The sequence below is a fragment of the Rhodococcus sp. BP-261 genome (assembly GCF_019835205.1).
In the GTDB taxonomy this organism is placed as follows: Bacteria; Actinomycetota; Actinomycetes; order Mycobacteriales; family Mycobacteriaceae; genus Rhodococcoides; species Rhodococcoides kyotonensis_B.
This window is the reverse complement of sequence record NZ_JABUCO010000019.1, coordinates 1-56,075: the sequence shown is the minus strand read 5'-3', so window position 1 is coordinate 56,075 and position 56,075 is coordinate 1. Positions and strand designations below refer to the sequence as shown.

Below are 56,075 nucleotides of genomic sequence, written 5' to 3'. Positions count from 1 at the left end.
TGGTGCCGGTCGACGTCGAGATCTTGCCGGGTACGCCTGCACCCTTCAGGTGATCCGTCTCGATCTGGATGCGTTCGCCCTGACCGAGATTGTCGGTCGAATCCTTGCTGAACACGATCTCGTCGGTCATCGCGGCGAGGTCGATCTTGTTCGCCTCCTGATGCAGGTTGTACTGCGTCGCGAGGTCGTCCGGATCGAAGAACTCGCGGATGTCCGACGGCGCCCCGTGCTCGTGCCCCTGCTCGGGGAGGTTGCCGGGCTCCTCACTGAGAGTGAAGGATTCGAGCAGTCCGTCGTCGGACAGGTCGTCGTGACCGTGTCCGTGTCCGCGCTGACCGTCGTCCTTCTGCACCTTCACCAGCGCGAAGAACAGGTCGAAGACCTCCTCGAACACCGGGTCCGAGTCGCGATCCTTGACCAGTGCGACGCGCAGCGCCTCGCGCAGAAGCCGACGATCGGCGAGCAATCCCGGCTGCGCAGCTGCTTCCATCGCGTCGAGCATCTCGGGCACCGAGATCCTCATGCCGCGCAGCCGGAGCAACCGCACGAAGCGGTGCAGACTCTGCTCCACGGTGACTCAGGCCTTCCGGTTCTTCTTGCTGCCGAACCCGTTCGCGAACGAGCGGCTGCCCTGCGTCTTCGGCACGTCCTTGGCCGGTGACGGTGTCGATGCCGTCGATCCTCCGTAGTAGTTTCCGTGGCGGCCGGGCTCGTTCTTCGACGCGCGGATCGCACGACCGTCTGGACCCGAATCATCGTCCCCCACAACGGACAAGGGCTCCTCGTGACCATGCCCATGGCCGTGCCCATGACCGTGACCGTGACCATGGCCGTGATCGATGACGGCGTTCGGATCGACGAGACGCGGAATCGCAGCGGTCGCCTTGCGCACGTCCTTGTCGTACTTGACGACGACCGACACCGTGTCGTTCAGCAGCTTGGCGGTCAGCTCGCTCGCACCGAGGACCGCGAGAGTCCTTGCCCAGTCCACGGTTTCGGAGATGCTGGGCGACTTGCGCAGTTCCAGGTCACGCAATCCACGCACGACGTCGACCAACTGGCCGGCGAGGGCACCCGACAAACCGGTGTCCTTCGACACCACGATCTCGAGTTCACGCTCGGCCGACGGGTAGTCGAGGAAGCTGTGCAGGCAACGACGTTTCAGAGCCGCCGAGAGATCGCGGGTGTTGTTCGACGTCAGAATCACGTACGGGGCGACCGTCGCGGTGAACGTGCCGAGCTCGGGAACCGAGATCTGATTCTCCGCAAGCAATTCCAGCAGAACCGCTTCGAGCGCCTCGTCGGCACGATCGACCTCGTCGATCAGCAGGACGACGGGTTCCTGGGAACGAATGGCCTCGAGCAGCGGGCGAGGCGCCAGGAAGCGCTCGGAGAAGAACACACTGTCCTGCGCGGCGATGCGATCGACTGCTTCACCCAAAGTTTCGGTGTCGGCGACGAGCTGGCCGATCTTCTCCTTTAGCACCTGGGTGTACAGCAGCTGCTTGCCGTAGTCCCACTCGTAGAGCGCTTTGGTCTCGTCCTGGCCCTCGTAGCACTGCAACCGCAGCAGTCGACGCCCGGTCACCGCGGCGAGAGTCTTTGCCAGCTCGGTCTTTCCGACGCCGGCCGGGCCTTCCAACAGCACGGGCTTGTCGAGCCTGGTCTGCAGGAACACCGTCGTCGCGAGGCGTTCGTCGGCGATGTAGCCTGCGTCGCCGAATCGGCTGACGACGTCGGCGACGGAGTCGAAATCTGGCCCTGCCGAAGCATCGATGGGCGTCGGGACTGACACGGTGCGTTCCTTCCGAGAAGAGTGTCCGACCCGCTCCCGCCCGCAGCAAGGGGTTCCGCGGGCGGGAGCGAGGATCGAGGGAGAGATCAGCCGATCAGGTCGTCCAGATCTCCGTGCACGGAGTGCTCGACGACGGGGCGGACCGTCTCGAACGTGCATTCCTTCAGGTTGCCCGGGGTGCAGGCGTCACCGAGGACGTGGTGGGTGATTCGGTCGATGTCCTTGTCGTCACCGACGATCTTCGGCGAGTTCTCGTAGTACTTCGTCGGGCCCTGGCCGAGACGGTTCTTGCTGTAGCTGTTCTGGTCGACGTCGGCGAACTTCTCCGGAATGCCGACGTCGCGCAGCAACTGGATCGCTGCTTCGAGCGCGGCGTGCGATGCACGCTGATCGGACATGCCGTGGGTGTCGATGCCCATGGCGACGGCGATGTCGGCGAACTTGCGGTAGTCGGCTGTCATGTTGAACGCCCACACTCGCGGCAGCGCAATGGCGTTGTTCAGTCCGTGGTGCGTGTCGTAGAACGCGCTGACGGCGTGGCTGATCGAGTGGATGATGCCGAGGCCGCCGGAGTTGAACGCCTGGGCTGCGATGTACTGCGCGTACATCATTCCCTCGCGGCCCGGCAGGTCCTCACCGTTCCACGTCGCCGCGCGGAGATTGGCCACCGTCATCCGAATGGCATGCAGCGCATTGCCTTTCGACGGCTCGAAGTTCAGGCGCGAGACGTACGGCTCGCTCGCGTGCGCGAGAACGTCGAAGCCACACTGTGCGGTGTAGTCGGTCGGGCAGCTGTAGTACAGGACCGGATCGTCGATCGCGAGCGTCGTCACGGACGCGTCGTCGAAAGCGACGTACTTGTGCGGGTTGTCGGGGTCGGTCGTCGTATCGGTGATGACGTACGCCCACGACGTCTCGGAACCTGTTCCTGCCGTGGTGGATACGGCGATGTGCGGCGGGTTCTTCGGGTTCTCGCTCTTGTTGAAGCCCTCGAACTCGTTGACGCTACGTCCGTCGTGTGCGACGGAGATACGAGCGCCCTTGCACGCGTCGTGCGCGGAGCCGCCACCGATGGACACGAAACTGTCGCACTTGTTCTCGGTGTACATCGCCACGGCGTCCATGACGTTGTAGTCCTTGGGGTTGGACTCCACCTTGTCGTACACGACGACCTCGAGGCCGTGGTAGCGCATCGACTCGACGATGTTGTGCACGATGTCGGTTCCGCGCAGGCCGGACGTCATCACGAGGGTCTTCTTGAATCCGAGCTTGAGTGCCTCGGGACCGATCATCTCGTGCGCGCCGGGGCCCATCATGGCGCGTGGGAACGGGTGGAACTCCTTGATGGGGAACGGCTTGAGTAGGTCGTCGACCTGCATGGAAGGATCCTCTCCGCGAAACGGAAAACGTCTGATGGTCTCGCAACGCGGTTCGAGCCACGGTGCTGAGAACGACGCTAAATCCGACAGTGCAGAGGTGTCAGTCACTTTCCGGCGAGACTGTTCCGTAAGTCACGAGAAGGCCCCTATGAGACAGGAAGGCCGCCTACCCGATCGGGTAGGCGGCCTGACGAGAGCTCGACCGACTCCTATTTCGTGGTCTCGGCAGCCCGCAGATCCTTACGAAGGATCTTGCCTGCAGCCGACTTCGGGACGATGTCGATGAACTCGACCTTGCGGACCTTCTTGTGCGGCGACACGCGCTCGGCGACGAACGCGATGACCGCGTCCTCGTCGATCGTCGCGTCGGCCTGGCGTACGACGAACGCCTTCGGAACCTCTTCGCCCTCCTCGTCGAGGACACCGATGACCGCAGCGTCGGCGATCTCCGGGTGTGTCAACAGCAGAGCCTCCAGCTCGGCCGGTGGCACCTGGTAGCCCTTGTACTTGATGAGCTCCTTGAGCCGGTCGACGATGTAGACGACGCCTTCGGCGTCGACGACGGCGATGTCACCGGTGTGCAGGAAGCCCTCGTCGTCGAGGGTGTCGGCGGTGGCGGTGGGGTTGTTGAGGTAGCCGGCCATGACGTTCGGGCCCTGCACCCACAGCTCACCGGGCTTGGACAGACCCTCGGACGGAAGATCCACTTCCTCGCCCGTCTCCGGGTCGACGAGCTTGTTGACGGTGTTCGCGAGCGGCAGTCCCACCGAGCTGAGCGCCATGTCGTCGCGGTCGAACGGGATGGCGTGGCTGACGGGACTGAGCTCGCTCATGCCGTAGCCCTGACGCACGCGCGTGTCCAGACGCTTCGCCACGGCCTTGCCCAGTTCCTCGTCGAGCGGCGCGGCACCGGAGAAGATGGTGTGCACGCTCGACAGGTCGTACTGATCGACGAGCGGGTGCTTGGCCAGCGCGACGGCGACGGGCGGGGCGATGAACAGGTAGGTCAGCTTGTGCTCCTGGATGAGCTTCAAGAACTCGACGAGGTCGAACTTGGGCATCGTCACCAGGTGCGCGCGCAGCTTCAGCGCGATGTTGAGCAGCACGGTGAGGCCGTAGATGTGGAAGAACGGCAGCAGCGCCAGGATCGCGTCGTTCGTGTCGATGCCGACGCGCGGCTCCATCTGAGCGACGTTGGCGACGAGGTTGCGGTGCGTCAGGATGACGCCCTTCGGCACGCCCGTGGTGCCGGACGAGTACGGCAGTACCGCCACCTGCGTGGCCGGATCGAAGGAGACCTCCGGGGCGGGTGCGCCTTCGGCGAGCAGGTCCCGCAGGCTCGGGTGTCCTTCGGCGCCGTCGAGCACGATGACGTGGTCGTCGGGGATGCCGACCTTCTCGGCTGCCGCCTTCGCCTGCGGGTACAGCGGCGAGACCGTGAACAGGAACTTGGCACCCGATCCGGTGAGCTGTTTCGCGATGTCCTCTGCCGTGTACAGAGCGTTGATGGTGGTGGCGGTGCCACCCGCGCGCAGAATGCCGTGCAGCACCGACGCGAACGCGGGGACGTTCGGCGAGTGCAGGCCGACGACGTCACCCAGTCCGAGGCCCCGCGCCGCGAGGGCGCCGGCGATGCCGTCGATCTGCCCGATCAGAGCCCGGTACGTGGTGACGGCTCCCGACGACCCGTCGATCAATGCAGGCTTCTCGAGATCGTCGTCCGAGATGGACCCGAACAGGTAGTCGTAGACGCTCAGATTCGGAATCTCGACATCGGGAAAGGGGCTCTTGAAGCTCATGACTCTCCTTCGAAACGTGCATCGGCAACTTGTCAGAACACTACAGTGAAAGCCGTCACAACGGACATGAGCCCTACTGGGGAGTCAGGTTCGGATCTCCTGTCGACCATTGCGCACGGCCCGGCGATGTGGCAGCCACTTGCGATGCAGGTCGGACCGCATCGACTGTCTGGCAGGCTGCCAGGTTTCCCACGCTTCCTGGCAGCTCGGTTCGGGAATGCTCACGAACCCCGGGAATCGCTTGAAATACCCGGCGCCGCAGCTAGTTTCGTTCTGGTCAGAAACAAACACGACAACAGGAGAAGATCCGTGTTCAACGATTTCCACAACAACTTCGTGCAGCCCTTCCAGCAGTGGGCACCGCACATCCCGGATTGGTTCGCCTGGTTGCGTTTCGGCCGCTGATGCGCGAGTGACGGTGGGGCCCGTGCATGCGGGCCCCACCGCTCAGGACTTCACGTACGGCTTACCGGCCGCTGCCGGACCACGTACGTGTCCGACGAGTCCGGCGACCGCGAAGATCGTCACCACGTACGGCAGCATCAACATGAACTCGCTCGGCACCGGCGAGCCGATGATTCCCAACACGTTCTGCAGATTCGACGCGAAACCGAACAGCAAGGCCGCCAACGTGGCTCGCACCGGATCCCATCGTCCGAAGATGACCGCGGCGAGGGCGATGTAGCCCGCACCTGCCGTCATCTCCTTGCCGAACGCGCCCACGGATCCGAGCGTGAAGTAGGCACCGCCCAGTCCCGCGATGGCGCCGGCGAGGCACACGTTCCAGAATCTCGTCCGCGCAACATCGATACCGACGGTGTCGGCGGCCTGAGGATGCTCGCCGACGGCACGTAGCCGCAGTCCCCACTTGGTGCGGAACAGACCGAACCAGACGAACGCGACGACGATGTACATCAGATAGACGATCAGCGTCTGCCGAAACAGCACCGGACCGATCACCGGGATCTGCGACAGCACCGGAATCTCGATGCGCCCGAATCGAGGTGGCGAGTTGAGCGCCTCGGTGTTCTTCGTGAGCACCACCGAGTACAGGAAACTCGTCAGCCCCACGACCAGCACGTTGAGCACGACGCCGACGATCACCTGGTTGACGAAGTACTTGATCGAGAACATCGCCAGCAGCGACGCGGTCAGCGCTCCTGCGACCAACGCCGCGAGCAGCGCGACGTACGTCGACCCGGTGATCGAGGCGACGACAGCGCTGACGAACGCCCCCGACAGCAACTGTCCTTCGATGGCGATGTTGATGACACCGACGCGTTCGGAGATCACGCCGCCCATCGCACCGAAGATGAGGGGCGTGCTGAGCGCGACCGCACCGATGAGCAACCCGGGCACCGGAACCGTTGCACCTGCAGCAGCCCACGTCAGGAAGCCGACGACGAACAGCACCGCATAGACGCCGAGCAGCCAGAGCGGAGTCCTCGTGCGCTGCACTGCATTCCACGTGGCATAGGCAGTGATCAGGGCGAGTACGACGAACACGGCGATTCCGGTTCCCGACGTCGGCAGCCCTACCGCCGGGAGCGCGAAGAAATCGTTCTCGCTGGCGAGGGCGAACGTCGTCGTACCCGACTTTCCACGAAACACGAAGAGTAGCAACGCGAGAAGCGTGACGACGCCGAGGATGCCGGGCACCTTCCAGCTGCGGGCGGGTGCCAGAACGTCGGGCTCTTTCACGGTGGTCACAGTGCCGCCACCTTCGCGGTATCCGCCCGTGCCGCGACCTCGGCGCCCGGCGGTGGTAGTCGGAACACCGCTCGAACCAGCGGCGGCGCGGCGATGAACAGCACGATGACGGACTGCACGACGAGCACGATGTCGATCGGGATACCCTCGGCGGCCTGCATCGCGAAGCCACCTGCCTTGAACGCGCCGAACAGAATTCCGGCGAAGAACACGCCCCACGGCTTCGATCGGCCGAGCAGTGCGACGGTGATGGCGTCGAATCCGATTCCGGCGTCGATGTCCGCACCGAATCCGGTGGTGACCGTGCCCAGTACCTGCGCGACGCCTGCGAGACCGACGAGAGCACCGGACAGCACCATCGCGTACAGATACATCCGGTTGACGTCGATACCCGCAATCTTCGACGCGTGCGGATTCTCACCGACGGCACGGAACCGGAATCCGAGCGACGACCGCTCGAGCAACCACCAGACACCGACGGTGACGATCAGGACCAGCAGGAATCCCAGATGCAGCGAGTACCTGTCTCCGAACAGCTTGGGGAACACCGCCGTCGACTCCATCGCCGCCGTCTTCGGGTTGTTCTGGCCGGGCGCCTGCAGCGCGCCCGGGGTCCTGAGCAGGTAGGCGACGAGATAGAACGCGACGTAGTTCAGCATGATCGTCACGATCACCTCGTGAGCGCCGGTGCGCGCCTTCAGAACTCCGGCGATACCGCCCCACACCGCACCGCCGACGACGCCCGCGACGATCGCGAGGACGAGGTGCAGCCCGGCGGGAAGTTGCAGCGAGAACCCGACCCAGCCCGCGCATGCCGCGGCGATGAGCATCTGTCCGCGACCACCGATGTTGAACATGCCGACGCGAAACGCAAGCGCCACACCGAGACCGGCGACGATCAACGGTGTCGCGAACGTCAGTGTCTCGGTGAGCGGCTTGATGCCGTTCTCGAATCCCGGGCGCCGGAAGTTGTAGACCGATCCCTGGAACAGCGACGAATACGCACCGGACACCGCATCCCAGATCGCGGTGAGCATGTCCGTCGGCCGCGCGAAGAAGTAGCCTGCGGACTCCTGCACCTGCTCGTCGGTGACGGCGATGAGCACGGCGCCGACCACGATCGCGAGCACGACCGCGAGCACGGAGATGATCGCGCTCCCGGTGAATATCTGCCGTAGGACCACGTGAGCACGCGACGGCTCCTGCGGCGCCTGCTTTTCCGACGCACCTGCGTCAGCCATGTTCTCCACCCATCATCAATCCCAGAACTTCGCGTGACGTGTCGGCCGGAACGATGCCGACGATCCGTCCGCGATACATGACGGCGATGCGATCGGCGAGTGCTGCGACCTCGTCGAGTTCGCTGGACACGACGATCACCGGCACGCCCGCGTCACGCGTCGCGACGATGCGTTTGTGCACGAACTCGATAGAGCCGACGTCGATACCACGCGTCGGCTGCGAGGCCACGAAAAGCCGCAGCTCCCTGCTCAATTCGCGGGCGAGTACGACCTTCTGCTGGTTACCGCCGGACAGCCGGCCGACGGCGGTGCCGATACTCGGGGTTCGTACGTCGAATTCCTCGACCTTCTCGGCGGCGAACGCGTCGAGGTAGTCGCGGCGTATCGCACCGCGCCGCACGAACGGCTCTCCGGTCGATCGGTCGAGCATCAGGTTCTCGGCGATCGAGAATTCGCCGACGAGCCCGTGAACGGTGCGGTCCTCGGGAACGAATCCGACGCCGGCACCGAGTACGTCGTGGACCGACGACCCGACGAGCGAGACACCGTCGAGGACGATCTCGCCGGTGAGACGTTCACGGGCGCCGAGCAGCGCCTCGACGAACTCGCTCTGGCCGTTCCCCTGGACACCGGCGATCGCGAGAATTTCTCCGGACCGGACGTCGAGGCTGACGTCGTCGACCACCGTGTGACCGCCGGCGTCGAAAACGGTCAGATTCTTGATCGACAGTGCAGCGTCGCCCGGCGTCGCGGGCGCCTTCGACACGGTCAGCTGCACGTCGCGACCGACCATGAGCGCGGCCAGTTCCGCATTCGACGCCGTGGGCTCGGCCTCGCCGACGACCCTGCCGAGCCGGATGACGGTGATCCGGTCGGCCACCTCGCGCACCTCGCGCAGCTTGTGCGTGATGAACACGATCGTGGTTCCCGACGCGGCGAGCTCGCGCATGATGCGCATGAGGTCGTCGGTTTCCTGCGGGGTGAGAACGGCCGTCGGCTCGTCGAACACGAGCACTTTCGCGTCGCGACTGAGGGCTTTGATGATCTCGACGCGCTGTTGCACGCCGACGGGGAGCTCGTCGACGCGCGCGTCGGGGTCGAGGTCGAACCCGAAGCGTCCCGATATCTCACGGACGAGCGCGCGTGCCGCGTCGAGATCGAGACGTCCGCCGCTCCTGGTGGTCTCGTGGCCGAGGATGATGTTCTCGGCCACGGTGAACACCGGAATCAGCATGAAGTGCTGGTGCACCATGCCGATTCCAGCGTTCATGGCCTCGCCGGGTCCGGCGAAATGCTGCTCGACGCCGTCGAGCAGAATGTCACCCTCCTCGGCCCGATAGAGACCACTGAGCACGTTCATCAGCGTCGATTTGCCTGCGCCGTTCTCGCCGAGCAGGCAATGGATCTCGCCCGGCTCCACGACGAGGTCGATGGAATCGTTGGCGACGAGCGATCCGAAACGCTTGGTGATGCCGCGTAGTTCGAGCTTCATTGCTTACGTGGTACTTACTTGGGCGACGACGGCGACTCGACGGTGATGGAGCCGTCGACGATGCCTGCCTTGATCGCGTCGAGTTCGCCCTGCAGTGCCGGATCGACCTGCGACTCGTAGTCGTGGAACGGCGCGATGCCGACGCCGTCGTTCTCGAGCGTTCCGACGTAGGGCGCGTTGTCGAACGATCCCCCACCGGAATTCGCGACGACCTCGTCCACGCTGGGCTTGAGCCCCTTCGTGACCGACGTCAGCAGCAGGTCGCCGACCGACGGATCCGATTCGTAGACATCGGCGTCGGCGCCGATCAGGGCGATGGGACGCGACGAGTCACGGATGGCCTGCGCGGCACTCTGATAGATCGGGCCGCCGACCGGGAAGATGACGTCCGCGTTCTGGTCGATCAGGCCCTGCGCGGTGTTCTTGGCGACCGCGTTGGCCTCGAATCCGCCGGTGAACGAACCGTTCTGGGACGGAACGTCCCAACCGATGACGCGCACGTCGCGGTTCTTCTGCTGGTTGAAGTAGTTGACTCCGTCGGCGAAGCCGTCCATGAAGATGGTGACTGTCGGCAGCTGCGAACCACCGAACGTGCCGACGATGCCGGTCTTGGAGAAGCTGGCGGCGGCGTATCCCGCGAGGAATGCGGACTGCGCGGCGTCGTAGGTCAGCGGCTTGACGTTCGGCAGGTCGATCGACGAATCGTCGATGATCGCGAAATCGATGTCCGTGTTCGCCTCGGCGGCGGACTTGGTGGCGTCGGCGAGGTCGAAGCCGACGGTGAGGATCAGGTTGCAGCCCTGATCGATCAGGTTCGAGATGTTGGGGTTGTAGTCCGTCGGCGACGCCGACTCGACGGTGATCGGCTCGACACCGAGCGAGTCCGAGGCCTCCACCAGGCCTTCGTAGCCGAGCTGGTTGAACGACTTGTCGTCGAAGCCACCCGCGTCGGAGACCATGCACGGCTTGAAATCGCCGGAGGCACTCCCGCCTGAATCCGAGCCGCTGTCGTCGGGTGCTGAGCCACATCCGGCGACGAGTGCGACGGCGCCGAGCGACGCGACGCCGCCGAATGCCAGTCTCCGAGTACGTGAACGGGTGCCGACGGTCAAGACTTCCTCCATGGATCGTGCAGTGCGGTGTTCGTTGCTATGTCTGATTCGGGACGCTACTCGCCGCCCGTCGCGTCCGCACCATTTCACATCCGACCCGAGACTTCGTCGGCTATTCCTCGATCAGGTGCTCGAACGCCTTCAGGTTCGCCAACGATTCCCCGCGCGACACACGCCACGCCCACTCGCGTTTGATCGATTCCGCGAAACCGAGTTCGAGCAGAACGTTGAAGTCACCGTCGGCGGCTTCGAGTACTTGCCCCAGCACGCGGTCGATCTCGTCGCCCGTCACGGCGTGCGTCGAGATACGGCCGACCAGATAGATGTCGCCGATCTTGTCGATCGTGTAGTGCACGCCGTAGAGCCTGCGGTTGCGCCGAAGCAGATACTTGTACACGCCTTCGAAGTTCTCGTCGGGCTTACGGCACACGAACGCTTCGACGCGCACACCGTGGTTGCCGACGGTCAGCATCGTCGTCGTCTTCAGCTTGCGCTCGCCCGGGAGTTCGACGACGAACGAATTGTCGTCCTTGCGTTGATATTCGAGCTCCCGCTCCTTCAACATCGCATCGATCGATGCGGCGGTGTCCTTCGGCGACTGCGCTTCGCTCATGCCTTGACCACTCCTCGTCGTAGCTTCGACAGACCGCGCGTGCGGCGCGGCGAGAACTCGCTGGGCGCTTCACCCAAGGCGAAGTGGAACTGCGCGGCTCGATAACTCTCGAGCAGTCCCTCGGCCGTGTGCTCCCACGAGAATTCGGACGCATGCCGAGGCGCGGCAGACGCCATGCGCGCCAACGCGTCTCGGTCGCGAAGCATGTCACCGAGCGCACGCGCCCAGTCGTCCGTCCGGTGCCCCTGCACCAGAACGCCCGTCTCACCGGACCGCACAGCCACCCCGAGTCCACCGACGTCGGCCGCGATGACCGGAGTGCCACACGCCTGCGCCTCGATCGCGACGAGGCCGAAGGATTCGTTGTAGCTCGGCACCGCAACGACATTCGCGGCCCGATAGATCTGCGCCAGCACGTTCGACGGCTGCGGCTGCAGGAACGTCACCCGGGTCGAGATTCCGAGTTCGTCGGCGAGCTCGATGAGACTGTCCGGCCGGTCGAGCCCGCTCCCCGACGGACCGCCGACGACCAGAATGCGAAGTGGCAGTTCGGGTTCCCGCGCGCACAGTTCCGCCGCAGCCTTCAGCAACACGTCGGGCGCCTTCAACGGCTGGATCCGACCCACGAACGCGACGACGGTTTCACGTGGATCGATACCCAAGTGCGCTCGCGCCGCGAGCATGTCGCCCGGGTGATACTGATGCAGATCGGCGCCGGGAGCGACGACGTCGACCGCGTCGGCGGATGCACCGTAGATCTCGATGAGCTGCTTGGCTTCCTCGGAGGTGTTGGCGATCAGCCGATCCGCCTCCGCGACGACCTGCTGCTCACCGATCTGCCGAGCGGGCGGTTCGGGAGAATCGCCTGCCGCGAGCGACGCGTTCTTGACGGCCGCCAACGTATGAGCGGTGTGGACGAGCGGGACGCCCCACCTGTCGCGAGCCAGCCACCCGACCTGACCCGAGAGCCAGTAATGAGAGTGAACGAGGTCGTAGTAACCGGCGTCGTGACGCGCTTCCTCGCGCAGAACACCTGCGGCGAACGCGCAGAGCTGCGTCGGGAGATCCTGCTTGTCGAGGCCCTCGAACGGCCCGGCGACGATGTTGCGCACCAGCACACCCGGCGCCGCTTCGCGCACCGGCTCGTCGGACGACGACGTCGCGCGGGTGAAGATCTCGACCTGCACACCGCGTTTCGCCAGCTCCTTGGCCGACTGCAGCACGTACACGTTCATGCCGCCCGCGTCGCCCATACCGGGCTGCGCCAGCGGGGACGTATGCAGCGACAGCACGGCAACCCGGTTCAGCTGGCGTCCACTCACCGCTCCAGTCTGCACGCCTCCACAGTACGGTCGTCCACAGACCCCGCGTTACAGCCCGTCCACGAAGGCCGAGACATCGCTCAGGAACCGTTCGGGGTCGGCGACGAACGGGCCGTGGTCGACCCCGTCCCAGTAGGACTCCGTCACCGTCGGTATCAGCGACGCAGCGTGACGGCCGGCGGAAACGTCGACGACGGTGTCCTCCGTACCGTGCAGCACGAGGGCGGGCACGTCCAGGGTGCGCAGCAGTTCGTCGTTCGACGCGGCGCGGTCGAACAGCGCGGCCCGCACCCGAGGCGGCGTCGCGAGCGTCAGCCCGAACAGCGCCTGCGCCTGCGCACCCTTCCCGTCGACCGGGCCGGTCAGAGCGTTGCCGAAACTGCCCAACGCGCGAATCGCGACCCGCGGTTCCTCGGCCATCGCGTCGGGAATCGCTGCCCGCATGGACGTCCCGACGCGGCCGCCCTTCTCACCCCGCCCGATGCTCGTGATCGCGCCGACGAGGACGATGCCGGACACGGCGTCGGTGCCGTGCACGGAGAGGTAGTCGCAGATGACGAGCCCGCCGTACGACCAGCCGAGAAGAACGGCGTCGGACGTGATTCCTTCCGCGGTCAGTACGGCGTCGACGTCGCCCGCCCAGATCTTCGAGTCGTCGTAGCCACTCGTCGGTGCGTCCGAGTAGCCGTGACCGCGGAGGTCGACGGCGATGACCCGGTACGTCGCGGCCAGCTCGGTGAGCACCGAATCGCCCCAGCAGGCCGACGACTGCGCCCACCCGTGCAGCAGCACGAGCGGTCGGCCCGATGGTGCGCCCGACACGCGGTAGACGATGTTGGTCCCGTCGATTCCGGTGGCCTGACGCACCGGTCCTCTCGTTGCCATGGTCGACATCATGACAGTGAGGTCCGTCGGATCAGGCAGCGGCACGTCTCATCGATGCGAGCGGATCCGAGTACACCGAGCTGAGCGAGACGACCGCCGCCGCGTACTCCTGGACCTTGTTCCCGAAGCCGGTGACTCGAATGTCCTTGCGCGGCAACGTCGAGGTGCGTCCGAACGCTTCGGCGACGTACGGCAGACCGGCCTCGTACTCGGTGAACGCCTGGCCCCCGAGCACGACGCGATCCGGGTTGAACAGATCGCGCAGCAGACCCACGGTGCGGCCGAGGATCTCCGCACGTTCGACGAGAATGTCCCGCGCACCTGCCGAACCGTCGTGCGCCGCCCGGTACAGACCGGCGACGGAGGCACCGGGAGCGAGCACTCCGCGTTCGATCGCTGCGGCGAGCACCGCGCGATCGCTGACGGATGCTTCGAGGCATCCGCGATTCCCGCACGCGCACAGCGCATTCGAGCCGGTGGGCAGATGCGCGATGGAACCGGGACCGGTCGACGGCGTGTGCACACGACCGTCGATCGTCAACGCGATACCGGCGGTTTCACGCGCATAGAAGAACAGGCTCGTCCCCGTCGGCGCGGCGTCGGCTCGGGCGGGCGTCAGCAACAGCTCCGACGCGGCCATCGCCTCGACGTGACCGGACACCGAGACCGGCAGACCCATTCCGCCGCCGACGATGGTGCCGACCTGCGCGTTCTCCCAGCCGAGGCGGGGATGGTCGACCGATCCGGTGGCCGCGTCGACACGCCCACCGAGCGCGACGCCGACCCACAGCGGGGTCCGACGGTGCCACCGAGCAGCGAATGCGGACGCACTGCGGGTGATCGCACGCAGCGCGACCTCGGCAGGCCCGCCCGGAGTGGGGATCTCGACCGCACCGAGAATGCGCCCGCGCAGATCACCGACGACGATGCCGGTGACGAGGGCGCCGATGTGGATGCCCACCGTCGAGAAGGGCTCGTGATTGACCTCGAACGGCACCCGCGGACGGCCGATCGCGCCCGACGTCGTCAGGTCGCCGCGTTCGCGGAGCAACCCTGCACCGAGCAGCGACGCCACCTGCCGGTTGACCGTGGCGATGCTCAAACCTGTTGCGCGAGCGGCTACGTCGCGCGAAATAGGACCGCGAGCCGACGCAAGGCGCAGCACCGACGCTGCGGGACTGTCGGCGATGCGCAGGTCGGGAGCGACGACCTGGACCCTGCTGTTCTGCGTCGGTCGCTGAGCACCGGGCGTGGAACGGGTACCCCGGCGAGACGCAGCGGGAGACGTTTTCGGAAGAGTGGCAAGTGACACGTGTTTCGTCCTCGGCAATAGACCCGTACGACAAGGAACGGGTGGTGCATGAATCGGTCAGAGCAGCGCAGAAACGAGAATGCGAGCACGCCGTCGCACAGAACTAGCGACGGACTCCGAAACCGAGACAACACAGTTCGCGAGGAAGCGGCAGCCGAGAACCCAGGGCAGCGGTCACGTACGTGACGCGCAGAGCGGGCGTGTGGCTGGCGGACATGAGCGCCAAATTAGCACTTCTGCGGCCGATCACCAATCCTCGCCCCGCGAGCGGCAGACGCCTGAGACTAGAATTCGGCACATGACATTGTCCGAACAAATCTCGTCCGACGCCCGTGTCGCCGTTGTCACCGGAGCCAGCTCGGGCATCGGTGAGGCCGCCGCTCGCCAACTGGCCGAGCAGGGCTACCACGTCGTGATCGGGGCGCGTCGCGTCGACCGCCTCGAGAAGCTCGCCGCCGAAATCGGTGGCACCGCACTGCAATTGGACGTCACCGACGAAGACTCCGTCGCAGCGTTCACCGCCGTGATTCCCCGCGTGCACGTGTTGATCAACAACGCGGGTGGCGCCAAGGGCCTCGCGCCCGTCATCGACGCCGACCTCGACGACTGGCGCTGGATGTGGGAGACCAACGTGCTCGGCACGCTGCGCGTCACGAAGGCTCTGCTGCCCAAGCTGATCGAATCGGGCGACGGCCTTGTGGTCACCATCACGTCGGTCGCGGCGTTCGAGGCGTACGACAACGGCTCGGGCTACACGTCCGCGAAGCATGCTCAGGCGGTGCTGCACCGTACGTTGCGCGGTGAACTGCTCGGCAAGCCGGTGCGGCTCACCGAGATCGCGCCCGGTGCCGTCGAGACCGAATTCTCGCTCGTGCGTTTCGACGGCGACGAGTCCAAGGCCGACGCCGTCTACCAGGGCATCACGCCGCTGGTGGCCAAGGACATCGCCGAGGTCATCGGCTTCGTGGCGTCGCGCCCGTCGCACGTCAACCTCGACCAGATCATCATCAAGCCGCGGGATCAGGCCAGCCCGGGGCGGTTCCACCGGACGTAGGCGCCTTCGGCGCACGTGCGTGCGAATGTACAGCGGGCTGTACATTCGCACGCACGGGTGCTACGCCGCACCCATGGATTCCCAGGTCGGCCAGTCGATCGCCCAGTCGTACAGATCGCCGTCGGCAGCCGACAGGTCGATCGACGTTCCCGTCACCTCGACCGGATCCCCGTACATCGCCGTCCCGAAGTACTGCTGCGCATCCTCGGTCGACAGATTGATACACCCGTTCGTCACGTTCGACGCGCCCTGCACACCCGTCGTCAACGGGTTCGCGTGGATGAACTCACCGTTGTTGGAGATTCGCACCGCCCAGCGTTCGCGGACGTTCTCGTAGAACGGCGGGTTCGACATCAGGAAGTCCTCGTGCTTCTCGGTCACGACGTGGATGCCGCTGCGCGTGACGTTGCGCGTCTCGTTGCCCTCGCCGTAGCTGACCGGGATGTCCATGATGGTCTCGCCGTCGCGCACCACCTGCATGCGGTGACTGGTGGCCTCCGCCTTGACGATCTGACTGCGGCCGATGGTGAAGTCGAGGGTCACGTCGTCGGCACCGTAGGCACCGCCGCCGTAGTCGACCCCGTACAGGTTCGCCTGCACCGACACCGTCGTGCCCGGAGCCCAGTAGTTCGTCGGACGCCAGTGCACGCGCGAGCCGTTGTCGTCCGGGAACCACGCCCATGCACCGGGCGTAGGCGGGTTGGTCGTCACCGTCAACCGCTGTTCGACGGCCGCCTTGTTCTCGATCGACTGGTCGAACTGCAGAATGATCGGCGCTGCGATGCCGACCTCCTGGCCGTCGCCGATGTTCGTGCTCACCGACGTTCGACTGTCCGGTTCGACGGTCGTGAAGCTGCCTTCGACGTCGACGGTCTTGCCGTCGGTACCGACCGCTTCACCCGCCCACGTGTATTCCGATCCGTAACCGAGTGGCTCGGTGATCGTGTACGACGCCTTGTCCGGGGCCAGTGCGCCCTGGACGACCTTCCCGGAGGGGTTCGTCAGCGTGACCTCGTTCAGGGTTCCGTTCGCGACGGACACCGAAATCGGGGCGATCGGACTGACGTCCTCGGCCCCGTCGGTCGGGTTCTGAGTTACCTTCGCGACCGGCGGAGCCTCCGTCGTCGACGCGGCGCTTCCGGTGGATCCTCCGTCGGAACCGATGGTGCACCCTGCGACGAGCGCCGCCAGTGCCGCGATCGCTGTGATCAACCACAACAACCGAGTCCGATTTGTCCGTTCAACCTGCTCATGCACGTTTTCCAACGTACTCGGGGATTTTCCACGGATACGCATCGAGACGGGGGCTGCGGTCCGATTCACACCGAATTCACGGCTGCAACCGGACATTTCGCGCAAACAGTCGGCAAACGCACGCGCGTCGGCGTGACCAGCGCGGCGCTACAGCTTGGTCGACCGCAACTCGTGACCGCGCGACGTCAGACAACGACCCGTGTCGAGATTCCAGTCCCAGCCGTGCAGGTTGCACGTGAGTTTGTTGCCCTCGACGATGCCGAACTTGGACAGGTCGGCCTTCAGGTGCGGGCAGCGACGCTGAATCTCGTAGCCGTCCTTGACGATCGTGGCGCTGTCGTCGTGTGCCTCGGCGAACCAGCCGTCGGCGTACGCGATGCGCTCGTCCGTCAGGCATTTGAAGAACGTGTACAGGAACTCGTTGTACCCGCCGACCCGTCGAGCACGGAACCGGGTGGACAGAAAGATCGAGTTGACCCAGTCCGGTTCCTTGTCGCGCACGACGGTCCGCACCAGCTCCGCCGGGATCGTGAAGCTGTACCGGAACCGCTCCTTCAGCAGCGGCTCACGCACGATCCGCTTCGGAAAATCGAGTACGACGGTCTCTGCGCCGAGCATCAGCCCGACCGGGTAGCCGATGCCGTCGCAGATCTGATCGGTCTGAATCATGATGGGCTCGAACAACTCTCGCAGCGGTTCGAGCAGCGGTTCGCCGTCCGCCGACGCCCACGCCGCCTTCTCGGCCGCGATGACGCCTGCCTGACGCTGCGCGTAGTCCTCGATGTACTGCGCTTTGCCGGTGGTGAAGATGGCCTCGACTTCCGGGGTCGGGATCGGATGCTCGTGCGAGACGAGATCGCTGCCTTTGAACGTCGACGTCGTGCCCGGAATCTGCAGCAGTCCCTTGTCGTGTCCGTTGCGTCGCATCTGATCCAGGAAGACCATCTGGTCCGGGAAGATGTTGGACGGGTCGTCGTACACGTCGTTGAGGAACCGCAGTTCGTCGTCGAGGAAGCACGGCGGGCCCGCCGACGGCACGACCCACGTGGCACCGATCTGCTCGATGTACTGACGCGCACGGTCCATCTGACGCTGACGCTTCTGCTCGCCGAACGACTTCTTCGCGCGCTCGACCATGTCGTAGACCATCGGGTACCAGATGGCCCCGGAGTACTGCAGCATGTGGACGTCGACGTGCCCGAACTGTTCGGTCAGCACGTCGAGATCGACGGGACGGGCGTCGTTCATGTTGAACGCGACGGTCTCGCCGTCGGACACGACGAGTCCCGAGTCACCGATCGGACCGTCCGCGGGCGCACGCAGGGCGATGATCATGATGTCGAGATCGCCCTTGGGGCCGGACAGACGGTGCTTGACCGAGTCGGTCGTCTCGAAGAACTTGTGGAAGCCGAGCTTCTCGAGCTCGTGCTTCAGGTCCGGCACCGGGTAGTCCGGCAGCAGGACGGTCGCGTCCTTGTTGACGTGCTCGGCCAGGTTCTTCGGATCGAAGTGGTCCTTGTGCAGGTGCGAGACGTACAGGTAGTCGCAGTTTCCGAGCGCGTCCCAGTCGAGCTGCGAGTTGTCCGGGAACGGGAACCACGAGGTGAAGTAGGCAGGATTCACCCACGGGTCGCACAGGATGCTGCCCGCATCGGTCCGAATGTGGAACCCCGCGTGCCCGACGCTGGTGACCTGCACTGAAAACTCCTTACAACGCTGACGTACGAAGACTCCATGGTAGGCGCTCGAACCGACACGACCGCCCGGGAATCAGGCGAGCGAGCAGCCGACCAGATCGCATTCGGGCACGAGTGTGATCCCGAACTCTGCCTCGACCCCGTCGCGGATGTGCGACGCCAGCGCCATCACGTCGGCCGTCGTCGCGCCGCCGCGGTTGGTGATGGCGAGCACGTGTTTCGTGGACACCGCCGCGGTGCCGTTGCCGAACTCGGTGCCGTAGCCGTGTGCGAAGCCGGCGTTCTGGATGAGCCATGCGGCGTGGATCTTGATTCCCGACGGATCCGGGTACTGCGGAGCGCGCGACGCGCTCGAAGGCACCTCGGCCAGCACGGGATTCAGGAAGAAGGAGCCGACGCTCCACGTGTCGTGGTCGGACGCGTCGAGCACCATGCCCTTCTGGCGACGAAGATCGAGCACCGCCTCGCGCACGTCCTTGGCAGCGACGGTGTCCCCGATGGTGACGCCGAGCCGGTCCGCCAACCCCGCGTACCGCACGGGATCCGACGACCCCGAACGCCGCAGCCGCATCGTCGTGTCGAGGATGACGTACCGCGTCGAATGCTTGAAGACCGACTGACGGTGCAGCCCGAAGCCGCATCGCTCGGGAGCCCAAACCGACGTCTCGCCCGTCTCGCGGTCGTACACGGTCAACGACTCGAGCACGTCGGACGTGACGGTCCCGTACGCGCCGACGTTCTGCACCGGCGTCGCACCCGACAGACCGGGGATGCCCGACAGCGCTTCGAGACCGGCGAGGCCCTCGTCCAACGAACGGGCGACGACGCCGTCCCACCGCTCCCCAGCAGCGACCCACATCGCGTCGCCGTCGACCCTCACGCCCGACGTCTCGACCTTCACGACGAGGCCGTCGAAGCCGTCGTCGGAGACGACCAGGTTGGATCCACCGCCGACCAGCAGCACCGGGGTTCCCGACGCGTCGGCGTCACGCACGAGGGAGACGAGCTCGTCGGATGTCGACGCGACGGCGAATGCGCGAGCCGGGCCACCGACGCGCATCGTGGTGAGACCTGAAATTGCGGTAGGCACGGGAGCCCAGGGTACCCTCCCGCGTATGCCTCGCCCCATCGCGCACAGCGCGTCCGTTCCCGCATCTGTCGACAAGGTGCACGCCGCACTCGTCTCCGAGCAGTACTGGAAGGACCGCATCGCCGAGATCGGTGGACCCGGCGCCCAACTCGTCAGCGCCACCACGCTCAACGGCACCATCAGTGTCGTGATCTCGCAGTCGATCCCCGAGGAAGAACTGCCCGCCGCGGTCACCGCATTCAAGAAGGGGCCGCTCGTCATCGAGCGCACCGAGTCGTGGGGCCCGTTCGGCGGCAACCGTGCAGAGGGCAAATTCGGCGCGACGGTCGACGGCGCACCCGCGTCGATCTCCGGCACCACCCTTCTCGAGGGCGACGAGACGTCGTCGACAATGTCGCTGTCGGGAACGACCGAGGTCAAGATCCCGCTGTTCGGCAGCAAGATCGAGGCAATGATCAGCGAGCAGGTCCTTTCTCTGATCGACAACGAGCACGACTACACCGGCAACTGGATAGCGAAGAACCTGTAGCAGACCTACTCGGGAACTGCCGGTACCCTGGTCCGCTATGGCGCGCCGCATGAACTACTCAGCCCGGTTCACCTACTCCCCCGAGCAGGTGTACGCCGCTCTGTCCAGCCGCGATCACTGGGACGCTCGTATCGAGGAGATGAAGAAGTACTCCCACAACGAGCTGAAGAGCTTCGAGGTCACGAGCGACGGCATCGACGTCGTGATGCACCACATCATCCCGAGGACCGAACTGCCCGACATCGCGCAGACCGTGATGAAGAAGGACATGGTCATCACGCGCAACGTGCACTTCGATCCGTTCACGGCGGAGAACACCGAGGGCCACTACGACGCGTCCATTCCGGCCGGCCCCGGCAGCCTCAAGGGCACGACGTCGCTGTTCGCCACCGAGACCGGGTCGACGCTGCGCACCTCGTCCGAGGCCAAGGTGTTCCTGCCGTTCGTCGGCGGGAAGCTCGAACAGCTGATGCTGGTCAACCTGCGCGACCTCTGGCGCGGCGAGGGTGAAGTGACGGCCGACTGGCTTGCCCAGAACAACTAGCTCCGCCAAGCCACAGGGCGTCATCACCCGCGGCACCACCGGCATCAACCGACTCCGACGCAGCGATCGCTGGCTGACGCACAGCCCCCTGGTCCGGCGTGTCCTGACGGATGCGCCGGATCCGCTCGTCGTCGATCTCGGGTACGGCGCCCGCCCCGACACCACCCTCGAACTTGCCCGACGCCTTCGCACTGTCCGGCCCGATCTGCGCGTCACCGGTCTCGAGATCGACCCGGCCCGCGTCGTCGAACCGACCGAGAACGTGCACTTCGCGCGCGGCGGGTTCGAGCTGGCCGGCCTACGACCGAACCTCGTGCGCGCGTTCAACGTGCTGCGGCAGTATCCCGAGGACGCTGTTCCCGGCGCGTGGGCCCGCATCCTGTCCGCTCTCGCGCCCGGCGGCCTCCTGGTCGACGGAACCTGCGACGAGCTCGGGCGTCGCTGCGCGTGGGTTCTGCTCGACGCCGGGGGACCGCTGTCGCTGACGATCGCGTGGGATCCGTTCACCGTCGACAAGCCGTCGGACATCGCCGAGAGACTCCCGAAAGCGCTCATCCACCGCAACGTTCCCGGCGAGCCGATCCACGCGCTGCTGCAGGCCGCGGACCGAGCATGGTCGACGGCTTCTCCCCTCGCCCCCTTCGGTCCTCGGGTGCGGTGGCGCGCGGCGTTGGCCGGACTGAGTCGCGATGGTCTACCCGTCGTCGTGCATCGGCGTCGCATGCGCGACAACGTGCTGACGGTCCCGTGGGACTGTGTACGGCCGAACTCCTAGGTACAGGCCGATTTTCAGGTACAGGCGGACAACGCCAGTTCGACGCGCTCGGCCACCCGGTCGGTTCCGTTCGTGGCCTCGGCGTACAGCACCGACGGGTCGACGCGTCCGATCGCGACGGCATCGCCGACGACTTCGTCGAGCGTGATCTGCGAGATTCCGCCCGCGGCGAGGTCGAGGACCGTCCGCACCGGCGTCGTCATACGGAACGTGCCGGTGGACTCGATGTCGTGCGGTGTCAGCTGCAACCGGTGCACTGCGAGGCGCGTGTCCGCGAGGCGCAGATTGGTGTACGCCGACACGTGCACGAACTGCGGGTGCAGATGTCCGAACCCGTGCAACTCGGCGGCGCTCTGGTGCGAGATGACGGCGTCGCCGCCGAACCATGCGCACCACATCGCGAAGTGTTCGAGATCGTTGTGCGGCCAGTCCGACAACCTGCACAGGTTGCGTTCGACCTTCGTCCAGTCTCCCGCAACGATATTGGCGTGCATCGAGGCGTGTTCGTATCCGAGATCCTCGGCCTGTTCGATGGTGAAGTATCCGTCCTGACTCGCAGCCAGGCGACGCAATTCGAGGGCGCTCGGACGTGTGGTCATGCCGTCAAGAGTACGACAGCATGTGTTGCACATCACAAGATTCGATGCACTTCACCCTCCGCGCGGTGATTCACAGAGCTCTTTCAGAATTGTGCGGAAGACTGCTGCGAATGACACGAAGCAAAGCTCCTCTGATTGCGCTGCTCGTAGTTCTGGTACTCGTCGCGGCATTGCTGGGCGGCGAACTGTACTTCCGACAGCAGATCAAGTCGTGCCTGGCCGGACAGCTCGAAAGCGAGATCGGCAGTTCCGTCGACGTCGGCATCGGATGGAAGCCGGTGCTGCTGTCGCTCGTCGACAAGAAGGTCTCGTCGGTCACCGTCGACAGCAAGGACGCCCGGTTCGGCCCGGCCGAGGGCATGAACGTGCACGCCGAGGTCAACGACGTCGACCTCCAGCAGAACGGTGACAGCAACGGAACCATCGGCAGCTCGAGCGCCGACATCGACTGGTCCACCGACGGCATCGCCAAGACCCTGCAGTCGCAGGGCATCGGCGCGCTCGTGTCCGGGGTGACGGCGGATCAGTCGGCGGGCACGTTGTCGTTCGCCGTGGCAGGCCTCGCCCAGCTGACCGTCAAGCCGCAGATCAGCGGCGATCAGGTCCAGGTCGAGACCGTGAACGCGTCGATCCTGGGACTCGGCATTCCGACCGACCTCGTCGACAGCATCGTCGGCGTACTGACCGACAGCCTGCAGCAGTACCCGCTCGACATGAAGCCGACGTCGCTCACCGTCAGCGACAACGCGATCGATCTGCGACTCGAGGGCGGCCAGTACACGATGCCCGCCGCGCAGCCCGGTCAGACGGCCCCGCAGCAGCCGGAGGCGTGCAGCACGTTCACCTGACCGGGCCCCGAAAGTTAGGCCTCCAGACCGTCCAGCACGGCCCGCGTGCCGGACAGTCCGAGGCGCGTGGCACCCGCGTCGATCATCGCCAGGGCGGCATCCGTCGTTCGGATGCCGCCACTGGCCTTGACGCCCAACCGACCGCCGACGGTCTCGGCCATCAGCCGCACGGCCTCCACGCTCGCGCCTCCGGCCGGGTGGAACCCCGTCGACGTCTTGACGAAGTTCGCGCCCGCTCGTTCGGCGGCACGGCACGTCTCGACGATCGCCTCGTCCGACAGCGCGGCCGACTCGATGATCACCTTCAGCACCGGTGTCGGTCCGATCGCCTCACGGACGGTGAGAATGTCGGACAGCACCGCGTTGTAGTCGCCGGCAACAGCTGCGCCGACGTCGATGACCATGTCGATTTCCGTCGCACCCTGGTCGACGGCGAGGCGCGCCTCGGATCCCTTGACGAGCGAATGATGTTTGCCCGACGGGAATCCCGCGACAGCCGCGACGACGAGACCCTCCGCCCGGACGGGCAGCATCGACGGCGACACGCACACAGCGAGGACGCCGAGCTCCAGTCCTTCCGTGACGAGCGCGGCGACGTCGTCGGGCGTCGCTTCGGGCTTGAGCAACGTGTGATCGATCATGCGGGCCAGGGAAGCGCGAGTGACAGACATGAGACCACCCAACCACAGCGTCGCCCGCCCTAAGCTCGGGGACATGTCCCATTCTCGCGCGGCCGGAACCGCCGACACCTTCAACTCCACCAGCCGTGAATTCGATCTGATCACCCCTCTCGTCTGGGGTCCAGCAGGCCAAGCCCTGTCGTTCGCTCTGGATCTCGCGGCAGGTGAATCGGTGCTCGACGTCTGTGCAGGCACGGGCGCGTCGGCGATTCCCGCGGCGCAGGCGGTCGGTCCCGACGGCATCGTTCATGCCATCGATCTCGCCGACGACCTGCTCGAGGTGGGTCGCCTGAAGGCCACATCGGCCGCCCTGAGGAACATCGACTTCGTCTGCGCCGACGCCACCGAGTGGGAGGCTCCGAGCTCGATCGACGGCGGTTACGACGCCCTGGCCTGCAGTTACGGAATCTTCTTCCTTCCGGACATGGACATCACGTTCTCGCGCCTGGTGAGCGAAGTTCGGCTCGGCGGCCGCGTCGGCGTCACGGTCTGGCGCAAGGGCGCGGTCAAGGATTTCGGCGACGCCTACTTCGAGGTCATCGCTCGCCACTCCCCCGGCGACGGACACACCGGCCCGCTGTCGCGACAGGGATACGAGTCCAACCCGCTGCGCCGCATCGAGACCGCGGACACGCTCGCGGCGTGGCTCGAAGCACAGCGGTGCGAGTCGGTTCAGGTTCGGGAGCTGTCCAATCACGTCCCCGCCACCGAGGAGTTCGTCTGGAACCTCGTGCTGGGCAGCGGTTTTCGCGGCGCACTGGCCGACTTCGACGACGCGACCCGCGAGAGAGTCCGCACCGAGTTCCTCGAACTACTGACCACTCGCGGCATCGATTCGGTCGATGCGACGACACTGGTGGCAACCGGGGTCAGGACCGCCTGAGAGAATCGACGCATGAGTTCAGCTGGTGTCGCCGACGACCGTCGGTACGTTCTGTCCCTCGGATGCCCCGACCGCACGGGCATCGTCGCCAAGATCTCGACGTTCCTCGCCGAGGTCGGCGGATGGATCGTCGAAGCCGCGTACCACGCCGATCCGGACACGGGATGGTTCTTCACTCGTCAGGCCGTGCGTGCGTCGTCCGTCGACATGAGCATCGAGGAACTGCGCGCCCGGTTCGAGTCCGTCGCAGCCGAGATCGGCCCGGAAACCGAATGGACACTGGAGGATTCGGGCCAACGCAAACGCGTCGTCATCCTCGTCAGCAAGGAAGCGCACTGCCTGCACGACCTGCTCGGGCGCGCAGCCGGAGGCGAACTCCCCGCCGAGGTCTCGGCTGTCATCGGCAACCACAAGTCACTCGAACCGGTCGCCCGCGCGCACGGCATCCGATTCCACCACGTCGAATTTCCGAAGGATCCGGCCGAGCGCGGACCGGCGTTCGACGAGGTTCGCGAGCTCGTCGATTCGTACGACCCGCACGCCGTCGTGCTCGCTCGGTTCATGCAGGTCCTGCCGGAAGAGCTGTGCGAGCACTGGGCGGGCAAGGCCCTCAACATTCATCACAGCTTCCTGCCGTCGTTCGTCGGCGCTCGCCCGTACCACCAGGCGTTCGCGCGCGGCGTGAAACTGATCGGCGCGACGTGCCACTACGTGACCGCCGAACTCGATGCGGGTCCGATCGTCGAACAGGACGTCATCCGCGTCGACCACTCCGACGAGGTCGCCGACATGGTCCGTCAGGGCCGTGACATCGAGAAGCTCGTGCTGTCCCGCGGGCTGCGCTGGCACCTCGAGGATCGTGTCCTCGTACACGGCAGGAAAACGGTGGTCTTCAGCTAGGGCGCTCCGCACCCGTGCGCGGATAGTTGGCCCAGGGGCCGACTATCCGCGCGCGGGTGGCGCAGCCGCACTACAGACTGCGCAACCGCAGGATCTCGGAGTTGACGTCGTCGATGGCCTCGACCGAGCTCATGTGTCCGACACCCGGGACTTCGATGTACTTGCTGAGGTGGTCGTGCGATTCCAACGCCTCGGCTAGCCGGCGGGCATGCACGGGTGGGGTCAGCCGGTCGGCCGTGCCCACGAGTACCGTCGTCGGCACGCTCATGTTGGCCAGCGCTTCGTAGATGTCGAGGTCGCTGAGCGCTGCGCCCCAGATCCCGCGGGTGCGCGGGGCACATTCGAGGACGATCTTCTCGCAGAACGCCACCTCGGCAGGCGTCGCACTCGGCGCCATCGAGACGTACTTGATCGCCTGACGCGTCACCGGCGACGGCCGAAGCGGCACCGCCGACTTCAGCACGACACGACCGACAGGCACCGGAACCCGCGGGAAGCGAGTCGGCAGCGGAATGACGGTCGTCTCGCGTACGAGACTGTCGGTCGCCGTGCTCGCCAAGAGCACCGCGCTGACGAGAGAGTCGACCTGATCGGGGTAGCGACCGGCCCATGCCATGACCGACATACCGCCCATGCTGTGGCCGACCAGTACGGCCTTGTTGTCCTCGGTGACGGTCGCGGCGAGCACGTCGGCAAGGTCGTCGGCAAGGACATCCGGTCCGAGTAGCCTGGTCCCGACGTCGCTGCGTCCGTGACCACGCTGGTCGTACACGATCACCTTGTACTTCTCCGCGAACGCGTTGATCTGCGGCGCCCAGAAGTCGGCAGAGCACGTCCAGCCGTGGCTGAAGACGATCGGCTGCGCATCGTGATCGCCGTAGACCCGTACGTGCAGCTCGGCGCCGTCGTCGGTGACGACAGGAACGATGCGCGGTTCGAACGTGGGTACGTGGAGCAGTTCGTCGGGCTTCAACACCGCGCCCGCCTCCGACGGACCCTCGGCCGTCAGCCCGCTTCGACGACGAACCAGTACTGTCCCGATTCCTGCCGCTGCCGCAAGTCCTACGACTCCGACGAGTGCGCCTCGGGCAGCTCTCCGTGTGACCACGAACCGTCTCCTTCTTCTCAACTCGCCTGGCCGTCTGCCGGCCCTGCGCTTTCCCCGAACTTCGTGACGATGTCTTCCATGGTCAACGTGATCCGGCGGTCCATTGCTTCCGCGAACAACGCAGTGACCGTGCGGTGTGCGAGAGGACTCAATCTGTGGACCAGTTCGGCGACGTCCGCGACCGTACGAGCATCGGTGTCGAACGGATCTTGGCCGTCGGATACGAATCTGTCTGTGATCAACGCAACAAAGCGGCCTGCTACATCGTCGAGATCGCGTCGTACACCTTCGGCCTCGTCCAACATGTGAGCGACCGGAATACCGGCTTCGGCCAGCAGCCTCGCTGCCTCGACGAGCAGCGGATTGTCGACGCGGTAGGCATCGCCATCGGCGGCGATGACACCCAGCTCGACGCCGCGATGCAGGTCCGCGTCGGAGATGGCCCCGGCGAACATCGCATCCATGTCGGCCCGGCTCAGATGACGAACATCGCTGCCGACGCTTTTGACGCCGGTCAGCACGTCCTCGACGCGCATGCCGTACTGGGCCGCGGTCAGGAGCTCACTGATCGTCGCGAACGTGTAGCCACGGTCCAGCATGCTCGAGATGAGCGACAACCGAGCGAGGTGCGACTCGTTGTACCAGCCAGTCCGGCCTTCTCTACGCGGAGGCGGCAGCAGTCCACGATCCTGGTACACGCGCACGTTCCGCACACTGACACCGGCGCGACGCGCCAGATCGTCGACGCGATACTCGATCATGCGTAGACGATAAGCGTCGCCTCACCGAAACCATGCACGGACGCCCGTGCATGGGCTACTACCAGCGAGGACCGCGCTGAACGGCATCCACCTTGGGCCGGACGTCGACGAGGTAGACACACACCGCCACGACGCCGAGCAGCCCGATGAAGTTGATCGCGCCGAACAGGAACACAACCAGCAGAGCGACGATCAGAATGCCCAGCCAGACGGGCTTGGTGAGCTTGTCGACGGCCGTGAACGCATCGGGACGCTGACGAGCAGCGTGAAACACCGCGTACGCGGCACCGGCCAACGCGATGAGGCGAAGGACGAGGAGAATCAGACCGGTGAGACTGTCGACAGCTGGCACGTCGCCCATACTACGCAAAACGCCCCTCGCTCCGCTCGACCGCAGGCAAAACGCCCCTCGCTCCGCCCGCCCCCAGGCAAATCGCCCGTCACTCCCCCTCGAGAGTGACGGGCGATTCGGTGAGGCACCGGCGTCAGCTGGTGGTCTTCTTGGCCGGAGCCTTCTTGGCGGGTGCTGCGGTCTTCTTCGCAGCGGTCGCCGGGGTTGCCTTCTTGGCAGCAGGCGCGGTCTTCTTCAGCGGTGCGTCCTGGTTGGCGCGAGTCTTGGACTCGACCTTGCCCGCGACTCCGCTGACCTTCTGCGACGCGTCGGTAGCGGCTTCCTTCGCGTTGTCGCCTGCCTCGTCGATCTCCTCGGCCAGGTCCTCGGCGGTGTCGCGAACCTTGTCCGACGCGATGCCTGCGAGTGCGGCGGCACGCTCACCGACGGCGCGCGTCTGCGAGGCGACGGTACCCAGCGCCTGCTCGGTGAGGTCGACGACGTCGTTGGCGGCGGCGTTCGCACGGCCGAGGCCTTCTTCGACGGCCGGAGTCCGGCGGATGCGCTCGACGGTCTCCTCACCACGCTCGGCGAGAGACGTGTACAGATCGGAGGCGACCTTCAGGTACGCCTCGGCGACCTTGCGCAGTTCGTCCGGGGTGAAGCGTTCGCGCAGCTCGGCAATCTCGTCGGGAAGCTCGGCCGGCAGGTTCGCGAGGCGCTCGCGCAGGGATTCGACACCTTCGGTGACGTCTTCGGAGAAGTCCGCCAGGCGGGCACGCGCGGTGTCGACCCGGTCGGTCACCTCGGTGCCGCGGACCTCGGCCCGCGAGCGCACCTGAGCCACCACGTCGGCCACGGCTTGCACGACCGCGTCGCCTGCGCCGACAGCCGCATAGAGAGGCGTCTTGACGTTGTCTAGGTTCCTTGCATCAGTCATGGGGAAACTCCTGTATGGGTGATTCTGGTTCCGATTGCAGATCTGGTTCGGCCGACGCCCGGGTATCGACCGAGACGTCGTTCGCCGTGCGTGTTTGCTCGTTCTCGCGACGAAACGAGTCGTAGATCTCGATCAGCACGTGCTTCTGCCGTTCGGTGATCTCCGGGTCTCCGAGCAACGCATCTCGAACTGGACCGTGTGGTCGTTCCTCCAAGAACCCGGCCCGTACGTACAACGCTTCCGATGACACGCGCAGACCCTTGGCGATCTGCCCGAGCACCTCGGCGGATGGTTTGCGCAACCCTCGCTCGATCTGGCTCAGATACGGGTTGCTCACCCCCGCCCTCGACGCGAGTTGCCGCAGAGATACCTGCGCCGCTTCCCGCTGCGAGCGGATGTAACTACCGATGTCCGACGCGGCCGTACTGACGACGGTGGCGACCAGGTCGCCTGCCTCGGCCACGACATCGGTCGCCTCGGACACCTTGGCGACAATGCTCTGATTGTCGACGCGGGATTCGTCGCCCTGGGCTTCGTTGTCGGAATTCATGTTCACCGCTCGTTCCTGGCTCGAAACTTGTGGTTTCGGTGTACTGGGCCGACGTTACCCAAGGGTGCTAACTATTGCAAGCACTTCTGCTAGCGGCCGTGCGCGCACTAGAAGAGCAGATTCGATACCGAGTAGATGGCGAGACCGGCGATGGATCCGACGACGGTGCCGTTGATCCGGATGAACTGAAGATCGCGGCCGACTTGCAGTTCGATCTTGCGGCTGGCTTCGTCGGCGTCCCAGCGCGCGACGGTGTCCGTGATGATCGTGGTGATCTCGTCGGCGTAGTTCTTTGCGATGTGTCGGGCCCCGGCCTCCAGCCAACCGTCGACCTTGCCGCGCAGTTCGTGATCGTCGCGAATGCGTGCGCCCCAGCTCTGGATGTTCTCGCTGAACTTGCGACGCAGTGTGCTCGACGGGTCGTCGACGGATTCGACGATGAGCCTCTTCGCGACGTTCCAGGTGGCCGCGGCCAGCCCGGTGATTTCCTCACGTCCCATGATCTGAGCCTTGAGCGACTCGGCCTTCTCGATGGTCGCCGGGTCGTGCTGCAGGTCGTGGGCGTAGTCGACGAGAAACTTGTTGGCCGCCAATCGAATCTCGTGGTCGGGATTGGCTCGAATCTTCCACGTGAACTCGACGAGCTCCTTGTAGATCTTCTCGCCGAGCAGCGTATCGACGAACTTTGGCGACCACGTCGGGGAGTCACGCGAGACGACGCGATCGATCGTCTCCTGACTGCCGAGCGCCCACTGATGCGCGCGTTCGGCGAGCATGTCGATCAACGGCATCTGCCGGTTGTCGGCGATCAATTCCTCGAGCACGCGGCCGATCGGCGGACCCCACTGCGGATCGGCGAGTCGTCGCACGATGGTGTTGTCGATGATCTGCGTGATGTCCTCGTCGTTGAGCACCTCGACGACGCCGTGCAGAACCGTCGCGGATTCGGCGGCGACCCGTTCGGCGTTCTCGGGTTCGGCGAGCCAGGTGCCGAGCCGCAGCGGAATCTGCGCGGACTGCACCTTCTCCGACACCACGTCCGGCGCGAGGAAGTTGCTGCCGACGAACGACGACAGACTGGATCCGAGCTGGTCCTTCTTCTTCCTGATGATCGCCGTGTGCGGAATCGGAATCCCCAGCGGGTGCTTGAACAGCGCCGTCACGGCGAACCAGTCGGCGAGCGCACCGACCATGCCCGCTTCCGACGCCGCCCGCACGTACCCGACCCACTCGCCTGCGCCGCGCGATTCCTGCCAGCGGCATACCAGGTAGATCACCGTCGCGAACACGAGGAAGCCCGTCGCGACCGCCTTCATCTTGCGGAGGTCGCGACGTTTGGTCGCGTCGTCGAATTTCGTCAGCTGCACTCTCGCCATTGTGCCCTCGCCCCAGCGGAGCCGCGTCGACGTGGCGGATGCGTGGAACCATGGGCGGGCGCCTAAGCTGTGTCGAACGAACATACGATCGGGATACGGCGGATACACGTGGCGAGAAATGCGACATCGGCGGCCAAGGAGGAGTCGGCCTCGGCGGCCAAGGAAGCCCCCAAGGCCGAGAAGTCCGACGGGCGGAAGCGACGCTGGCGTGAGCACAAGATCGCGCGTCGAGAAGAATTGGTCGACGGCACCCTCGCCGCGATCCGGCTTCGCGGCCGCGACATCGGAATGGACGAGATCGCGTCGGAGATCGGTATCTCGAAGACCGTGCTGTATCGGTACTTCACCGACAAGAACGATCTGACGAACGCGACCATGAGCCGTTACGTCGAGACCACGTTGGCGCCGCGCATCTACAGCGCCATCTCCGAGGAACTCGACGAGTACGAGCTGACGCGGGCCGTCATCGCGGCCTACGTCGAGACGGTGGCCACGGACCCCGAGGTCTACCTGTACGTCATGGCGAACAGCGCCGGACCCAACCGCGACGTCGTCGCCGACTCCGAACGCATGATCGCCGAGTTGCTGGCGACGGTCCTCGGCGAGCGTCTGCGCAGTCGCGAGATGGATTCCGGTGGTTCGGTGCCGTGGGCGTTCGCGATCGTCGGCGCGGTGCAGCTGGCCACGCACTGGTGGATCTCGAACAAGTCGATGTCGGCCGAGGATCTGATCGACTACCTGTGCATGATGACGTGGGGCGGCATCCACGGCGTCGCGATGTCCGACGGTTCGCCCGCCAAGTTCAAGTCGCAGCCGCACCCGCTGGTCGTCGAGGACGAGGGCTGACCTACTCGGGCCGGTCGTCCTCGGGGTCGATCGGTACCTCGATGGACTGCTCGACGACGTCGGCCGGATCGGCCTCGGTGGGCAGTTCGCCCGCACCGGGCTCCTCGACGTCGGGATCGGGTAGTTCCGTGGTCGGATCGGTGAAGTCATCGGCCATGAGAGACAGCGTACCCATTCGACCCGTTTGAGACCGTCGTACGACGGTCATCCGTCACGCATGAGCAACTCACCGCTGAACGGCCGCAACGTAGCAATTCTCGCAACCGACGGAGTCGAGGAAGTAGAACTGGTACAGCCTCGTGATGCAGTCCAGAAGGCCGGTGCCACAACAACTCTCGTGGCACTGACACACGGCGACATCCAGGCGATGAACAACGACGTCGAAGCCGGCAACACGTTCGGTGTCGACCGTGTCGTCGCCGACGTCTCCCCAGACGACTTCGATGCCCTGATCCTCCCCGGCGGTACCACCAATCCCGACAAACTGCGCACCGACTCCGCTGCCGTCGATTTCGTACGACGGTTCGTCGAATCGGGCAAGCCCGTCGGCGTCATCTGTCACGGACCGTGGACGCTCGTCGAAGCAGACGTCGTGCGGGGTCGCACGTTGACGTCGTACCCGAGCATCCGTACGGACATCCGCAACGCGGGTGGGACCGTCGTCGACCAGGAGGTCGTCGTCGACAACGGCCTCGTATCGAGCCGCAACCCCGATGACCTGCCCGCGTTCTGCGAGGCGATCGTCGACCAGTTCTCGAAAGCCGCGTCGGTAGGTTAGCGTTGCCTATGCGCAAACTTGGAGCTTCGACGTTCTTCGCCCTGGCGGCTGCGGTCACGCTGGTCACCGCCACGGCATGCAGCAACAGCAGTGACGACGGGTCCTCGGATTCCGCCGCCGGGGCCACCGTCGACACGATCTTCGGTGAGGTGTCGGTTCCGGCCGATCCGCAGCGCGTCGTCGCACTCGGGTGGTCCGACGCCGAGACCGCGCTCGCTCTCGGCGTGCAGCCGGTCGGAACGAGCGACTGGCTCGGCGTCGGTGGAGACGGACTCGGTCCGTGGGTCGACGAGTCGTACGACACCGCGCCGACCATGCTCGACACCTACGATCTCGACGTCGAATCCGTTGCGGCACTGAACCCCGATCTGATCCTGTGGACGCGCAGCACCAACGACAAGGCCGTCTACGACCAGCTGTCCGCACTCGCTCCGACCGTCGCCGCCCCTCCCGGTACCGACATCGCCTACGGCACGACGTGGGACGGACAGATGCAGCTCGTCGCCGATGCTCTCGGCAAGTCCGACGAGGGCAAGCAGCTCATCGACGACACCAACGCCGACTTCGACGCGGCCGTGTCGGCCAATCCGGAGTTCGCGGGCAAGACCGTCGCAGTCGGCACGCTGTACAGCGGTCAGCTCGGCGCTTACGTCGAGGGTGACACCCGTGTCGAGTTCATGAAGAAGCTCGGGTTCGTCAACTCACCGACGATCCAGTCGCAGGCGAAGGACGGTTCGTTCACCATCGACCTGTCCGCCGAGAACGTCGGTCAGCTCGACGCCGACCTGACGGTCATGTTCCCGATCTTCACCACCGCGGACGAGATCACGAACAACCCCGGCATCCAGGGACTTCCGTCGGCTCGCGACGGCCGCCTCGTGGTGCTGGGCGACCAGAACCTCAGCAACGCCTTCTCGAGCGGTTCGGTGCAGGGAACCCAGTACGCCATCGAGAACGCGGTTCCGCTGTTCGCTGCTCCGCTGGCCAGCTGACGTGCGGCTTCGCCACCCGTGCGCGCTTGGTTGGCCCAGGATGCAACTATCCGCGCACGGGTGGCGAGGGGCACTAGCTTGTGCGTGCGCCGTACTCGTCGGCGCATGCTCGACTTCGGTCGTCGAGCCTCCCGCCTATTCGACGACGCCACCCACCGCATCCGCGTCGGCGCTCGCGGCCAGGGGAACCGTCCTGTCCAGCACGACGGACACCGGGTTCGACATGACTGCGTTCCCTCTCGGAACGACGGCTGCCACATTCGTCTACAACTCGATCTCGGGCGTCACCGGCGAATCGACCGAAGTGACCGGCGCACTGTTCGTTCCGTCCGGTCCCCCGCAAGTCGGGGGGCGTCCCGTCGTCGCCTATGCGCACGGCACCGTCGGAATCGAACCGGGATGCGCGCCGACGGAAACCGCGGATCTGGCGGGCGACACCGCAGCCGTCGCACGGTTTCTCGAGCAGGGCTACGCGGTGGTCTACACGGACTATCAGGGCCTGAGCAGCCGCGTCGACGCGCCGGCCCATCCCTATCTCGAACCGCGCACCGCAGCGTTCGACGTCATCGACTCGGTGCGTGCCGCGCGCTATCTCGACCCGTCGTTGTCGACGCGTTGGCTCGCCGCCGGAACGTCTCAGGGCGGCCACGCCGCTTGGGCGGCAAACGAATTCGACGCCAGCTACGGTCACGGACTGGATCTCGTCGGTGCTGCCGTCGTCGTACCAGCCCTCGATATCTCCCCCGTCGTCGACCGAGCGCAGGAGGCGACGCTGTCCGAGGGGCAACGCGCCCTGTATCCGATGATCGTCGAAGGCGCGGCTGCAGTCGACCCGGCGATCGAACCGGACGATCACCTGCACGGCGTGATCGGCGAGAAGTCGTCGGCGCTGATCTCGTGCGGCCCGGGTAGCGCACCTGCCCGGGTCATCGCGGACCAGCAGTGGCAGCCCGGAAACTTCAAGTCCTCGAACAGCGATGCGGCACAACAGCTTACGGGTCGACTACAGGACTATGCGCTCCCGAAAGCGGCCTCGTCCGCACCGATTCTCGCGGTGTACGGCGGCGCCGACGACGTGGTGCTGCCCGCATGGACCGAAGTCGCACTCGGGCGGGCATGCGGTTTCGGCGACACCGTCCTGCGGGTTCGCGTCGAAGGACAGGGCCACACCCTCACGCCCGGTGCGGAACTGGACGCGTGGATCGCGGACCGGTTCGCCGGGCGTCCTGCGCCGGGCAACTGCTAGCCCGCCGGGCTCCGCCGGCTCGCTCGGTCCGGGCTCCGCCGGCTCGCTCGGTCCGGGCTCCGCCCTCCCCCGGAGCGAATGTGGCTTTCCGGTCACTCGGAGTGACCGAATGAGGCCCTCGCTCGGTCCGGGCTCCGCCCTCCCCCGGAGCGAATGTGGCTTTCCGGTCACTCGGAGTGACCGGAGGTGACATTCGGTCCGTACAGGCCCGCGTGCCTAGACCCTTCCCGGAGGAAAACCGCCCTCGGCGACGGGACCCCAGGACTCGATCGTGATGCGTATCAACGACTTTCCCTGCTTGACCATGGCCTGACGGTATTCGTCCCAGTCCGAGTGTTCGCCTGCGATGCTTCGGAAGTACTCGACGAGCGGTTCGACCGAATCCGGCAGATCGATGACTTCGGCGGTGCCGTCGACCTGGACGTACGCGTCGTTCCACTCGTCGGAATGGATGCACAGTGTCACGGCCGAGTTGCGCCGGATGTTCACGACTTTCGCCCGCTCGGGATACGTCGCGATGACGATGCGCCCCTCCGAGTCGAGGCCGGACGTGACCGGTGAGACCTGCAGGCCGCCGTCGCGCTTGTGGGTGATGAGCGTCGAATGATGGCGCTTCGCGACGAATTCGAGAAGGCGATCGCGATCGACGGAATCTGCGGAAGCAAGTTTCGGAGCCATGAATCCCACAGTAGTGGGGCTAGGCTCGGCCGATGGCCAAGCATTCGAAGAACGCCCACGAGTCCCTCTGGTCGACGCCTGCCGTCGAGGCCCTCCGCGCGACGGACTCGACGCGCATCGACGATCTCGACTGCTCGTCGACTCCAGGTTTCGACGGAAAGAAGGTCGAGGGTCAGCAGCTGCTCGCCGAGCGCGGTGAGGTGCTGTCGTCGTTGCAGGAGAAGCTGTACGCCAACGGCCGGACGGGCGATCTTCGCTCGATCCTGTTGGTCCTGCAGGGCATGGACACTGCGGGCAAGGGTGGAATGGTCCGGCACGTACTGGGAATGGTCGACCCGCAAGGCGTCGACCTCGCGTCGTTCGGTGTGCCGACCAAGGAAGAGCGCGAGCACCACTACCTGTGGCGCATCCGCAAGGAACTTCCTCGCGGCGGGCGGATCGGTGTGTTCGACCGGTCGCATTACGAGGATGTTCTCGTCGTCGCAGTGCACGATTTGGTGCCGCGGCAGGTGTGGGAGCCGCGGTTCGACGAGATCAACGCGTTCGAGAAGGAGTTGACCGACGAGGGCACGCACATCGTCAAGGTCGCACTGTTCGTCTCACCGGAGGAGCAGCGGCGACGGCTCCAGGAGCGTCTCGATCGGCCGGACAAGCACTGGAAGTACAACCCGGGCGACGTCACCGAGCGAGGCTTCCTGCCGCAGTACCGGACGGCGTACCAGCGCGTCGTGGATCGAACGAACACGGACTACGCGCCGTGGTACGTCATTCCGGCCGACAAGAAGTGGTACAGCAGGCTCGCGGTCACGGAGCTGTTGATCGACGCTCTGCAGGCGCTCGAATTGGATTGGCCGAAGGCCGATTTCGACGTCGAGCTGGAGAAGAAACGTCTGGCGGAGAGCTGACCGTGTGCACGGAAATACATGGCAGCAGGAGTGGAGCCCGCGAAACGACCATGAAGCGCCGTGTATTTCCGTGCACTTGGCGCGCAGCGCCCTAGAACGTCTTCGCGTCGATGACGAAGCGGTAGCGGACGTCGCTCTTCAGCACGCGTTCGTAGGCCTCGTTGATCTTGTCGGCCGGGATGGTTTCGATCTCGGCGCCGATCTTGTGCTCGGCGCAGAAGTCGAGCATCTCCTGGGTCTCGGGGATACCGCCGACCATCGACCCGGCGAGGCTACGACGGTTCGCGGCGAGAGTGAAGCCTCGAACCTCGATGGGCTCGCTGGGCAGGCCGAGGATGACGAGCGAGCCGTTGATCGCCAGCAACGACATGTGGCGGTCCATGTCGATCTTCGCCGACACGGTGTTGATGATCAGGTCGAACTGGCCACGCAGCTTCTTGAACGTCGCCTTGTCGGAGGTGGCGTAGTAGTGGTCGGCGCCGAGACGCCTGCCGTCCTCTTCCTTGCTCAGCGTCTGGCTGAGCACGGTGACCTCGGCGCCCATCGCGTGAGCGATCTTCACGCCGACGTGTCCGAGTCCGCCCATTCCGATGATGGCGACCTTCTTGCCCGGGCCTGCACCCCAGTGCTTCAGCGGCGAGTACAGCGTGATGCCTGCGCACAGCAGCGGCGCGGCGACGTCGAGCTCGATGCCGTCGGGAATGCGGAGCACGAAGCCCTCGGTGACGACGATCTGCGTCGAGTATCCACCCTGCGTGATGGAACCGTCGGGAAGCTTGGAGTTGTAGGTCGCGATCACGCCCTCGAAGCAGTACTGCTCTTCTCCGGCGAGGCACGCGTCGCACTTGCCGCAGGAATCGACGAAACAGCCGACTCCGACGCGATCTCCGACCTTGTGCTTGGTGACGTCGGATCCGACCTCGGCGACGATGCCGGCGATCTCGTGTCCGGGAACGACGGGGTAGCTGGTGCCACCCCACTCGTTGCGGGCTGTGTGAATGTCGGAGTGACAGATGCCGGCGAACTTGACGTCGATGAGGACGTCGTTCGGACCGAGTTCCCTGCGCTCGATGGTGACCTTCTCGAGCGGGGCATCGGCAGCGGTCGCTGTGTACGCGGTAGCGGAAGTCATGAATACATTGCTACAGGCGCATCGATACCTGTGCAAACGATCCAACCCGCTCGACCAGGCTATTCCCCGGCCGAACGAGTCGATCGCAACAGCTTCGGCCCTCGATCTAGCTGTTTCGAGCCACGTTGTAGCCCAGCCACCCGACGTACGCGCCGAGCCCGACGAGACCCAGCTTGCGCGTCTGCGGGAGCGCGATGGCGGTACCCACGGCAAGTTCGGTGGCACCGTTGCGGCTGATCCAGCTGCGCGTGTCCTTCGGGAACGGCAGCTTGGTGATGCCTTCGAACGCCTCCGGAACCACGAAGTGCGCGGCACCCGTGGCAGCCAGCCCGATTCCCAAGACCTTCGGCAGGAATCCACCCGACTCGGTCGACTTGCTCATCCTCGATGCCCCCTGTCTGCACGTCGGCGCATATCGCGCCGTTGGAAACGATTCACGACGATTCGAACTTACGCAGCGAGGGTTCCAGTTACCAGTAGGCGACGCGGTGCGACTCAGCGCGCCACGCGCCCGTTCTCGTACTGGTAGAAGCCCGCGCCGGTCTTCTTGCCCATCAACCCGGCTTCGACCATCCGCAGCAGAAGCGGCGGGGCGGAGTAGAGCGGTTCCTTGAATTCCGTGTACATCGAGTCGGCGATGGACTTGATGGTGTCGAGACCGACGAGATCGGCCAGAGTCAACGGCCCCATCGGGTGCGCGAGCCCCAGTACGGTCGCTTTGTCGATGTCTTCTTTGGTGGCGAAACCGGATTCGACCATCCGAATGGCCGAGAGCAGGTAGGGCACCAACAGTGCGTTGACGACGAACCCGGACCTGTCGGCGGATCGGACGACCTGCTTGCCGAGCATGTCGGCGGCGAATCCTTCGGCTCGCTCGGCCACGGAGTCGCTCGTCTTCAGAGTGGTGACGAGCTCCACGAGCGGGAGCACCGGCACCGGGTTGAAGAAATGCATCCCGACGACACGATCGGGTGCTTTCGTCGCGATGCCCAGTTTCATGATTGGGATCGACGAGGTGTTGGACGCGAGCACTGCGTTCGGGTCCGAAACCACCGAGTCGAGCTCGGCGAAGATATCGGCTTTGATCTTCTCGTCCTCGACCACCGCTTCCACGACGAGCTGGCGATCGGCGAAATCACCGAGTTCGGACGTGAACCGCAGCCGGAACGCGCATTGCTGCCGTTCACGCTCGGTGATCTTGCCGCTACTGACACCACGGTCCAACGACCGCAGGACGCGTGTGCGTCCTGCGGTCGTCAGCTCGCGTGTGGGCTCGTAGACCAGCACGTCGGCGTGGGCACGTGCGCAGACTTCGGCAATTCCTGCCCCCATCTGCCCGGCACCTACGACGCCTACTCGCTCAACAGTCACAGCTCTATCCTTCGTATCTCGTCGCTGGGCAACAGCTACAGGCGAGAAGGGGGTAACTCTGCTGGGGAACGCCCAGAACAGATCCGTACGAGTCAGGCGGCCCGCAGCGAAACGCTGGGACCGCCTGACTGGTGCGCTGAAGATCCGGGGAGGCGGACTGGATCAGTGGAACTGGCCCTCTTCGGTGGAGCCCTTCAGTGCAGCCGTCGAGGTGTTCGGGTCGACCGTGGTGGCAATCGAGTCGAAGTAGCCCGCGCCGACCTCACGCTGGTGCTTGATGGCGGTGAAGCCACGCTCTGCGGCAGCCTTGAACTCGCGCTCCTGCAGGTCGACGAAGGCGGTCATGCCCTCGCGTGCGTAGCCGTGGGCCAGGTCGAACATGCCGTAGTTGAGCGAGTGGAAGCCGGCGAGGGTGATGAACTGGAACTTGAATCCCATTGCGCCGAGCTCCTTCTGGAACTTCGCGATGGTCGCGTCGTCCAGGTGAGCCTTCCAGTTGAACGACGGCGAGCAGTTGTACGCGAGGAGCTGGTCCGGGAACTCGGAGCGAACCGACTCGGCGAACTTCTTCGCGACCTCGAGATCCGGGACGCCGGTCTCCATCCAGATGAGGTCGGAGTACGGAGCGTATGCCTTCGCGCGAGCGATGCAGGGCTCGATGCCGTTCTTGACGCCGAAGAAGCCCTCGGCCGTGCGGGTGCCGTCGAGGAATTCCTGGTCGCGCTCGTCGACGTCGGAGGTGATGAGGGTTGCGGCCTCGGCGTCGGTGCGGGCGATGACGACGGTCGGCACGTCGGCGACGTCGGCAGCCAGACGGGCGGAGGTCAGCGTGCGGATGTGCTGCTGGGTCGGGATGAGCACCTTGCCACCGAGGTGGCCGCACTTCTTCTCCGACGCGAGCTGGTCCTCCCAGTGCGAGCCGGCGACACCGGACGCGATCATGGCCTTCTGCAGCTCGTAGACGTTGAGGGCGCCACCGAAACCGGCTTCGCCGTCGGCGACGATCGGTGCGAGCCAGTTGTCGACGGAGGTGTCACCTTCGACACGGGCGATCTCGTCGGCGCGCAGCAGCGCGTTGTTGATGCGGCGCACGACCTGCGGGACCGAGTTGGCCGGGTAGAGGCTCTGGTCCGGGTACGTGTGGCCGGAGAGGTTGGCGTCGCCTGCGACCTGCCAACCGGAGAGGTAGATGGCCTTGAGGCCTGCGCGGACCTGCTGAACGGCCTGGTTGCCGGTCAGTGCGCCCAGCGAGTTGATGTAGTCCTCGTTGTTCACGAGATCCCACAGGATTTCGGAGCCGCGACGAGCAAGGGTCGCTTCCTCGACGACGGAGCCCTGCAGCTTGGAAACCTGCTCGGCGGTGTAGTTGCGCGTCACGCCCTTCCAGCGAGGGTTGGTGTCCCAATCCTTCTGGATCTCTTCGGTGGTTCTCGGGGTGCCGGTGGTCGACATCGTCAGCTCCAGTCTTTTCTGATCTGATCGGGCCGCTCGTGCGTATGTTTCTTCACACCGTTGCAAGGCCCTGCGGGTGTTCTTCAAAACAATGGCACACCCCAAAAGCGCACGTCCACCTGTTACGAGTGCCAATCTTGGCTAGCTTTTCACAACACCTTGCTAACGTTGCGAAGAATTAACCGAAGTCGCGCCCACCCGTTCGGAGGGCTTCCCTACTGGCCAGTAGGAAGAAAGCGCAGTTCATGAACGCAATTTACGAAAAGGTGCGTCGGATCCAACAGGACAATCGTACGGTTTAAGCAAATTCTTCTGAATCGAACCAGCAGTTAGCAACTGTGACCGGAATCACATCCACCGTACCTCTCGAACCGGACACGACCCCGCGTCACATACGACAACGCCGCCTCGCTCGGGTCCGAGCAAGGCGGCGTGCGGGGGCGGTCGAACGACGTCAGCGACTCACTCGAACACGGGCGCGAGCGGTACCCGACGATGCAACCACGGTGCTGGGGATGCGCGAGACGGACGTCCCGCGGGCATTGTCGAGGACTCCGAGCACTCCCATTGCCGCGATCAGAAGGCCGCCGACGACCGCGAACATGTCCGTCACCATCAGTCCGGACGGGAACGTGAGCACGACCGGAGACAGTGCCAGCATCGCCCCGAGTGCGAGGTGGGCCCAGTGACTCGATCTCGATGCACTCGACATCGCCCACAATGCCGTGCCGGCCGACACCATGCCCAGTACGAGGATGGCTCCGGACACTCCGGCGTCGCCCTCGACGGGAAGCCAGATGGTCGACACCACGAGTACGACGCCTACCGCCAGAACCACTGCGTCGCGCGATACCTCACGAAGATTCTCGGACATGTGATTCGCCTTCCTTACTTAGACACCCAAACTTCTTTAGCCATGCAAACGAGCATGTATCCGGTATACGCCCCTCCGAAGCGGTCCACTGCGTTGGACTCCGGATCGTGACCCACCAGACGTCCGCGAACGTTGTTAAGCCGGGTCTTCGCAGGCGTAACCTGGGTCAATGCCCAAGACGTTCGTGGGTGCACGGCTGCGACAGCTGCGCACGGAGCGCAAGATGAGCCAGGTCGCGCTGGCCGGACATCTCGAGATCTCGGCGAGCTACCTCAACCAGATCGAACACGACGTCAGGCCCTTGACGGTCCCCGTCCTGCTCCGGATCTCCGAGGTGTTCGGGGTGGACACGTCGTTCTTCTCGTCCGAGGACGACACCAGACTCGTGGCCGAACTTCGCGAGGTGGCTCTCGACCAGAACATGGGCATCGCCGCCGATTCGCACGAGATCGCGCAGATGGTCTCGTCGCACCCTCAACTGGCGAGGGCGATGGTGACCATGCACCGGCGCTACCGCAATACGACGGCTCAGCTGGCCGCCGCGACCGAAGAGCGCTTCTCCGACGGCAGCGGGAGCGGCTCGATCAGCAAGCCGCACGAGGAAGTGCGTGACTACTTCTACGAGCGGCAGAACTACCTCCACGAATTGGACACTGCCGCCGAGGAATTGACGTCGCGCATTCGTTTTCACCGCGCCGACGTCGGGAACGAGATCGCGAAACGTCTGCAGAACGTGCACGAGGTGCAGATCGTCAACCGCATCGACCTCGGCGAGAACGTTCTGCACCGGTTCGACCCCGAGAGCAGGCTGCTGGAGATCTCCCCTCACCTGTCCGGCGGTCAGAGAGTGTTCAAGTTCGCCGCCGAACTGGCCTATCTCGAGTGCGGCGACCTGCTCGATCGGATGGTCGAGGAGGGCAACTTCACCAGCGAGGCGTCGAGGAAGCTCGCGATTCTCGGATTCGCCAATTACTTCGCCGCCGCGACCGTGCTGCCCTATCACCAGTTTCACGACGTCGCCGAGGAGTTTCGGTACGACATCGAGCGTCTGTCGGCCTTCTTCTCGGTCAGCTACGAGACCGTCTGCCACAGACTTTCGACGCTGCAGCGGCCCAAGGTTCGTGGAGTCCCGTTCTCCTTCGTCCGTGTCGATCGCGCGGGTAACATGTCGAAGCGTCAATCGGCGACGGGTTTTCACTTCTCGTCGAGCGGCGGCACGTGCCCGCTGTGGAACGTGTACGAGACGTTCGCGTACCCCGGAAAGATCATGACGCAGATCGCCGAGATGCCCGACGGCCGCAGCTATCTGTGGATCGCGCGGACCGTCGAGCGTCGCGCTGCTCGGTACGGACAACCGAGCAAGACGTTCGCGATCGGACTCGGGTGCGAGCTTCGACATGCGAGCCGACTCGTCTACGCCGACGGCCTCGACATCCACGGCTCGGCCGTCGCAACGCCGATCGGTGCCGGTTGCCGGGTATGCGAACGAGCCAACTGCCCGCAACGAGCCTTTCCACCGCTGGGGAAAGAACTCGACATCGACGAGCACCGCAGCTCCGTCTCGCCGTATCTCGTTCGATAAATCACCCGCCGTCTCACCTTCTCGGAAACGACCGGACGGTGGACGATCGGATGATGGACGCCACCCCCGCAGCGCGACGCAGCCCGATCGACGCGTTTCTCGAGTCTCCGCTGTCCGGACTCGCCCCGTGGATCGCGATGTCGCTCATCGTCGGGCCCGGGAGGTTCGAGGAAGCCGCGAGCATCGCGCTCGGGATGTCGGTGCTCTTACTCGTCCTCGGGCATAGGCGGGAGTGGAGCCTGCGGAACGACCCGGATCGACGCGGCGGCCGGGTCAAGACGATGGAATGGTTCGACGTCGCCTACTTCGCGGTCATCGCCGTCATCGGACTGTTCGCGAGCGACCGAGTGATCTCCTGGATGGAACTGTGGTCCGGCGAGATGACCAACATCGCGCTCGTCGTTTTCGCGTTCGGCTCGATTCTGCTGCGCAATCCGTTCACGATCGAGTACGCGAAAGAGCAAGCACCGGAGGAAGTCTGGGACACTCCGCTCTTCCGCAAGATCAACTATCGGATCACACTCGCATGGGCGCTGGCTTTCGCGTTCTCCGCACTGGCCGGCCTCTACGGGGTGATCGTGCTGCACACGTCGGACAACTTCTGGACCGGGTGGATCCTGCAGATCGGGGCGCTGCTCTTCGCCGTCGCCTTCACCGAGTGGTACCCCGACGCCGCACAGCCGTCGGAACCAGGACCTCCCCTGCTCGCCTTGTTCGACTGGATCCCCGCATACGTCGGCATCGTCGGCGTGGCACTGTTGATCACCGAAGCCGGTCCCACCTACCTCGGCATCGCGCTGATCGTGGTGGGCCTCGTCGGTTTCCTCGCGGTCCGCCGCAGCGCGCGGTCCAGGAAGCCTGCTACGACCGGGCAGTGATCACCGCGCCGACCGCAGAAGCGCTCCCGCGTCGGCGAATGCTTTCGCTCGTCGCGTGATGGTCGGGGGCGCCGCCGGCTCCCCCTGCCACAGCCGGAACAACGTCGACATGCTCAGCACGAGACGTTCGGGCGAGTCCCACGAGCTGAATCGCTTGAATTCGCTCGATCGCAGCATGTTTCGAGCGGCCTGCGTCGCACCGAGGCCCGCGTCGAAATGTTCACGACCCGCCTCGCTCACCCACGTCCAGTAGTCGTGCACGGCCTGAATTTCCGCAGCGCCGCACAGAGGTCCGTGCCCGGGAACGTACACCGCAGCGTCGAGCGACAACAGATGTTCCAGCGCGGCCGTCCAGTTCTCGAGCGGCCCGTGCCACAGGATCGGCGTCGACCCGACGAAGAGCAAGTCACCGGCGAATACGACACCCGCGTCGGGGACGTGTGCGATCAGGTCTCCCGCGGTATGCGCGGGTCCGAGGTAGCGGAGTTGCACCTCGCGGCCGCCGACGTCGATACGCTCGGTGACCTCGAAGGTGTGGTCGGGCATGCGCGGCGTCTTGCGGGGAAACTGTGCACCGCCGCGCACGCGGTTCATGTAGCTGCCCATGTGTCCTGCGGGACCGGGTATCCAACTTGTGAGAGCACCCAGCGATGCGAACGCATGCACCGCCGAGGGAGGGGTCTCCTCCTTCATCGCATGCAGTGACGCCGCGCTCGTCGTGATCCGCGCGTCCGCGGGGACGGTGTCGTTGCCCCACCAGTGATCACCGTCGGAATGGGTGTTGACGACCTCGGTGATCGGCGTAGCGCCGGTGAGCGAGGCCGTGTCGTCGGCGATCCGTCGAGCCTCACGCGTGTCCCATACCGTGTCGACCACCATCGCCGCGGTCCCGGGGTCCACGACCAATCCCGTGTTCGCCTGCCCCCAGCTCCCCGGTTCCCACAGGAAGGCCCATACGTCGTCGGCGATCTGCTGCGCAGTCATGTCGACGACGGTACAGGTGGGCTCTCAGACTTCCTCGTTCTCGAACTTCGCGTTTCGACGCTTCATCCGCCAGATCACGATTCCGACGAGTCCTCCCCCGGCGACGGCCCCGACGACCCCGCCTGCCCAGGAACTGGCGTCGGAGAACGTCTCCGGTTGCAGTTTCACGAGCGCCGAGACGTAACCGAACGCAAGTAGCGCCGCCACCACGAGCCCGCGCACACGGTTGACCTTCGCCGCGGTGTAGAGATTGACGCGTCGGGCTGCCGAATAGGCGATGGTGAGCAGGTTGATCACCGTGAGCGTCACCAGAATTCCCAGTGACACCCGGGCGCCCGTACTCCCCGAAACCCACGGCAGGACGGCAGCGCCGATCAGCGAAGCCCACTGGAACAATTGAAAACCTATGGCGGAGGCCTCGTTCCACACATCACGCTGGCGTTCGTCGTCGTAGAATTCGTCGTCGAGATCACCGACGAAACGCATGGTTCTGACGAAGGCGTTCACGACTGCTCCTTCACGAGTTCGTTCAGCTCGGCTTCGTCGTCGCGGGCTTCCTGCTCTCGCACGAGCCGTCGGCGTCGCATCACGGCATAGACGCCACCTAGTCCACCGACCAAGGCGCCCAACGCCATTCCGACGAACGGTGCCGAACCGACTCCGTCGAGATACTCCGACGCGAGCACGATCATCGCGGAAAAGGCTGCGATCAAGTAGATTCCGCACGGCAGCAGAACGCGCACACGCATCAGGCTCTGCGACGCGTACATGTCGATCCCGCGGGCTTTCGCGTACGCGAGGACCGTCGACGCGATCGTCAGATATACCGCCAACAGCCCCAACGCAATCCAACTACCGGCGACGCCGAACAGCAACGGGAGCAGGCATACGACGATCAAGGATGTCCACACGAAAAGCTGAAATCCGATCGCCGACGCCTCGTTCCACACATCGCGCTGGCGTTCGTCGTCGTAGAATTCGTCGTCGAGATCGCCGACGAAACGCATGGTTTTCGTGAACGCACTCATGATTCCTCCAGATCGAACAGGGTCTCGACGGTTGTTCCCAGTGCCCGTGCAAGTTTCAGCGCCAGGTACACACTCGGCGCGTAATCACCGCCTTCGACGGAGACGATGCTCTGCCTGCTGACACCGCAGGCCTTTCCGAGCTCCGCCTGCGTCAGCCGTGCCGCCTTGCGGTGGTCGCGCACCGAATTGGTTCTCGATGCGGTGGTCATGCGTAAAAGTCAAGCGGACTTGTCATGGAATGTCAACCCCACTTGTCATCGGCGGAAATTTACCCTCCTGTTGTGCGCCCACGGGCCTGCAGACCGCACAACAGGAGGGTAAATCGGGGCCGGATCGGGCACCGGAACGGTTGTTTACAGCCACGTAATCCACGAAACGAACTCGTGACCGTAGAAAATACCTGCGCAATACACGGCCTTTACTGTTCCCAATCGCGAATACAACTCCGTATACAAGCGAAAGGGCGTCCGCGATGCCTGCTCTTCCTTCCAGCAAGTTCGCCACCCGGGCGCTGGTCGTTCCGGCCGCGCTGGCGATGGTCGGCTTGACTCTCACCGCGTGCGGCAGCCGGGCGAGTGACACGGCGTCGAGCGACGGTGGCTCCTCTGCGCAGTCCTGCGTCGACACTTCCGGTGACACGATCAAGGTCGGGTCGCTGAACTCGCTGTCCGGCACGATGGCCATCAGCGAAGTGACGGTGCGTGATTCGATCGCACTGGCCGTCGAGCAGATCAACGCGTCCGGCGGCGTGCTCGGTAAGCAGATTCAGGTCGTGTCGGAGGACGGAGCGTCCGAGCCCACCGTGTTCGCCGAGAAGGCCGAGAAGCTGATCAGCAGCGACTGTGTCGCAGCAGTTTTCGGCGGCTGGACGTCGTCGTCGCGCAAGGCGATGCTGCCGGTATTCGAAGACAACGACGCACTCCTCTACTACCCCGTTCAGTACGAGGGTCTGGAGGCGTCGGACAACATCTTCTACACGGGTGCGACGACGAACCAGCAGATCATCCCCGCGCTCGACTACCTGAAAGAACAGGGAAAGACCTCGCTCTACCTCGTCGGTAGCGACTACGTCTTCCCGCAGACCGCCAACCGAGAGATCAAGGCGTACGCGGCGGCGAACGGCATCGAGATCAAGGGCGAGGACTACACCCCGCTCGGCTCGACCGACTTCTCGACCATCGTCAACAAGGTGCGCGCGGCCGACGCCGACGCCGTGTTCAACACGTTGAACGGCGACTCGAACGTCGCCTTCTTCCGCGAGTACACCAATGCCGGGCTGAATGCTGCTGACATGCCGGTCATTTCGGTGTCGATCGCCGAAGAAGAGGTCGCGGGCATCGGCGCACAGAACATCGCGGGCCAGCTGACGGCGTGGAACTACTACCAGACCGTCGACACCCCGGAGAACACGACGTTCGTCGCCGATTACAAGGCCAAGTACGGCGCCGACAAGCCGACGTCCGATCCGATGGAAGCCGCGTACACGTCGGTCTACCTGTGGAAGAACACCGTCGAGAAGGCAAACTCGTTCGCGGTGAACGACATTCAGGACGCAGCCGACGGCGTCAGCTTCGCCGCACCCGAAGGCGAGGTCGTGATCGACGGCGACAACCACCACATCTCGAAGACTGCGCGCATCGGTGAGATCCGCCCCGACGGCCTGATCTACACCGTCTGGGAGTCGCCGGCTCCGATCGAGCCCGACCCGTTCCTGGAGACCTACGACTGGGCCGCCGACCTCAACTGATACTGCGGCTGCGCCCCCCGTGCGCGCGAATGTACAGCGGGCTATACATTCGCGCGCACGTGCGGCAACGCCGCCTCCCCGAAGGAGCCACACATGGATGTCGTTGTCGGGCAGCTGTTCACCGGCCTGTCGATCGGTTCTATCCTCTTGCTCGCCGCACTGGGACTGTCGCTGACGTTCGGCCAGATGGGCGTCATCAACATGGCACATGGTGAGTTCATCATGGCCGGTTCGTACACCGCGTACGTCGTACAGCAAGTCATCTCCGCCGGCGGTGCGTCGCTGTTCATCTCGTTGATCGTCGGATTCCTCGTCGGCGGCGCCATGGGCGTTCTGCTCGAGGTCACGTTGATCCGACGCATGTATCACCGTCCGTTGGACACGCTGCTCGTCACGTTCGGCGTCGGACTGATACTTCAGCAGCTCGCCCGGGACATCTTCGGTGCTCCTGCCGTCAACGTCGTCTCGCCCGGCTGGCTGTCGGGCGGCGTCGACATCCTCGGGGCCGTCGTCCCGAAGACCCGCATCTTCATTCTCGTCCTCGCCGTCGTGTGCGTCGTCGCTCTGTCGTTCGCACTCAAGACCACCCCGATGGGTCGACGCATCCGCGCGGTCGTCCAGAATCGCGATCTCGCGGAGACGTCGGGCATCTCCAGCCGTACGACGGACATCTCGACGTTCTTCATCGGCTCCGGCCTCGCCGGTATCGCGGGCGTCGCACTGACTCTCATCGGATCGACGAGTTCGACTGTCGGACAGAGCTATCTGATCGACGCGTTCCTCGTGGTCGTCGTCGGTGGCCTCGGCCAGATCAAGGGCGCGGTGATCGCCGCGTTCACCCTCGGCATCGTCAACTCGTTCATCGAGTACAACACGACGGCCTCGATCGCCAAGGTCGTCCTGTTCGTCCTCATCGTGATCTTCCTCCAGGTCCGCCCCCAGGGACTGTTCGCGGTCAAGACAAGGAGTTTGGTGTGAGTACCTTCGTCCAGAAACGTGGCGCCTGGCTGGGGTTCGCCGTCGCCGCCATTCTCCTGTTCGCCGTCGCTCCCGCTGTCCTCAGCGACTTCCGACTGAACCTGCTCGGCAAGTTCATCTGTTACGCGATCATCGCCGTCGGTATCGGATTGGCCTGGGGCCGAGGCGGAATGCTGACGCTCGGCCAGGGCGTCTTCTTCGGCCTCGGCGCGTACATCATGGCGATGCACCTGAAGATCGCCGACGCCGACCTTCGCGGTGACGCAGTGCCGGACTTCATGTCCATCGCGGGCATCCGCGAACTGCCGTCGTACTGGGTTCCGTTCCAGTCGCCACTGGTGACCATCCTCGGAATCCTCTTCGTTCCCGGTCTGGTCGCGCTCGTCCTCGGTCTCGGTGTGTTCAAGCGTCGCGTCAAGGGCGCGTACTTCGCGATCCTGAGCCAGGCACTCGCCGCCGCGTTCGCCATCCTCCTCATCGGGCAACAGAGCACCGGAGGCTCGAACGGACTCAACCGTTTCCGCACTTTCTTCGGATTCAATCTCAATGATCCGGCCAACAAACAGATGCTGTTCTTTATCGCGGCGGGTGTGCTGCTCGCAGTCGTCGCGATCACCCGCCAGTTGATGTACTCGCGCTACGGGGAATTGCTAGTCGCAGTCCGTGACCAGGAGGAGCGCGTCCGCTTCCTCGGATACGACCCGGCCAACATCAAGATCGTCGCGTACGTCACCGCGGCATTCTTCGCGGGTCTCGCAGGCGCACTGTTCGTTCCGATCGTCGGCATCGTCTCCCCCAACGACGTCGGTATCGTCCCGTCGATCGCGTTCCTCATCGGCGTCGCGATCGGTGGCCGCACGACGCTGCTCGGCCCCGTCCTCGGCGCGCTCGGTGTCGCGTGGGCACAGACCACGCTGTCCGAACAGTTCCCGTCCGGGTGGACGTACGCGCAGGGTCTGCTGTTCATCGTCGTCGTCGGATTCTTCCCGGCGGGCGTCGCGGGCTTGTTCGCACTGAGGCGTCGCAAGAAAGCCGACGAAGCATCCGTCGTCGACGTCGAAGAGAAGGAGCTGGTCAAATGATCCACACCGACAGTCACCAGCCGACGTTCGGCGGCAACGCCGGCATGTCGAGCCAGTACCTCGAAGTGCGTGGCCTGACGGTCAGCTTCGACGGCTTCAAGGCCAACACCGACGTGAATCTCACGCTGATGCAGGGTGATCTGCGGTTTCTCATCGGCCCGAACGGTGCAGGCAAGACCACGCTGATCGACGCCATCACCGGGCTGGTTCCGGCGACGGGATCGGTCACGAAGTCGGGCGTCGAGCTGATCGGGAAGAAGGTCCATCAGATCGCACGCCTCGGTGTCGGACGAACGTTCCAGACCGCCAGCATCTTCGAGCAGCTCACCGTCCTGCAGAACCTCGACATCGCGGCCGGTGCCGGGCGCTCATGGTCGACGATGCTGCGCAAGCGCAAGGCCGTCAGCGCCGAGATCGAACAAGCGCTGGAGACGATCGGCTTGAAAAAGCACCGCGACAAGCCGGCCGGAATCCTCGCGCACGGCCAGAAGCAGTGGCTCGAGATCGGAATGTTGTTGGTACAGAACGCCGATGTACTTCTGCTCGACGAGCCCGTCGCCGGCATGAGTCACGAGGAACGCGAGGAGACCGGCGAACTGCTTCGGCGAATCGGCGGTGAGCGCACGGTGGTCGTCGTCGAACACGACATGGATTTCATGCGCGCGTTCGCCACCTCCGTCACCGTCCTCGCGGGTGGTCGTGTTCTCTCCGAGGGCACCGTCGCCGAGGTCCAGGCGGATCCGAAAGTCCAGGAGGTCTATCTCGGCACCGCCGCGGCGGGCGAGGAACTCGACCAGATCGCAGAAGAAGGGGCAGGAGATGCTTGAACTCGTCGACGTACGAACAGGTTACGGCCGCAGCGAAGTCATCCACGGCGCGTCGCTGACCGTCCCCGCCGACGGTGTCGCTGCCGTCATGGGGCACAACGGCGCAGGCAAGACGACGCTTCTGCGCGCTGCGGTCGGTCTGCTGAAGGTCGGCTCGGGCAAGATCATGTTCGACGGGGCCGACGTCACGGCCCTGCGGCCGAGCGCTCGCGTCGCCCGCGGGCTCGCGTACGTCCCCCAGGGCCAGCAGTCGTTCGGGCAACTCACCACAGCCGAGAACCTGCAGGTCGTCGCCGATGGCCGTAAGCGCGGCAAAGCCCTGATCGATGAGGCGCTCGACCTGTTCCCGGCACTGAAGGATCTGCTTACCCGTCGCGCAGGCCTGCTCTCCGGTGGGCAGCGACAACAGCTCGCGATCGCGCGCGCCCTCATCACCGAGCCGAAGATGATCGTTCTCGACGAGCCGACCGAGGGCATTCAGCCGTCCGTCGTCGCCGAGATCGAACGCACCATCCTCGAGCTCACTCGTCGCGGCGGTCTCGGAGTTCTTCTGGTGGAGCAGCACATCGGGTTCGCACTCGAATCGGCGCAGCAGTACTACATCCTCGAAGCCGGCCGCATCACGTCGTCCGGCACCGGTGGTAGCGACTCCGAGGCCGACGTGCGTGCGGCGATGGCGATCTGATCGCGACTGCCCATGCCACGCAGGGACCTTCGCGAGAAGGTGTATCTCTCACTGCGACGCGACCTCGTCTCCGGCGCGATCCCGGCAACCGAACGACTCGGGGAGGAACGACTCGCAGAGCTCTACGGCGTCTCACGTACACCCGTGCGTGAGGCGCTCGCACGACTTCTGGCCGACGGCCTCGTCATGCGCGGCGACGACGGGCTGTACCCCTATCGTCCGCACGTCGGTGACCTCGCGGACCTGTACGAATTGCGAACGACGTTGGAGCTGCAGGGAATCACGCGCGTCGCCGCCGGGTCGGTCCAACACGACCCGCACATGCTCGGACCGGTCGTCGAACAGTGGAAACGCTTGCGCTCCACGCCGCCCGAACCGGACGTCGACTTCGTCACCCAGGACGAGCTGTTTCACGTCGCACTGCTGAGGTCGGCGGGAAACCGAGCACTCGCCGACGCTCTCGAGACGGTCAACGCCCGGATCCGGCCGGTCCGAATGTTCGGCTATGTCGCACGCGACAGTGTCGTCGACACCATCGACGAGCACATCGCCATCGGTGAAGCGGTGTTGGCAGGGAAGTTCGACGCGGCCCGGGCATTGTTGTCGTCGCATATCGACCTGTCGCAGAACGTCGTCATCGATCGCGCTACCCAAGCGCTGTCGATGGCGAGATTCGCACTGTCCGTTCAGATTTGACCGTTCAGTTCTGCTCGGCCAGTATCCGGTCGATGTCGTCGAGCACTGCCTGTCCACCCTTCGGCCCGACGCCGGTGATCCAGAAGGACTGATCGACGGCGTGCGGGTTGGGCAGTGCCGCAGCATTTTCCGTGACCGCCGCCGGAATCGCCGCTGGATCAGCCGGATTCGTCGCGGTGACGACGATCAGATCGGCCCGAGCCTGCGCGGCGAGCTCCGGCGACAGGTCGACGGAGATCTCGTCGGCCCACTCCGGGCGCGGCGGCGTCGTGAAGCCCGCACATTCGAGTGTGCTGCCTGCGAACGACAGCGGACCGTAGAGCGTCAGCTGGTCGTTCCGCGGGCGGATGAGCTGCGCGGTCTTGCCTGCCGTGTCGTGCTTCGCTGCGATGTCGTCGCACCGATCCGCATAGTCGTCGAGCAGGGCCTCGGCTTCGCCCTCGCGTCCCAGCGTGCGCCCGACGAGACGGACGTTGTCCTGCCACGGATCGGACTGCGACGCCATGTACACCGTCGGTGCAATCGCCGAGAGCTGCTCGTAGTACTCGCCGTGCCGCGTTTCGGTTCCCAGGATCAGGTCGGGCTGCAGCGCAGCGATCGACTCGATCCGCGGTTCGGCGACGGTACCGATCGGCGTGATGTCCGCAGCCTCCGCACCGAGGTACGCGGGCACACCCGTCGTTTCGCTGAGCACCGCGGTTCCCACCGGGATCACCCCGAGTGCGACGGCCGTGTCGAGCTCGACCGGTTCGAGCGTCACGACACGCAGCGGCGACGCAGGCACTTCGGTGGTGCCACGAGCATGGTCGACGACGCGAGTGCTGCTCTCACTGCCGGACTGCGCCTCGCCCGCGTCTGCCGACGAACAGGCCGTCATCACCGTTGTCATCGCTGCAGTCGCGATGACGATCGCGAATGCTCGTAAGTGCGTTGTCGAACTTGCCACGTTCAATCCTTCGTTCATCGACCGGTTTCGGGATGAGGTTAGCCTAAGCATTACCTCCGCAGCGCTTCATCCCTGCCGTGCGACGTCTTTACTGATACTTTGAACGACGAATTATGTTCGTTGACACCCGTGACGCTGGGAGAATGGCTTGACGGCAGCACCGGATCGCACGCGCATCGAGTTCCCCGACATCAGTTCTCGGGCGTGGGAACACCCTTCCGACCGAGCAGCGCTGGTCACATTGCGCACGCTCAAGGGATTCGACACGGTTCTCCGCACACTGTCCGGGCTACTGCAGGAACGTCAGCACCGACTGATGTATCTGGCGACGTCGGTGCGCGTCGACAGCAGGCAGTTCAAGGATCTCGACGATCTGCGCGCCGACTGCGTCGAGATTCTCGGCGCCGCCGAGACTCCCGAGATGTTCGTGCTGCAGTCGCCTGCGGTCAACGCGTTCACGATCGGTATGGACCGGCCGTTCATCGTCGTCACGACGGGTCTGCTCGACATCCTCACCTACGAGGAACAGCGATTCGTCGTCGGACACGAACTGGGTCACGCTCTGTCCGGCCATGCTGTGTACCGCACGATTCTCATGCACCTGATGCGTCTGGCCGGAACGATCGGCTGGATCCCGGTGGGCGGCTGGGCACTTCGCGCGATCATCGCCGGACTCATGGAATGGCAACGCAAATCGGAACTTTCGGGTGACCGAGCCGGATTGCTGTGCGGGCAGGACGTGCACACCGCGTTGCGAGTGCAACTCAAACTTGCGGGCGGCGCGCGGATCAGCGAAATCGACATCGACGCGTTCCTCGCGCAGGCAGCCGAGTACGAGGCCAGCGGCGACCTGCGCGACGGCGTGCTGAAGCTGCTCAATATCGAACTGCTGTCGCACCCGTTCTCGGTTCTTCGTGCAGCAGAGCTGAAGAAGTGGGTCGACAGCGGCGAATACGCGGCCGTCCTTCGTGGGGAGTACCCGCGCAAGTCGCAGGACCACGAGGCGAAGGTCGGCGACGAGTTCCGCTCTGCAGCCAAGAGTTACAAACAGAGCTTCGACACGTCCGAAGACCCGCTGATCAGGACCCTGCGTGACCTCGGCAGTGGTTTCACCGGAGCCGTCGACGCCGTCGGGAACGGAATCGGTGACGTCGCGTCGGACATCAAGAATCGCTTCGATCACTGGCGCAAGTCGTGACGACGTCCGGACGCGTGCACGCGCACTGCGCCGCGCTGCCGGACGCCGAGCTCACCCACCCATTCGGTCCCGAAACCTCTGTCTACAAGACCGGCGGGAAGATTTTCGCCGTGCTCGGAGCCGGTGACGACGGCAACGACAGAGTGACACTGAAGTGCGCGCCCGAGCACGCGGAGGTGCTCGTCGGCGAACACACGCACATCGTGCCGGGCTACCACATGAACAAGCGTCACTGGGTCACCATCCAACTCGACGGCGATGTGCCCGACGGTCTCGTCGAGGATCTGATCGAGGAGTCACACGCTCTTGTTCACAGGAAACGTGGTGCGCGGTAGGCGTCGCAGGTAGCGTCGGGCCGATGAGCACACCTCGGATTCCGACCGGTTCTTTCAAGCAACTCGGCCCGATCAACTGGGTGTTGTGTCGCGTCCTGTCGAAAGTCGCCGGGACGCCCGATGCGCATCTGTTCAGTACGGTCGGTCGCGCCAAAGGGCTGTTCCGGGGTTGGCTGATCTTCAGTGGTCGAATGATGCCGGGTGGCCGAATTCCGCCCAAGGAAACGGAATTGGTGATCAACCGGATCGCGTATCTGCGCGACTGCGGTTACGAGATGGATCATCACAGCCGTATCGGACGTCGCTTCGGCGTGACGGCAGAGCTGCTGGCTCTCGTGCACGAGGGGCCGACGGCCGAGGGTCTCAGCCCCAAGCACCGTGTCATTCTTGCCGCGACGGACGAATTGCTCGACACCAAGGATTTGTCCGACCCGACATGGAAGGCACTGTCGCAGGAGTTCGACGAGCGGCAGATGATCGAATTCCTGTTCCTCGTCGCGCAATACGACGGTCTCGCAACGACTATCGGGACCCTGCGCGTGGAACGGGACTTCTGACAGCTGTTCTCGACGCCTGGTTATGCGCAGCCACAGTCGGCGAGCGCACCGACGTTCTCAGAGCACGACTGTAGGCGGCACACGTCATGCTCTGTGTGCCGCTGGGTGCAGGATGTGGTGGTCGGCCGGACTCAGCTGGGGCGGGCCGTCCTGCAGCCCACCACCCCAGCCGCCGCCGATCAGGCGGCCGGTGGATCGACCTCCCCACCAACCGAATCCGGCCCGCCCGCAGATCCTCTACCGCCCGACACCCCGGTCGCCGGCTGCCCACCGGGTGTTCCCGCATCGGACCGGGTGGCCTGATCGTCGCGAATGTCATCGAAAAGCTCGGGCTCGGGCTGGAGGGGCTCGGGCTGGCAGGCCGCGCGCGTGTCCGCCTCGTACATAGGCACACCCGACGCAGGGCTATCCGGCGCAGGCATGTCCGGTAGCGGAACCTCCGGGCAGGGATAGATGTACTCGTTCGGGTGATGAAAATGATTGACCCGCCCCCTCCGGCTCGGATCGATCGACGCCGGCGCATGCCACAACGTACGCCCCGCATACCGATGCCCAGGACCAGCCTTCGTCGTCGCCCACCCATGCTCCCCGGACCCGACAAGCCGATGATGCTGATCGCACCCGAACGTCAAATCCTCGATATCGGTATTACCACCGGCCGCCCACTCCGTCACGTGATGGACCTGCGACCACGTCGCCGGACGAGTACAACCAGGAAAACTGCACCCACGATCGGCCGCGATCAACACGATCCGCTGATCCTCCGACGCAATCCGCTTGGTCCGCCGCAACTGCAACGGCCGCTCCTGCTCATCGAACAACACCAGATAGTGATGCGCATGCGATGCCATTCGAATGGCATCACGCATCTTCACCAACGACCCCGTCGCCGTCACCGCATGACCAGTACCAGCCTCGAAATCCTTCCACGACATCGACACCACCGCCGTCACCGGCAACCCCCGATGCCGACCCATCTGCCCCGACGCCAACATCTGCTGAAGTACCCCAGGTTTTGTTCCGTTCTTTGTAGGAGGATGGAGCTATGCCACGTCAGTACCCGCCGGAGTTCCGGCAGCGAGCAGTGCGCATGGTGGAGACGGTGTTGGAATCCGACGCCGAGCTCTCGGAGTTCGAGGCGATTCGCCGGGTCGCCTCGAAGCAGCAGATCGGTGAGGAGACGCTGCGCAGGTGGCGACGCAAGGCCCAGGTCGATGCCGGTGAACGGCGGGGGGTCAGCAGCGACGAGCACAACGAGATCCGCAGGCTGAAGAAGCGGGTCGCCGAACTCGAGCGAACGAACGAGCTACTGAAATCGGCGAGCGCGTTTTTCGCCTCGGAACTCGACCGGACCACGACGAGATGATCGCGTTCATCGACGCGTACCGCGATCGTTTCGGGGTCGAGTTCATCTGTCGCGCTCTGCGGGCGGCGGGTGTGGTCTTCCTTACCTCGCGAGGCTATCGTGCAGCGAAAAGCCGTGTTGCATCGGCACGTTCAATCCGCGACGGCGAACTGGTGCCACTGGTGAAGACCGTGCACGAGAACAATTACTCGGTGTACGGAGTCAAAAAGATGCACGCAGAGCTGAGCCGCCGGGGTGTTCGGGTCGGCCGTGAACAGACGCGCCGGTTGATGCGCTGCGCCGGGGTGCGCGGTGTGCAACGCTCGAAGAAGGTGTTCACCACCCGACCCGACC

The 56,075-nt window shown here is 64.9% G+C and carries 61 protein-coding genes and 1 other annotated feature (1 of these 62 running past the window's edge); of the genes, 25 read left to right on the top strand and 36 right to left on the bottom strand.

The window, feature by feature from the left end:
• From HQ354_RS18980 to HQ354_RS18925, 12 genes are all read right to left on the bottom strand, one after another.
• Positions 1-571 carry the 5' portion of a VWA domain-containing protein gene (locus HQ354_RS18980; RefSeq protein ID WP_068427395.1) on the bottom strand. Its footprint begins 956 nt before the window's first position, so only the first 571 of its 1,527 coding nucleotides appear in the window; its start codon is at positions 569-571; its stop codon lies beyond the left edge, outside the window.
• 6 nt (positions 572-577) lie between these two features.
• Entirely contained in the window at positions 578-1,795 is a 1,218-nt protein-coding gene (locus tag HQ354_RS18975) for a MoxR family ATPase (RefSeq protein WP_068427393.1), read from the bottom strand.
• Between the two features lie 86 nt (positions 1,796-1,881).
• Positions 1,882-3,174 carry an NDMA-dependent methanol dehydrogenase gene (mdo, locus tag HQ354_RS18970; protein ID WP_068427390.1) on the bottom strand — a complete coding sequence of 431 codons (1,293 nt, stop codon included), beginning with the start codon at positions 3,172-3,174 and terminating at the stop codon, positions 1,882-1,884.
• Positions 3,175-3,383: 209 nt separating this feature from the next.
• Positions 3,384-4,973 carry an AMP-binding protein gene (locus HQ354_RS18965; RefSeq protein ID WP_167676541.1) on the bottom strand — a complete coding sequence of 530 codons (1,590 nt, stop codon included), beginning with the start codon at positions 4,971-4,973 and terminating at the stop codon, positions 3,384-3,386.
• Between the two features lie 447 nt (positions 4,974-5,420).
• On the bottom strand, positions 5,421-6,683 hold the full coding sequence (locus HQ354_RS18960; RefSeq protein WP_222635357.1) for an ABC transporter permease: 1,263 nt from the start codon (positions 6,681-6,683) through the stop codon (positions 5,421-5,423).
• On the bottom strand, positions 6,680-7,924 hold the full coding sequence (locus HQ354_RS18955; RefSeq protein WP_261768918.1) for an ABC transporter permease: 1,245 nt from the start codon (positions 7,922-7,924) through the stop codon (positions 6,680-6,682). The genes HQ354_RS18960 and HQ354_RS18955 overlap by 4 nt, the downstream gene beginning before the upstream one ends.
• Positions 7,917-9,416 (bottom strand): ABC transporter ATP-binding protein, encoded by a 1,500-nt coding sequence (locus HQ354_RS18950; RefSeq protein WP_222635356.1) that lies wholly within the window; start codon positions 9,414-9,416, stop codon positions 7,917-7,919. The genes HQ354_RS18955 and HQ354_RS18950 overlap by 8 nt, the downstream gene beginning before the upstream one ends.
• 14 nt (positions 9,417-9,430) lie before the next feature.
• The gene (locus tag HQ354_RS18945) at positions 9,431-10,528 is read right to left on the bottom strand and encodes a BMP family protein (RefSeq protein WP_240931051.1); all 1,098 of its coding nucleotides are present in this window, start codon (positions 10,526-10,528) and stop codon (positions 9,431-9,433) included.
• 112 nt (positions 10,529-10,640) lie between these two features.
• The gene (locus tag HQ354_RS18940) at positions 10,641-11,141 is read right to left on the bottom strand and encodes a YbjN domain-containing protein (RefSeq protein WP_068427382.1); all 501 of its coding nucleotides are present in this window, start codon (positions 11,139-11,141) and stop codon (positions 10,641-10,643) included.
• Positions 11,138-12,478 (bottom strand): D-inositol-3-phosphate glycosyltransferase, encoded by a 1,341-nt coding sequence (gene mshA, locus HQ354_RS18935; protein ID WP_243636581.1) that lies wholly within the window; start codon positions 12,476-12,478, stop codon positions 11,138-11,140. The genes HQ354_RS18940 and mshA overlap by 4 nt, the downstream gene beginning before the upstream one ends.
• 33 nt (positions 12,479-12,511) lie before the next feature.
• Positions 12,512-13,348 (bottom strand): alpha/beta fold hydrolase, encoded by an 837-nt coding sequence (locus tag HQ354_RS18930; protein ID WP_068427477.1) that lies wholly within the window; start codon positions 13,346-13,348, stop codon positions 12,512-12,514.
• Between the two features lie 31 nt (positions 13,349-13,379).
• Positions 13,380-14,660 carry an ROK family protein gene (locus tag HQ354_RS18925; RefSeq protein WP_222635355.1) on the bottom strand — a complete coding sequence of 427 codons (1,281 nt, stop codon included), beginning with the start codon at positions 14,658-14,660 and terminating at the stop codon, positions 13,380-13,382.
• A 298-nt stretch (positions 14,661-14,958) separates the two neighbouring features.
• On the opposite strand from HQ354_RS18925, the gene HQ354_RS18920 reads away from it, so the two are divergent.
• Positions 14,959-15,714, top strand: a complete 756-nt coding sequence (locus HQ354_RS18920) for an SDR family NAD(P)-dependent oxidoreductase (RefSeq protein WP_068427378.1) — start codon at positions 14,959-14,961, stop codon at positions 15,712-15,714.
• Positions 15,715-15,774: 60 nt separating this feature from the next.
• Here the strand turns inward: HQ354_RS18920 and HQ354_RS18915 are convergent, their stop codons facing one another.
• The 3 genes from HQ354_RS18915 to HQ354_RS18905 form a co-directional block, all read right to left on the bottom strand.
• The gene (locus HQ354_RS18915; RefSeq protein WP_217266263.1) at positions 15,775-16,971 is read right to left on the bottom strand and encodes an Ig-like domain-containing protein; all 1,197 of its coding nucleotides are present in this window, start codon (positions 16,969-16,971) and stop codon (positions 15,775-15,777) included.
• Between the two features lie 144 nt (positions 16,972-17,115).
• Positions 17,116-18,666, bottom strand: a complete 1,551-nt coding sequence (locus HQ354_RS18910) for an MBL fold metallo-hydrolase (protein ID WP_167676542.1) — start codon at positions 18,664-18,666, stop codon at positions 17,116-17,118.
• Between the two features lie 72 nt (positions 18,667-18,738).
• Positions 18,739-19,794, bottom strand: a complete 1,056-nt coding sequence (locus tag HQ354_RS18905) for a UDP-N-acetylmuramate dehydrogenase (protein WP_222635354.1) — start codon at positions 19,792-19,794, stop codon at positions 18,739-18,741.
• On the opposite strand from HQ354_RS18905, the gene HQ354_RS18900 reads away from it, so the two are divergent.
• From HQ354_RS18900 to HQ354_RS18890, 3 genes are read left to right on the top strand one after another with little or no spacing between them, the layout of a single operon-like run.
• Entirely contained in the window at positions 19,781-20,284 is a 504-nt protein-coding gene (locus HQ354_RS18900; protein WP_114328113.1) for a DUF2505 domain-containing protein, read from the top strand. The genes HQ354_RS18905 and HQ354_RS18900 overlap by 14 nt on opposite strands.
• 37 nt (positions 20,285-20,321) lie before the next feature.
• Entirely contained in the window at positions 20,322-20,828 is a 507-nt protein-coding gene (locus tag HQ354_RS18895) for a DUF2505 domain-containing protein (protein ID WP_167676544.1), read from the top strand.
• Positions 20,812-21,603: a class I SAM-dependent methyltransferase gene (locus tag HQ354_RS18890; protein ID WP_206030828.1), complete on the top strand. Its 792-nt coding sequence runs from the start codon at positions 20,812-20,814 to the stop codon at positions 21,601-21,603. The genes HQ354_RS18895 and HQ354_RS18890 overlap by 17 nt, the downstream gene beginning before the upstream one ends.
• 14 nt (positions 21,604-21,617) lie before the next feature.
• Here HQ354_RS18890 and HQ354_RS18885 read toward each other — a convergent pair whose 3' ends face one another.
• Positions 21,618-22,202 (bottom strand): hypothetical protein, encoded by a 585-nt coding sequence (locus tag HQ354_RS18885; RefSeq protein ID WP_068427366.1) that lies wholly within the window; start codon positions 22,200-22,202, stop codon positions 21,618-21,620.
• A 110-nt stretch (positions 22,203-22,312) separates the two neighbouring features.
• On the opposite strand from HQ354_RS18885, the gene HQ354_RS18880 reads away from it, so the two are divergent.
• A complete protein-coding gene (locus HQ354_RS18880) occupies positions 22,313-23,050 on the top strand; it encodes a DUF2993 domain-containing protein (RefSeq protein ID WP_068427472.1) in 738 nt (245 codons plus the stop codon).
• 14 nt (positions 23,051-23,064) lie between these two features.
• Here HQ354_RS18880 and deoC read toward each other — a convergent pair whose 3' ends face one another.
• Positions 23,065-23,721: a deoxyribose-phosphate aldolase gene (deoC, locus tag HQ354_RS18875; protein WP_167676545.1), complete on the bottom strand. Its 657-nt coding sequence runs from the start codon at positions 23,719-23,721 to the stop codon at positions 23,065-23,067.
• A 43-nt stretch (positions 23,722-23,764) separates the two neighbouring features.
• Between deoC and HQ354_RS18870 the strand changes: the two genes are divergently transcribed.
• Positions 23,765-24,613 carry a class I SAM-dependent methyltransferase gene (locus tag HQ354_RS18870; RefSeq protein WP_222635353.1) on the top strand — a complete coding sequence of 283 codons (849 nt, stop codon included), beginning with the start codon at positions 23,765-23,767 and terminating at the stop codon, positions 24,611-24,613.
• 12 nt (positions 24,614-24,625) lie between these two features.
• The gene (purU, locus tag HQ354_RS18865; protein ID WP_167676547.1) at positions 24,626-25,513 is read left to right on the top strand and encodes a formyltetrahydrofolate deformylase; all 888 of its coding nucleotides are present in this window, start codon (positions 24,626-24,628) and stop codon (positions 25,511-25,513) included.
• A 70-nt stretch (positions 25,514-25,583) separates the two neighbouring features.
• Here purU and HQ354_RS18860 read toward each other — a convergent pair whose 3' ends face one another.
• From HQ354_RS18860 to HQ354_RS18835, 6 genes are all read right to left on the bottom strand, one after another.
• On the bottom strand, positions 25,584-26,621 hold the full coding sequence (locus HQ354_RS18860) for an alpha/beta fold hydrolase (protein ID WP_222635352.1): 1,038 nt from the start codon (positions 26,619-26,621) through the stop codon (positions 25,584-25,586).
• Between the two features lie 17 nt (positions 26,622-26,638).
• On the bottom strand, positions 26,639-27,382 hold the full coding sequence (locus tag HQ354_RS18855; protein WP_222635351.1) for a MerR family transcriptional regulator: 744 nt from the start codon (positions 27,380-27,382) through the stop codon (positions 26,639-26,641).
• Between the two features lie 58 nt (positions 27,383-27,440).
• Positions 27,441-27,743: a DUF2516 family protein gene (locus HQ354_RS18850; RefSeq protein ID WP_068429553.1), complete on the bottom strand. Its 303-nt coding sequence runs from the start codon at positions 27,741-27,743 to the stop codon at positions 27,441-27,443.
• A 124-nt stretch (positions 27,744-27,867) separates the two neighbouring features.
• A complete protein-coding gene (locus HQ354_RS18845; RefSeq protein ID WP_068429555.1) occupies positions 27,868-28,653 on the bottom strand; it encodes a heparin-binding hemagglutinin in 786 nt (261 codons plus the stop codon).
• Positions 28,646-29,203: a helix-turn-helix domain-containing protein gene (locus HQ354_RS18840; RefSeq protein WP_084423902.1), complete on the bottom strand. Its 558-nt coding sequence runs from the start codon at positions 29,201-29,203 to the stop codon at positions 28,646-28,648. The genes HQ354_RS18845 and HQ354_RS18840 overlap by 8 nt, the downstream gene beginning before the upstream one ends.
• 107 nt (positions 29,204-29,310) lie before the next feature.
• Positions 29,311-30,579, bottom strand: a complete 1,269-nt coding sequence (locus HQ354_RS18835; RefSeq protein ID WP_167676551.1) for a DUF445 domain-containing protein — start codon at positions 30,577-30,579, stop codon at positions 29,311-29,313.
• A 108-nt stretch (positions 30,580-30,687) separates the two neighbouring features.
• On the opposite strand from HQ354_RS18835, the gene HQ354_RS18830 reads away from it, so the two are divergent.
• Entirely contained in the window at positions 30,688-31,425 is a 738-nt protein-coding gene (locus HQ354_RS18830) for a TetR/AcrR family transcriptional regulator (protein ID WP_068429464.1), read from the top strand.
• Position 31,426: 1 nt separating this feature from the next.
• Here the strand turns inward: HQ354_RS18830 and HQ354_RS18825 are convergent, their stop codons facing one another.
• Complete coding sequence (locus tag HQ354_RS18825) at positions 31,427-31,582, bottom strand: hypothetical protein (protein ID WP_165839473.1); 156 nt, start codon at positions 31,580-31,582, stop codon at positions 31,427-31,429.
• A gap of 60 nt (positions 31,583-31,642) precedes the next feature.
• On the opposite strand from HQ354_RS18825, the gene HQ354_RS18820 reads away from it, so the two are divergent.
• The 3 genes from HQ354_RS18820 (at position 31,643) to HQ354_RS18810 (ending at position 34,441) form a co-directional block, all read left to right on the top strand.
• A complete protein-coding gene (locus HQ354_RS18820; RefSeq protein WP_068429467.1) occupies positions 31,643-32,203 on the top strand; it encodes a type 1 glutamine amidotransferase domain-containing protein in 561 nt (186 codons plus the stop codon).
• A gap of 8 nt (positions 32,204-32,211) precedes the next feature.
• Positions 32,212-33,195, top strand: a complete 984-nt coding sequence (locus HQ354_RS18815) for an iron-siderophore ABC transporter substrate-binding protein (RefSeq protein ID WP_068429470.1) — start codon at positions 32,212-32,214, stop codon at positions 33,193-33,195.
• A 223-nt stretch (positions 33,196-33,418) separates the two neighbouring features.
• Positions 33,419-34,441: a lipase family protein gene (locus tag HQ354_RS18810; protein ID WP_254303589.1), complete on the top strand. Its 1,023-nt coding sequence runs from the start codon at positions 33,419-33,421 to the stop codon at positions 34,439-34,441.
• A gap of 216 nt (positions 34,442-34,657) precedes the next feature.
• Here HQ354_RS18810 and HQ354_RS18805 read toward each other — a convergent pair whose 3' ends face one another.
• On the bottom strand, positions 34,658-35,119 hold the full coding sequence (locus HQ354_RS18805; RefSeq protein ID WP_068429522.1) for a PPOX class F420-dependent oxidoreductase: 462 nt from the start codon (positions 35,117-35,119) through the stop codon (positions 34,658-34,660).
• 32 nt (positions 35,120-35,151) lie between these two features.
• Here HQ354_RS18805 and HQ354_RS18800 point away from each other — a divergent pair, with 32 nt between their 5' ends.
• Positions 35,152-36,024 (top strand): polyphosphate kinase 2 family protein, encoded by an 873-nt coding sequence (locus tag HQ354_RS18800; RefSeq protein WP_068429475.1) that lies wholly within the window; start codon positions 35,152-35,154, stop codon positions 36,022-36,024.
• A 91-nt stretch (positions 36,025-36,115) separates the two neighbouring features.
• On the opposite strand, the gene HQ354_RS18795 is transcribed toward HQ354_RS18800, so the two are convergent.
• The 5 genes from HQ354_RS18795 to HQ354_RS18775 form a co-directional block, all read right to left on the bottom strand.
• On the bottom strand, positions 36,116-37,156 hold the full coding sequence (locus tag HQ354_RS18795) for an NAD(P)-dependent alcohol dehydrogenase (protein WP_068429478.1): 1,041 nt from the start codon (positions 37,154-37,156) through the stop codon (positions 36,116-36,118).
• A 106-nt stretch (positions 37,157-37,262) separates the two neighbouring features.
• Complete coding sequence (locus HQ354_RS18790) at positions 37,263-37,538, bottom strand: hypothetical protein (protein ID WP_068429481.1); 276 nt, start codon at positions 37,536-37,538, stop codon at positions 37,263-37,265.
• 113 nt (positions 37,539-37,651) lie between these two features.
• Positions 37,652-38,527, bottom strand: coding sequence for a 3-hydroxybutyryl-CoA dehydrogenase (locus tag HQ354_RS18785; RefSeq protein ID WP_084423900.1), 876 nt, complete (start codon positions 38,525-38,527; stop codon positions 37,652-37,654).
• 162 nt (positions 38,528-38,689) lie between these two features.
• Positions 38,690-39,979: an isocitrate lyase gene (gene aceA / locus HQ354_RS18780; protein WP_068429487.1), complete on the bottom strand. Its 1,290-nt coding sequence runs from the start codon at positions 39,977-39,979 to the stop codon at positions 38,690-38,692.
• 454 nt (positions 39,980-40,433) lie between these two features.
• On the bottom strand, positions 40,434-40,853 hold the full coding sequence (locus tag HQ354_RS18775) for a hypothetical protein (RefSeq protein WP_068429490.1): 420 nt from the start codon (positions 40,851-40,853) through the stop codon (positions 40,434-40,436).
• 169 nt (positions 40,854-41,022) lie between these two features.
• Between HQ354_RS18775 and ramB the strand changes: the two genes are divergently transcribed.
• Both ramB and HQ354_RS18765 read left to right on the top strand, forming a co-directional pair.
• Positions 41,023-42,435, top strand: a complete 1,413-nt coding sequence (ramB, locus tag HQ354_RS18770; RefSeq protein ID WP_068429492.1) for an acetate metabolism transcriptional regulator RamB — start codon at positions 41,023-41,025, stop codon at positions 42,433-42,435.
• Positions 42,436-42,488: 53 nt separating this feature from the next.
• Positions 42,489-43,313 (top strand): hypothetical protein, encoded by an 825-nt coding sequence (locus HQ354_RS18765; protein WP_240931063.1) that lies wholly within the window; start codon positions 42,489-42,491, stop codon positions 43,311-43,313.
• On the opposite strand, the gene HQ354_RS18760 is transcribed toward HQ354_RS18765, so the two are convergent.
• The 4 genes from HQ354_RS18760 to HQ354_RS18745 are packed head-to-tail and all read right to left on the bottom strand — an operon-like array spanning position 43,314 to position 45,534.
• Positions 43,314-44,297, bottom strand: a complete 984-nt coding sequence (locus HQ354_RS18760; protein ID WP_068429494.1) for an MBL fold metallo-hydrolase — start codon at positions 44,295-44,297, stop codon at positions 43,314-43,316.
• Between the two features lie 24 nt (positions 44,298-44,321).
• A complete protein-coding gene (locus HQ354_RS18755; protein WP_068429496.1) occupies positions 44,322-44,804 on the bottom strand; it encodes a DUF2029 domain-containing protein in 483 nt (160 codons plus the stop codon).
• Entirely contained in the window at positions 44,801-45,325 is a 525-nt protein-coding gene (locus HQ354_RS18750) for a hypothetical protein (RefSeq protein ID WP_068429499.1), read from the bottom strand. Before HQ354_RS18750 ends, HQ354_RS18755 begins: the two co-directional genes overlap by 4 nt.
• Complete coding sequence (locus HQ354_RS18745) at positions 45,322-45,534, bottom strand: helix-turn-helix transcriptional regulator (protein WP_068429501.1); 213 nt, start codon at positions 45,532-45,534, stop codon at positions 45,322-45,324. Before HQ354_RS18745 ends, HQ354_RS18750 begins: the two co-directional genes overlap by 4 nt.
• A gap of 263 nt (positions 45,535-45,797) precedes the next feature.
• Here HQ354_RS18745 and urtA point away from each other — a divergent pair, with 263 nt between their 5' ends.
• The 6 genes from urtA to HQ354_RS18715 all read left to right on the top strand — a co-directional run bounded on the left by urtA (position 45,798) and on the right by HQ354_RS18715 (position 51,340).
• Complete coding sequence (gene urtA, locus HQ354_RS18740) at positions 45,798-47,072, top strand: urea ABC transporter substrate-binding protein (RefSeq protein WP_167676559.1); 1,275 nt, start codon at positions 45,798-45,800, stop codon at positions 47,070-47,072.
• Positions 47,073-47,165: 93 nt separating this feature from the next.
• Positions 47,166-48,050 (top strand): urea ABC transporter permease subunit UrtB, encoded by an 885-nt coding sequence (gene urtB, locus HQ354_RS18735; protein WP_068429505.1) that lies wholly within the window; start codon positions 47,166-47,168, stop codon positions 48,048-48,050.
• Positions 48,047-49,132 carry an urea ABC transporter permease subunit UrtC gene (gene urtC, locus HQ354_RS18730; RefSeq protein WP_068429507.1) on the top strand — a complete coding sequence of 362 codons (1,086 nt, stop codon included), beginning with the start codon at positions 48,047-48,049 and terminating at the stop codon, positions 49,130-49,132. The genes urtB and urtC overlap by 4 nt, the downstream gene beginning before the upstream one ends.
• Positions 49,129-49,959 carry an urea ABC transporter ATP-binding protein UrtD gene (urtD, locus tag HQ354_RS18725; RefSeq protein ID WP_068429508.1) on the top strand — a complete coding sequence of 277 codons (831 nt, stop codon included), beginning with the start codon at positions 49,129-49,131 and terminating at the stop codon, positions 49,957-49,959. Before urtC ends, urtD begins: the two co-directional genes overlap by 4 nt.
• A complete protein-coding gene (gene urtE / locus HQ354_RS18720) occupies positions 49,952-50,644 on the top strand; it encodes an urea ABC transporter ATP-binding subunit UrtE (RefSeq protein ID WP_068429511.1) in 693 nt (230 codons plus the stop codon). The genes urtD and urtE overlap by 8 nt, the downstream gene beginning before the upstream one ends.
• Positions 50,645-50,656: 12 nt before the next feature.
• Positions 50,657-51,340 (top strand): GntR family transcriptional regulator, encoded by a 684-nt coding sequence (locus HQ354_RS18715; protein ID WP_222635350.1) that lies wholly within the window; start codon positions 50,657-50,659, stop codon positions 51,338-51,340.
• Positions 51,341-51,344: 4 nt separating this feature from the next.
• Here the strand turns inward: HQ354_RS18715 and HQ354_RS18710 are convergent, their stop codons facing one another.
• A complete protein-coding gene (locus HQ354_RS18710) occupies positions 51,345-52,229 on the bottom strand; it encodes an ABC transporter substrate-binding protein (protein WP_068429527.1) in 885 nt (294 codons plus the stop codon).
• A 205-nt stretch (positions 52,230-52,434) separates the two neighbouring features.
• Here HQ354_RS18710 and HQ354_RS18705 point away from each other — a divergent pair, with 205 nt between their 5' ends.
• The 3 genes from HQ354_RS18705 to HQ354_RS18695 are packed head-to-tail and all read left to right on the top strand — an operon-like array spanning position 52,435 to position 54,376.
• On the top strand, positions 52,435-53,484 hold the full coding sequence (locus HQ354_RS18705) for a M48 family metallopeptidase (protein ID WP_068429516.1): 1,050 nt from the start codon (positions 52,435-52,437) through the stop codon (positions 53,482-53,484).
• Positions 53,481-53,819: an MmcQ/YjbR family DNA-binding protein gene (locus HQ354_RS18700; protein ID WP_222635349.1), complete on the top strand. Its 339-nt coding sequence runs from the start codon at positions 53,481-53,483 to the stop codon at positions 53,817-53,819. The genes HQ354_RS18705 and HQ354_RS18700 overlap by 4 nt, the downstream gene beginning before the upstream one ends.
• A 23-nt stretch (positions 53,820-53,842) precedes the next feature.
• Positions 53,843-54,376: a carboxymuconolactone decarboxylase family protein gene (locus HQ354_RS18695; RefSeq protein ID WP_114328065.1), complete on the top strand. Its 534-nt coding sequence runs from the start codon at positions 53,843-53,845 to the stop codon at positions 54,374-54,376.
• 179 nt (positions 54,377-54,555) lie between these two features.
• Here the strand turns inward: HQ354_RS18695 and HQ354_RS18690 are convergent, their stop codons facing one another.
• Entirely contained in the window at positions 54,556-55,371 is an 816-nt protein-coding gene (locus HQ354_RS18690; protein ID WP_222651533.1) for an HNH endonuclease signature motif containing protein, read from the bottom strand.
• 50 nt (positions 55,372-55,421) lie between these two features.
• Here HQ354_RS18690 and HQ354_RS18685 point away from each other — a divergent pair, with 50 nt between their 5' ends.
• Positions 55,422-55,742 (top strand): transposase, encoded by a 321-nt coding sequence (locus HQ354_RS18685; protein ID WP_075838711.1) that lies wholly within the window; start codon positions 55,422-55,424, stop codon positions 55,740-55,742.
• Positions 55,700-55,810: a sequence feature (AL1L pseudoknot), on the top strand. (Overlaps the previous gene by 43 nt.)
• A partial coding sequence (locus HQ354_RS18680; RefSeq protein WP_222636273.1) for an IS3 family transposase occupies positions 55,739-56,075 on the top strand: 337 nt, incomplete at its 3' end. (Overlaps the previous feature by 72 nt.) The genes HQ354_RS18685 and HQ354_RS18680, both read left to right, overlap by 4 nt.

Coding starts and splice junctions, on each gene's coding strand:
- urtA (WP_167676559.1), top strand. CDS start 45,798: ATGCCTGCTCTTCCTTCCAGCAAGTTCGCCACCCGGGCGCTGGTCGTT.
- HQ354_RS18965 (WP_167676541.1), bottom strand. CDS start 4,973: ATGAGCTTCAAGAGCCCCTTTCCCGATGTCGAGATTCCGAATCTGAGC.
- HQ354_RS18790 (WP_068429481.1), bottom strand. CDS start 37,538: ATGAGCAAGTCGACCGAGTCGGGTGGATTCCTGCCGAAGGTCTTGGGA.
- HQ354_RS18920 (WP_068427378.1), top strand. CDS start 14,959: ATGACATTGTCCGAACAAATCTCGTCCGACGCCCGTGTCGCCGTTGTC.
- HQ354_RS18930 (WP_068427477.1), bottom strand. CDS start 13,348: ATGGCAACGAGAGGACCGGTGCGTCAGGCCACCGGAATCGACGGGACC.
- HQ354_RS18820 (WP_068429467.1), top strand. CDS start 31,643: ATGAGCAACTCACCGCTGAACGGCCGCAACGTAGCAATTCTCGCAACC.
- HQ354_RS18690 (WP_222651533.1), bottom strand. CDS start 55,371: ATGTTGGCGTCGGGGCAGATGGGTCGGCATCGGGGGTTGCCGGTGACG.
- HQ354_RS18795 (WP_068429478.1), bottom strand. CDS start 37,156: ATGACTTCCGCTACCGCGTACACAGCGACCGCTGCCGATGCCCCGCTC.
- HQ354_RS18750 (WP_068429499.1), bottom strand. CDS start 45,325: ATGAGTGCGTTCACGAAAACCATGCGTTTCGTCGGCGATCTCGACGAC.
- HQ354_RS18880 (WP_068427472.1), top strand. CDS start 22,313: ATGACACGAAGCAAAGCTCCTCTGATTGCGCTGCTCGTAGTTCTGGTA.
- HQ354_RS18815 (WP_068429470.1), top strand. CDS start 32,212: ATGCGCAAACTTGGAGCTTCGACGTTCTTCGCCCTGGCGGCTGCGGTC.
- deoC (WP_167676545.1), bottom strand. CDS start 23,721: ATGTCTGTCACTCGCGCTTCCCTGGCCCGCATGATCGATCACACGTTG.
- HQ354_RS18685 (WP_075838711.1), top strand. CDS start 55,422: ATGCCACGTCAGTACCCGCCGGAGTTCCGGCAGCGAGCAGTGCGCATG.
- HQ354_RS18745 (WP_068429501.1), bottom strand. CDS start 45,534: ATGACCACCGCATCGAGAACCAATTCGGTGCGCGACCACCGCAAGGCG.
- HQ354_RS18885 (WP_068427366.1), bottom strand. CDS start 22,202: ATGACCACACGTCCGAGCGCCCTCGAATTGCGTCGCCTGGCTGCGAGT.
- HQ354_RS18955 (WP_261768918.1), bottom strand. CDS start 7,924: ATGGCTGACGCAGGTGCGTCGGAAAAGCAGGCGCCGCAGGAGCCGTCG.
- HQ354_RS18765 (WP_240931063.1), top strand. CDS start 42,489: ATGGACGCCACCCCCGCAGCGCGACGCAGCCCGATCGACGCGTTTCTC.
- HQ354_RS18855 (WP_222635351.1), bottom strand. CDS start 27,382: ATGATCGAGTATCGCGTCGACGATCTGGCGCGTCGCGCCGGTGTCAGT.
- ramB (WP_068429492.1), top strand. CDS start 41,023: ATGCCCAAGACGTTCGTGGGTGCACGGCTGCGACAGCTGCGCACGGAG.
- HQ354_RS18870 (WP_222635353.1), top strand. CDS start 23,765: ATGTCCCATTCTCGCGCGGCCGGAACCGCCGACACCTTCAACTCCACC.
- purU (WP_167676547.1), top strand. CDS start 24,626: ATGAGTTCAGCTGGTGTCGCCGACGACCGTCGGTACGTTCTGTCCCTC.
- mdo (WP_068427390.1), bottom strand. CDS start 3,174: ATGCAGGTCGACGACCTACTCAAGCCGTTCCCCATCAAGGAGTTCCAC.
- HQ354_RS18715 (WP_222635350.1), top strand. CDS start 50,657: ATGCCACGCAGGGACCTTCGCGAGAAGGTGTATCTCTCACTGCGACGC.
- HQ354_RS18940 (WP_068427382.1), bottom strand. CDS start 11,141: ATGAGCGAAGCGCAGTCGCCGAAGGACACCGCCGCATCGATCGATGCG.
- HQ354_RS18840 (WP_084423902.1), bottom strand. CDS start 29,203: ATGAATTCCGACAACGAAGCCCAGGGCGACGAATCCCGCGTCGACAAT.
- HQ354_RS18845 (WP_068429555.1), bottom strand. CDS start 28,653: ATGACTGATGCAAGGAACCTAGACAACGTCAAGACGCCTCTCTATGCG.
- HQ354_RS18825 (WP_165839473.1), bottom strand. CDS start 31,582: ATGGCCGATGACTTCACCGATCCGACCACGGAACTACCCGATCCCGAC.
- HQ354_RS18760 (WP_068429494.1), bottom strand. CDS start 44,297: ATGACTGCGCAGCAGATCGCCGACGACGTATGGGCCTTCCTGTGGGAA.
- HQ354_RS18900 (WP_114328113.1), top strand. CDS start 19,781: ATGCCTCGCCCCATCGCGCACAGCGCGTCCGTTCCCGCATCTGTCGAC.
- HQ354_RS18805 (WP_068429522.1), bottom strand. CDS start 35,119: ATGGCTCCGAAACTTGCTTCCGCAGATTCCGTCGATCGCGATCGCCTT.
- urtB (WP_068429505.1), top strand. CDS start 47,166: ATGGATGTCGTTGTCGGGCAGCTGTTCACCGGCCTGTCGATCGGTTCT.
- HQ354_RS18810 (WP_254303589.1), top strand. CDS start 33,419: ATGACTGCGTTCCCTCTCGGAACGACGGCTGCCACATTCGTCTACAAC.
- urtD (WP_068429508.1), top strand. CDS start 49,129: ATGATCCACACCGACAGTCACCAGCCGACGTTCGGCGGCAACGCCGGC.
- HQ354_RS18695 (WP_114328065.1), top strand. CDS start 53,843: ATGAGCACACCTCGGATTCCGACCGGTTCTTTCAAGCAACTCGGCCCG.
- HQ354_RS18895 (WP_167676544.1), top strand. CDS start 20,322: ATGGCGCGCCGCATGAACTACTCAGCCCGGTTCACCTACTCCCCCGAG.
- HQ354_RS18800 (WP_068429475.1), top strand. CDS start 35,152: ATGGCCAAGCATTCGAAGAACGCCCACGAGTCCCTCTGGTCGACGCCT.
- HQ354_RS18905 (WP_222635354.1), bottom strand. CDS start 19,794: ATGGGGCGAGGCATACGCGGGAGGGTACCCTGGGCTCCCGTGCCTACC.
- HQ354_RS18835 (WP_167676551.1), bottom strand. CDS start 30,579: ATGGCGAGAGTGCAGCTGACGAAATTCGACGACGCGACCAAACGTCGC.
- HQ354_RS18775 (WP_068429490.1), bottom strand. CDS start 40,853: ATGTCCGAGAATCTTCGTGAGGTATCGCGCGACGCAGTGGTTCTGGCG.
- urtE (WP_068429511.1), top strand. CDS start 49,952: ATGCTTGAACTCGTCGACGTACGAACAGGTTACGGCCGCAGCGAAGTC.
- HQ354_RS18850 (WP_068429553.1), bottom strand. CDS start 27,743: ATGGGCGACGTGCCAGCTGTCGACAGTCTCACCGGTCTGATTCTCCTC.
- HQ354_RS18950 (WP_222635356.1), bottom strand. CDS start 9,416: ATGAAGCTCGAACTACGCGGCATCACCAAGCGTTTCGGATCGCTCGTC.
- HQ354_RS18710 (WP_068429527.1), bottom strand. CDS start 52,229: ATGACAACGGTGATGACGGCCTGTTCGTCGGCAGACGCGGGCGAGGCG.
- aceA (WP_068429487.1), bottom strand. CDS start 39,979: ATGTCGACCACCGGCACCCCGAGAACCACCGAAGAGATCCAGAAGGAT.